54 protein-coding genes and 1 pseudogene (1 of these 55 only partly in view) are annotated in these 55905 nt (G+C 71.8%); 35 read left to right on the top strand and 20 right to left on the bottom strand.

All coding sequences use genetic code 11. The annotated features are described in order from the left end of the window. From AB0N14_RS22730 to AB0N14_RS22720, 3 genes are all read left to right on the top strand, one after another. Window positions 1-195: the 3' end of an SRPBCC family protein gene (locus AB0N14_RS22730; RefSeq protein WP_366027523.1), read on the top strand. It extends 249 nt beyond the left edge of the window; only the last 195 of its 444 coding nucleotides appear in the window; the start codon falls outside the window, past its left edge; the stop codon is at window positions 193-195. Window positions 196-548: 353 nt separating this feature from the next. Continuing rightward, window positions 549-2900, top strand: a complete 2352-nt coding sequence (locus tag AB0N14_RS22725; protein WP_366027543.1) for an MFS transporter — start codon at window positions 549-551, stop codon at window positions 2898-2900. Window positions 2901-3117: 217 nt separating this feature from the next. Then, window positions 3118-5568 (top strand): SpoIIE family protein phosphatase, encoded by a 2451-nt coding sequence (locus AB0N14_RS22720; RefSeq protein WP_366027522.1) that lies wholly within the window; start codon window positions 3118-3120, stop codon window positions 5566-5568. Between the two features lie 29 nt (window positions 5569-5597). Here the strand turns inward: AB0N14_RS22720 and AB0N14_RS22715 are convergent, their stop codons facing one another. Next, complete coding sequence (locus AB0N14_RS22715) at window positions 5598-6599, bottom strand: LacI family DNA-binding transcriptional regulator (RefSeq protein ID WP_366027521.1); 1002 nt, start codon at window positions 6597-6599, stop codon at window positions 5598-5600. Between the two features lie 110 nt (window positions 6600-6709). Here AB0N14_RS22715 and AB0N14_RS22710 point away from each other — a divergent pair, with 110 nt between their 5' ends. Further along, complete coding sequence (locus tag AB0N14_RS22710) at window positions 6710-7864, top strand: Gfo/Idh/MocA family oxidoreductase (RefSeq protein WP_366027520.1); 1155 nt, start codon at window positions 6710-6712, stop codon at window positions 7862-7864. 10 nt (window positions 7865-7874) lie between these two features. Here AB0N14_RS22710 and AB0N14_RS22705 read toward each other — a convergent pair whose 3' ends face one another. From AB0N14_RS22705 to iolC, 6 genes are all read right to left on the bottom strand, one after another. Continuing rightward, window positions 7875-8630, bottom strand: coding sequence for a GntR family transcriptional regulator (locus AB0N14_RS22705; RefSeq protein WP_366027519.1), 756 nt, complete (start codon window positions 8628-8630; stop codon window positions 7875-7877). A 124-nt stretch (window positions 8631-8754) separates the two neighbouring features. Further along, a complete protein-coding gene (locus tag AB0N14_RS22700; RefSeq protein ID WP_366027518.1) occupies window positions 8755-10248 on the bottom strand; it encodes a CoA-acylating methylmalonate-semialdehyde dehydrogenase in 1494 nt (497 codons plus the stop codon). A gap of 34 nt (window positions 10249-10282) precedes the next feature. Beyond that, window positions 10283-12157, bottom strand: coding sequence for a 3D-(3,5/4)-trihydroxycyclohexane-1,2-dione acylhydrolase (decyclizing) (gene iolD / locus AB0N14_RS22695; protein WP_366027517.1), 1875 nt, complete (start codon window positions 12155-12157; stop codon window positions 10283-10285). After that, a complete protein-coding gene (gene iolB, locus AB0N14_RS22690) occupies window positions 12157-13041 on the bottom strand; it encodes a 5-deoxy-glucuronate isomerase (protein ID WP_366027516.1) in 885 nt (294 codons plus the stop codon). The genes iolD and iolB overlap by 1 nt, the downstream gene beginning before the upstream one ends. Before the next feature lie 105 nt (window positions 13042-13146). Continuing rightward, window positions 13147-14025: a deoxyribose-phosphate aldolase gene (locus AB0N14_RS22685; protein ID WP_366027515.1), complete on the bottom strand. Its 879-nt coding sequence runs from the start codon at window positions 14023-14025 to the stop codon at window positions 13147-13149. A 61-nt stretch (window positions 14026-14086) separates the two neighbouring features. Further along, window positions 14087-15043 (bottom strand): 5-dehydro-2-deoxygluconokinase, encoded by a 957-nt coding sequence (iolC, locus tag AB0N14_RS22680; RefSeq protein ID WP_366027514.1) that lies wholly within the window; start codon window positions 15041-15043, stop codon window positions 14087-14089. Window positions 15044-15355: 312 nt separating this feature from the next. Here iolC and AB0N14_RS22675 point away from each other — a divergent pair, with 312 nt between their 5' ends. The 11 genes from AB0N14_RS22675 to AB0N14_RS22625 all read left to right on the top strand — a co-directional run bounded on the left by AB0N14_RS22675 (window position 15356) and on the right by AB0N14_RS22625 (window position 26397). Further along, window positions 15356-16378, top strand: a complete 1023-nt coding sequence (locus AB0N14_RS22675; protein ID WP_366027513.1) for a sugar ABC transporter substrate-binding protein — start codon at window positions 15356-15358, stop codon at window positions 16376-16378. 4 nt (window positions 16379-16382) lie between these two features. Continuing rightward, window positions 16383-17453 (top strand): ABC transporter permease, encoded by a 1071-nt coding sequence (locus tag AB0N14_RS22670; RefSeq protein WP_366027512.1) that lies wholly within the window; start codon window positions 16383-16385, stop codon window positions 17451-17453. Between the two features lie 6 nt (window positions 17454-17459). Next, the gene (locus tag AB0N14_RS22665; protein WP_366027511.1) at window positions 17460-18362 is read left to right on the top strand and encodes an ATP-binding cassette domain-containing protein; all 903 of its coding nucleotides are present in this window, start codon (window positions 17460-17462) and stop codon (window positions 18360-18362) included. Window position 18363: 1 nt separating this feature from the next. Further along, complete coding sequence (locus tag AB0N14_RS22660; RefSeq protein WP_366027510.1) at window positions 18364-19272, top strand: sugar phosphate isomerase/epimerase; 909 nt, start codon at window positions 18364-18366, stop codon at window positions 19270-19272. Between the two features lie 23 nt (window positions 19273-19295). Continuing rightward, the gene (locus AB0N14_RS22655; protein WP_366027509.1) at window positions 19296-20315 is read left to right on the top strand and encodes a Gfo/Idh/MocA family oxidoreductase; all 1020 of its coding nucleotides are present in this window, start codon (window positions 19296-19298) and stop codon (window positions 20313-20315) included. A gap of 154 nt (window positions 20316-20469) precedes the next feature. Beyond that, window positions 20470-21303: a M55 family metallopeptidase gene (locus AB0N14_RS22650; protein WP_366027508.1), complete on the top strand. Its 834-nt coding sequence runs from the start codon at window positions 20470-20472 to the stop codon at window positions 21301-21303. Next, on the top strand, window positions 21296-22600 hold the full coding sequence (locus AB0N14_RS22645; RefSeq protein ID WP_366027507.1) for a M20/M25/M40 family metallo-hydrolase: 1305 nt from the start codon (window positions 21296-21298) through the stop codon (window positions 22598-22600). The genes AB0N14_RS22650 and AB0N14_RS22645 overlap by 8 nt, the downstream gene beginning before the upstream one ends. Window positions 22601-22605: 5 nt before the next feature. Beyond that, a complete protein-coding gene (locus tag AB0N14_RS22640) occupies window positions 22606-24579 on the top strand; it encodes a prolyl oligopeptidase family serine peptidase (protein WP_366027506.1) in 1974 nt (657 codons plus the stop codon). Further along, window positions 24576-25499, top strand: a complete 924-nt coding sequence (locus tag AB0N14_RS22635; protein ID WP_366027505.1) for an LD-carboxypeptidase — start codon at window positions 24576-24578, stop codon at window positions 25497-25499. The genes AB0N14_RS22640 and AB0N14_RS22635 overlap by 4 nt, the downstream gene beginning before the upstream one ends. 76 nt (window positions 25500-25575) lie before the next feature. Beyond that, entirely contained in the window at window positions 25576-25827 is a 252-nt protein-coding gene (locus AB0N14_RS22630) for a LapA family protein (protein ID WP_366027504.1), read from the top strand. Window positions 25828-25851: 24 nt separating this feature from the next. After that, window positions 25852-26397, top strand: coding sequence for a GNAT family N-acetyltransferase (locus AB0N14_RS22625; protein WP_366027503.1), 546 nt, complete (start codon window positions 25852-25854; stop codon window positions 26395-26397). Between the two features lie 72 nt (window positions 26398-26469). Here the strand turns inward: AB0N14_RS22625 and AB0N14_RS22620 are convergent, their stop codons facing one another. Both AB0N14_RS22620 and AB0N14_RS22615 read right to left on the bottom strand, forming a co-directional pair. Continuing rightward, window positions 26470-28164, bottom strand: coding sequence for a hypothetical protein (locus AB0N14_RS22620; RefSeq protein ID WP_366027502.1), 1695 nt, complete (start codon window positions 28162-28164; stop codon window positions 26470-26472). Between the two features lie 122 nt (window positions 28165-28286). Further along, window positions 28287-28613 carry a VOC family protein gene (locus tag AB0N14_RS22615; RefSeq protein ID WP_366027542.1) on the bottom strand — a complete coding sequence of 109 codons (327 nt, stop codon included), beginning with the start codon at window positions 28611-28613 and terminating at the stop codon, window positions 28287-28289. 428 nt (window positions 28614-29041) lie between these two features. On the opposite strand from AB0N14_RS22615, the gene AB0N14_RS22610 reads away from it, so the two are divergent. Together AB0N14_RS22610 and AB0N14_RS22605 are read left to right on the top strand one after the other, a co-directional pair. Beyond that, entirely contained in the window at window positions 29042-29527 is a 486-nt protein-coding gene (locus tag AB0N14_RS22610; RefSeq protein WP_366027501.1) for a phage holin family protein, read from the top strand. Window positions 29528-29532: 5 nt separating this feature from the next. Then, window positions 29533-30570, top strand: coding sequence for an SDR family oxidoreductase (locus AB0N14_RS22605; RefSeq protein WP_366027500.1), 1038 nt, complete (start codon window positions 29533-29535; stop codon window positions 30568-30570). Window positions 30571-30670: 100 nt separating this feature from the next. Here AB0N14_RS22605 and AB0N14_RS22600 read toward each other — a convergent pair whose 3' ends face one another. After that, on the bottom strand, window positions 30671-31627 hold the full coding sequence (locus AB0N14_RS22600; protein WP_366027499.1) for an LLM class F420-dependent oxidoreductase: 957 nt from the start codon (window positions 31625-31627) through the stop codon (window positions 30671-30673). Between the two features lie 187 nt (window positions 31628-31814). Here AB0N14_RS22600 and AB0N14_RS22595 point away from each other — a divergent pair, with 187 nt between their 5' ends. From AB0N14_RS22595 to AB0N14_RS22535, 13 genes are all read left to right on the top strand, one after another. Beyond that, window positions 31815-33164, top strand: a complete 1350-nt coding sequence (locus AB0N14_RS22595) for an NAD(P)/FAD-dependent oxidoreductase (protein WP_366027498.1) — start codon at window positions 31815-31817, stop codon at window positions 33162-33164. Beyond that, entirely contained in the window at window positions 33161-35008 is a 1848-nt protein-coding gene (locus AB0N14_RS22590) for a transketolase (protein ID WP_366027497.1), read from the top strand. Before AB0N14_RS22595 ends, AB0N14_RS22590 begins: the two co-directional genes overlap by 4 nt. A gap of 14 nt (window positions 35009-35022) precedes the next feature. Continuing rightward, entirely contained in the window at window positions 35023-35943 is a 921-nt protein-coding gene (gene ligD / locus AB0N14_RS22585) for a non-homologous end-joining DNA ligase (protein WP_366027496.1), read from the top strand. 73 nt (window positions 35944-36016) lie between these two features. Further along, entirely contained in the window at window positions 36017-36352 is a 336-nt protein-coding gene (locus tag AB0N14_RS22580; protein ID WP_366027495.1) for a gas vesicle protein, read from the top strand. Between the two features lie 43 nt (window positions 36353-36395). After that, entirely contained in the window at window positions 36396-36818 is a 423-nt protein-coding gene (locus tag AB0N14_RS22575; protein ID WP_366027494.1) for a gas vesicle structural protein GvpA, read from the top strand. Next, window positions 36815-37585 (top strand): GvpL/GvpF family gas vesicle protein, encoded by a 771-nt coding sequence (locus AB0N14_RS22570; protein ID WP_366027493.1) that lies wholly within the window; start codon window positions 36815-36817, stop codon window positions 37583-37585. Before AB0N14_RS22575 ends, AB0N14_RS22570 begins: the two co-directional genes overlap by 4 nt. A 33-nt stretch (window positions 37586-37618) precedes the next feature. Next, window positions 37619-37876 (top strand): gas vesicle protein GvpG, encoded by a 258-nt coding sequence (locus AB0N14_RS22565; protein ID WP_366027492.1) that lies wholly within the window; start codon window positions 37619-37621, stop codon window positions 37874-37876. A 1-nt stretch (window position 37877) separates the two neighbouring features. Next, window positions 37878-38567, top strand: coding sequence for a DNA primase (locus AB0N14_RS22560; protein ID WP_366027491.1), 690 nt, complete (start codon window positions 37878-37880; stop codon window positions 38565-38567). Then, window positions 38564-39688: an SRPBCC family protein gene (locus AB0N14_RS22555; protein WP_366027490.1), complete on the top strand. Its 1125-nt coding sequence runs from the start codon at window positions 38564-38566 to the stop codon at window positions 39686-39688. The genes AB0N14_RS22560 and AB0N14_RS22555 overlap by 4 nt, the downstream gene beginning before the upstream one ends. Beyond that, a complete protein-coding gene (locus tag AB0N14_RS22550) occupies window positions 39685-40011 on the top strand; it encodes a gas vesicle protein (protein WP_366027489.1) in 327 nt (108 codons plus the stop codon). Before AB0N14_RS22555 ends, AB0N14_RS22550 begins: the two co-directional genes overlap by 4 nt. Continuing rightward, window positions 40008-40796, top strand: a complete 789-nt coding sequence (locus AB0N14_RS22545; RefSeq protein WP_366027488.1) for a GvpL/GvpF family gas vesicle protein — start codon at window positions 40008-40010, stop codon at window positions 40794-40796. Before AB0N14_RS22550 ends, AB0N14_RS22545 begins: the two co-directional genes overlap by 4 nt. After that, window positions 40793-40987: a gas vesicle protein gene (locus AB0N14_RS22540; RefSeq protein WP_366027487.1), complete on the top strand. Its 195-nt coding sequence runs from the start codon at window positions 40793-40795 to the stop codon at window positions 40985-40987. The genes AB0N14_RS22545 and AB0N14_RS22540 overlap by 4 nt, the downstream gene beginning before the upstream one ends. A gap of 1 nt (window position 40988) precedes the next feature. Further along, entirely contained in the window at window positions 40989-41273 is a 285-nt protein-coding gene (locus tag AB0N14_RS22535) for a gas vesicle protein K (RefSeq protein WP_366027486.1), read from the top strand. A 57-nt stretch (window positions 41274-41330) separates the two neighbouring features. Here AB0N14_RS22535 and AB0N14_RS22530 read toward each other — a convergent pair whose 3' ends face one another. From AB0N14_RS22530 to AB0N14_RS22520, 3 genes are all read right to left on the bottom strand, one after another. Then, window positions 41331-41501, bottom strand: coding sequence for a hydrophobic protein (locus AB0N14_RS22530; protein WP_200417980.1), 171 nt, complete (start codon window positions 41499-41501; stop codon window positions 41331-41333). Between the two features lie 41 nt (window positions 41502-41542). Beyond that, the gene (locus tag AB0N14_RS22525; protein ID WP_366027485.1) at window positions 41543-42358 is read right to left on the bottom strand and encodes a class I SAM-dependent methyltransferase; all 816 of its coding nucleotides are present in this window, start codon (window positions 42356-42358) and stop codon (window positions 41543-41545) included. 193 nt (window positions 42359-42551) lie between these two features. Continuing rightward, the gene (locus AB0N14_RS22520) at window positions 42552-44072 is read right to left on the bottom strand and encodes a phosphatase PAP2 family protein (RefSeq protein WP_366027484.1); all 1521 of its coding nucleotides are present in this window, start codon (window positions 44070-44072) and stop codon (window positions 42552-42554) included. A 434-nt stretch (window positions 44073-44506) separates the two neighbouring features. Between AB0N14_RS22520 and AB0N14_RS22515 the strand changes: the two genes are divergently transcribed. Next, window positions 44507-46126 (top strand): ATP-binding cassette domain-containing protein, encoded by a 1620-nt coding sequence (locus tag AB0N14_RS22515; protein WP_366027483.1) that lies wholly within the window; start codon window positions 44507-44509, stop codon window positions 46124-46126. Window positions 46127-46166: 40 nt separating this feature from the next. Here the strand turns inward: AB0N14_RS22515 and AB0N14_RS22510 are convergent, their stop codons facing one another. Further along, a complete protein-coding gene (locus tag AB0N14_RS22510) occupies window positions 46167-47273 on the bottom strand; it encodes a Vms1/Ankzf1 family peptidyl-tRNA hydrolase (RefSeq protein WP_366027482.1) in 1107 nt (368 codons plus the stop codon). Here AB0N14_RS22510 and AB0N14_RS22505 point away from each other — a divergent pair. Then, a pseudogene (locus AB0N14_RS22505) lies at window positions 47253-47619 on the top strand (DUF6158 family protein). The gene AB0N14_RS22510 and the pseudogene AB0N14_RS22505 overlap by 21 nt on opposite strands. 199 nt (window positions 47620-47818) lie before the next feature. Here the strand turns inward: AB0N14_RS22505 and AB0N14_RS22500 are convergent. The 5 genes from AB0N14_RS22500 to AB0N14_RS22480 form a co-directional block, all read right to left on the bottom strand. Further along, on the bottom strand, window positions 47819-48358 hold the full coding sequence (locus tag AB0N14_RS22500) for a type 1 glutamine amidotransferase domain-containing protein (protein WP_366027481.1): 540 nt from the start codon (window positions 48356-48358) through the stop codon (window positions 47819-47821). Between the two features lie 5 nt (window positions 48359-48363). After that, a complete protein-coding gene (locus AB0N14_RS22495; protein WP_366027480.1) occupies window positions 48364-49059 on the bottom strand; it encodes a diguanylate cyclase in 696 nt (231 codons plus the stop codon). Then, window positions 49056-49496 carry a CBS domain-containing protein gene (locus tag AB0N14_RS22490; RefSeq protein ID WP_366027479.1) on the bottom strand — a complete coding sequence of 147 codons (441 nt, stop codon included), beginning with the start codon at window positions 49494-49496 and terminating at the stop codon, window positions 49056-49058. The genes AB0N14_RS22495 and AB0N14_RS22490 overlap by 4 nt, the downstream gene beginning before the upstream one ends. An 86-nt stretch (window positions 49497-49582) precedes the next feature. After that, on the bottom strand, window positions 49583-49975 hold the full coding sequence (locus tag AB0N14_RS22485) for a DUF2795 domain-containing protein (RefSeq protein ID WP_366027478.1): 393 nt from the start codon (window positions 49973-49975) through the stop codon (window positions 49583-49585). Window positions 49976-50089: 114 nt separating this feature from the next. Continuing rightward, window positions 50090-51889 (bottom strand): thiamine pyrophosphate-requiring protein, encoded by a 1800-nt coding sequence (locus AB0N14_RS22480; protein WP_366027477.1) that lies wholly within the window; start codon window positions 51887-51889, stop codon window positions 50090-50092. A gap of 512 nt (window positions 51890-52401) precedes the next feature. Between AB0N14_RS22480 and AB0N14_RS22475 the strand changes: the two genes are divergently transcribed. Then, on the top strand, window positions 52402-53196 hold the full coding sequence (locus AB0N14_RS22475; RefSeq protein ID WP_366027476.1) for an RNA polymerase sigma factor SigF: 795 nt from the start codon (window positions 52402-52404) through the stop codon (window positions 53194-53196). On the opposite strand, the gene AB0N14_RS22470 is transcribed toward AB0N14_RS22475, so the two are convergent. Next, window positions 53193-54305 (bottom strand): GAF domain-containing protein, encoded by a 1113-nt coding sequence (locus AB0N14_RS22470; RefSeq protein ID WP_366027475.1) that lies wholly within the window; start codon window positions 54303-54305, stop codon window positions 53193-53195. The two genes, AB0N14_RS22475 and AB0N14_RS22470, sit on opposite strands and share 4 nt — an antisense overlap. Before the next feature lie 130 nt (window positions 54306-54435). Between AB0N14_RS22470 and AB0N14_RS22465 the strand changes: the two genes are divergently transcribed. Together AB0N14_RS22465 and AB0N14_RS22460 are read left to right on the top strand one after the other, a co-directional pair. Further along, the gene (locus tag AB0N14_RS22465; RefSeq protein ID WP_366027474.1) at window positions 54436-55182 is read left to right on the top strand and encodes a GAF and ANTAR domain-containing protein; all 747 of its coding nucleotides are present in this window, start codon (window positions 54436-54438) and stop codon (window positions 55180-55182) included. A gap of 124 nt (window positions 55183-55306) precedes the next feature. Next, window positions 55307-55905 (top strand): hypothetical protein (locus AB0N14_RS22460; protein WP_366027473.1); only part of this gene is annotated, 599 nt, incomplete at its 3' end.

Below are 55905 nucleotides of genomic sequence, written 5' to 3'. Positions count from 1 at the left end.
GACCGCAACTCCTCCATGGTCACCACCTGGCGGGTCACCCCGGCCGGTGAGGGCAGGTCCCGGGTCGTCGTGACCACCACCTGGAAGGGCGCCGGCGGCATCGGCGGCTTCTTCGAGAAGACCTTCGCGCCCAAGGGCCTCGCCCGGATCTACGACGCGATCCTCGCGAAGCTCGCCGCCGACGTGGAGAAGTGACGGGGCGTACGGCGTCGGGCGCGAGCGGCGGGAGTCCGTTCGCGCCGCCATGACTCCCTGTGCGCTCCGGGGGGCTCGGGACCGGTGTCCCGCTCCCCGGAGCGCACGCCGTCAGCCGACGGGCTGATTCTCGCGCTCACCGTTTCGAGTGGTTTTCCGCGGGGCGCGGTGGTGCGCCGTAGCGCTCCGACCGGCGCATACCTTCCGCGGCCCGTCTCACGGGTGGCTCGTCGCGCTTGATCCCTGTTGTCGCGCAATGCGAGAAATGTGCGGCGCAGACGCGACGAGGGGAGCGGTACGTGGGCGGGACGACTGCGGTGGACGTGGACGACGAGCGGGCCGTGCTGTCCGTGATCCCGGACGCGCACCGGGAGCCGGCCGGCGTCGAGCCGCCCGAACCGCCCGTGGCGCTCGGCCCCCGCCGGATCCGGCTGGTGTTCGTCGGGCTCATGCTCGCGCTGCTGCTCGCCGCCCTCGACCAGATGATCGTGGCCACCGCGCTCCCCAAGGTCGTCGGCGAACTGCACGGCCTGGACCGGATGTCCTGGGCGATCACCGCCTACCTGCTGACCTCCACCGTCGGCCTGCCGGTCTACGGCAAGTGCGGTGACCTCTTCGGCCGCAAGGGCGTCTTCCAGTTCGCGATCGGCGTGTTCGTCGTCGGCTCCGCGCTCGCCGGCCGGGCGTCGACCATGGACCAGCTGATCGCCTTCCGCGCGATCCAGGGCATCGGCGCCGGCGGCCTCATGATCGGTGTGCAGGCGATCATCGCGGACATCGTCCCGCCGCGCGAACGCGGCCGCTACATGGGCATCATCGGCGCCGCCTTCGGTCTCGCCTCCGTCGCCGGGCCCCTGCTGGGCGGCTACTTCACCGACCACCTCTCCTGGCGCTGGTGCTTCTACGTCAACGTGCCCTTCGGCCTGGTCACCTTCGCCGTCGTCACGGCGGTGCTGAAACTGCCGAGGCCCGCAGTCAAGGCCCGGCTCGACGTGCTCGGCACCCTGCTGCTGGCCGCGACGTCGACCTGCCTGGTGCTGCTGACCAGTTGGGGCGGCACCGAGTACGCCTGGGACTCGCGGGTCATCCTGGGCCTCGGCGCGGGCGCCGCCCTCGGATGCGTCCTCTTCCTGGTGGTCGAGCGGTTCGCCGTCGAACCCCTCATCCCGCTGCGGCTGCTGAGGGACCCCGTCTTCAACGTCACCGCCCTCGTGGGTCTCGTCATCGGCGTCGCCCTGTTCGGCGCCGCCAGCTACCTGCCCACCTTCCTGCAGATGGTCGACGGGGCGAGCGCCACCGAGTCCGGGCTGCTGATGCTGCCGATGATGGCCGGAATCGTCGGCGCCTCGATCATCAGCGGACAGCTCATCAGCCGCACCGGCCGCTACAAGGCCTTCCCGCTCCTCGGCAGCGTCCTCGCCGCGATCGGCATGTGGCTGCTGTCCCGGCTCGACGTGGACACGCCCCGGCTGGAGTACAGCGTCTGGATGGCCGTCCTCGGCGCGGGTATCGGCTTGGTGATGCCGGTGCTGATCCTCGCCGTGCAGAACTCGGTCCGCCCGGCCGACCTCGGCACCGCGACCAGCGCCAACAACTACTTCCGGCAGATCGGCGGCAGCGTCGGCGCCGCCGTCTTCGGGACCCTGTTCGCCCACCGGCTCTCGGACGCCCTGCGCGAACGCCTCCCGGCGAGCGCGGGCGCCCGTCTGCCCGACCCCGAGTCCATCACGCCGCAACTCGTCCACGCACTGCCGCCGACGCTGCGGAACGCGTACATCGAGGCGTACGCCGAGGCCATGCCGCGGATCTTTCTCTACCTCGTCCCGGTGATCGTCCTCGGCCTGCTCATCGCCTTCTTCCTCAAGGAGAAACCACTGGTGTCCCACAACGCCCCAGCCGACTGCCCGCCCTCCGCCCAGGTCCCGCAGGCGCGCGCGCCGTACGCCGCCGGCGTGCCCGTCTGCGGCACGGTCCAGCACCCCGACGGCACCGTCGTCCCCCGCGCGGCGCTCACCCTCATCGACGTCGCGGGCGTGCAGATCGGGCGGGGCGCGAGCGGTGAGGACGGGCGGTACGCGCTGTCCACGCCCGGCTCCGGGTCCTACGTCCTCATCGCCGCGGCCGGCGGCCACCAGCCGCAGGCCGTCTCGGTGACCGTCGGGGAGCGCCCGGTCGAACTGGACGTCGTGCTCGGCGGCGCGGGACGGCTCGCGGGCAGCGTGGTCACGGCCGACGGCACCCCGGTGCGCGACGCCGCCGTCACGCTCACCAACGTGCACGGAGAGGTGGTCGCGACCACCCGCAGCGGGCGCGAGGGAAGCTACGTCATCACCGAGCTGGTGGCCGGTGAGTACACCCTCGCCGCCAGCGCCCCCGCTTTCCGCCCGGCCGCGCTCCCCGTCAGCGTGCAGGCCTCGCGCGAGACCCGGCAGGACGTCGAACTCGCGGGCGGCGCGGTGCTGCGGGGCACGGTCCGTGCGGGGGACGGACGGCCGGTCGAGGACGCGCGGGTGACGCTGCTGGACGCCGCGGGCAACGTCGTCGACACGCTGACCACCGGGGCCGACGGGACCTATCGATTCGTCGATCTGTCGTCAGGGGAGTACACGGTGATCGCGGCGGGGTACCCGCCGGTGGCCACGGTGTTGCAGGTCGCCGGGGGCGGCAGGACTGAGCGTGACTTGCAGCTGGGGCATGAGGACTGAGGGGGTGGGGGCTCAAGGTCTGTCGGCTGCGGGCTGTTCGTGGCTGGTCGCGCCCACACGGCGGAATCGCAGAATGTCACCGCCCCGCGCCCCTTCGGGGCGCGCCTCTGCGCCCCCATGGGACCAATTCGCGTAATGCTGCACATCCCAACCAGTCGGGGCCCTACCGTGTTGGTGGCTGCACAGATCTTGCAAGCGGGGAGAAAGGGCCTGGGCCATGGACCATGGCACCGAGACGGGCGCCTCGGCCAGGCACGGCGCGGCGGAGTACGCCGCGGCCGGCCGTATCCCGCTGGCCGTGGTCGTGGTGGACCGCGAGGGGCTGGTCTCGCACTGGAGCCGGGGTGCGCGAAGGTTGTTCGGCATCCCCAGGCAGGACGCGCTCGGCCGGCCCGCCGTCGATCTGCTGCCCGTCTCCGGCGCCCTGCCCGAAGGTGAGGACACCGGACCCTACGGGGCGTACGCGGCGTACGACGGACTCGGCCCCGGCCTGGAGTCCTCGCTCGACGGGCGGCTGTCGTACCCGGCCGCGGGGCGCGCCCGGCTCTCCGTGCCCGACACCGAGCGCGTGGACGTGCTGTGGTGGGCGTACCCTCTGGTGGGTCCGGGCCCGGAGCGGCTGCTGGTGCTGGCCGCAGACGCGGGCGCGCTGCATCACCAGGACGACGGCACGGCGGTCGAGCGCATCGCGCCCGGTTTCGCCCTGCACACCGACTTCCCCGGCGCGGAGGAACTCGCCCGCAGGCTGCCGGAGATCCTGCCCAGCATGAGCGTGGGCGAGAGCGCCCGCATCGTCTCGCAGGTCCTCGAACTGGGCTATCCGATCCTGGAGTTCAGCCAGAACGACCGGGTGCCCGTCACCCCCGACTGGGGCGTGCCCCGGCGCGCGGAGCGCAGGGCACGCCGGGAGCGGGCGGCGCGCGCCGTGGCAGCCGGGCAGCCGGTGCCGCAGGACGTTCAGGACGAGGGCGAGGACCTCGAGTACGCCGCGGTGCGCGAGCGGCTGGAGTTCCTCAACGAGGTCAGCGGCGAGATCGGCACCTCCCTCGACCTGGCGCAGACCATCGTCGAGGTCAGCAAGGCCGTGGTGCCCCGCTTCACGGACGTGGCCTGCACGTATCTGCGCGAACAGGTCGTCGCCGGCGAGGGGTTCCCCGACGGCGTGCCCGACACCACCACCATGTGGCACCGGGTCGCCCTCGAACACACCGACGAGCCGGGCCGCTGGGAAGACGTCGTGCCGGTCGGCGAGGCCATGCCGTTCCCGGCGGAGACGCCCTTCTTCCAGTGCATGACCACCGGGCAGCCCGTCGTCATCCCGCGCATCAGCGAGGAGATGGGGCACGCCATCGCCTCCCAGTTCGACAAGCGTGACATCCGGCCCCTCATCACCCACCGCTCCATGCTGATCGTGCCGCTGAAGGCGCGCCAGGTGGTCCTCGGGTTCATGGCGCTGATGCGCCATCCGGAGCGTCCCGAGTTCAACGACATGGACCGTGTCACGGGTGCCGAACTCGCCGCCCGCGCGGCCCTCGTGCTGGACAACGCGCGTATGTACACGTACCAGGAGAACGTCGCGGACACCCTCCAGGACAGCATGCTGCCGCACATCCCACCGCGCATGACGGGCTGCGACATCGCCACCCGCTACCTCCCGGGCACCCTGCTCGGACGCGTCGGCGGCGACTGGTTCGACTCCGTGAAACTGCCCGGCGCCCGCACCGCCCTCGTCGTCGGCGACGTCATGGGGCACGGACTCAACTCCGCAGCCATGATGGGCCAGTTGCGTACGGCCGTACAGACCATGGCCGCGCTCGACCTGCCGCCCGCCCAGCTGCTGCGCAATCTCGACGACCTCGCCCAGCGGCTCGGCGACACCTACCTCGCGACCTGCCTCTACGCCGTCTACGACCCGATCGCGAGCGAACTGCACCTCGCCAACGCCGGCCACATCCCACCGGTGATCGTCCGCGCGGAGGACGGGCGCAGTGAACTGCTCGACCTGCCCACGGGCGCGCCGATCGGCGTCGGCGGGGTGCCGTTCGAGTCGGTACGGGTGCCGGTGTCGCCCGGCGACCGGCTGGTGATGTGCACCGACGGACTGGTCGAGGTGCGCGGCGAGGACATCGGTGTCGGGCTCGCCACGCTGTGCGAGTCCGCCGCGCACCCGGCGGCCTCCATGGACGACGCCTGCGACACGATCATCCGCGCCCTCAACACGTGCGGCGGCCGCAAGGACGACGTGGCGCTGCTCATGGCCCGGCTGGCGGGCATCGAACCCGAGGACGTCGCCGTGTGGCGGTTCGCCCTGGACCCCGTCGAGGTGGGCCGGGCCCGCGCGGTGGTCCGTGAACAGCTCCACGACTGGGGGCTCGACACGCTCGCGTACAACGCCGAGTTGATGGTCAGCGAACTGGTCACCAACGCCGTACGGCACTCCCACAGCCGCCCGGTCGAACTGCGGCTCGTGCGCGGCGACACCCTGCTGTGCGAGGTGGACGACGACGACCACACCCTGCCCACGCTGCTCAGCGCGGGCCCCGGTGACGAGTCCGGCCGCGGCCTGCGCGTGGTGAGCACGCTGGCCCGCGAATGGGGGACCAGCCGGACGAGCGCCGGAAAGACCGTCTGGTTCGAACTGACGCTGCCGCGCGCTGCCCGACGCTGACCGGCCGCCGCGGTGCCGCAAGCCATGTGTCAGGCCGATGGCCCGCTCGTCGTCCCCCTCACCTTGAGCGCCGGTGTCGTCAGGACCAGTTCCTCCGGGCGGGCCGGGTCGGCGATGCGGTCCAGGAGGCGCGCGGCGGCGCGGCGGCCCACGTCGTGGCTGCCGTTGTCCACCGTGGTGAGCCACAGGTGCCGCAAGCGCGACAGGTAGGTGTTGTCGTAGCCGACGAGGGACAGGTCGCGCGGCACCCGCAGCCCCAGCTCCTCCGCCGCCGAGAGGGCGCCCACGCAGGCGATGTCGTTGAAGGCGAAGACGGCCGTGGGGCGTTGGCGGGCGCTGAGCAGGCGGATCGCGGCCCGGTGGCCGCCCTCCTCCGTCAGGTCGCCCTGTTCCACGATCGCCGAGTCCTCGAGGCCGTGCTCGCGCATCACGGTCTCGAAACTGCTCCGGCGCAGTGCGCCGACCACGCCCTGCCCGGCGATGTGGGCGATGCGACGGTGGCCGAGACCGATCAGGTGTTCGGTGGCGAGGCGGGCGCCCTGCTCGTCGTCGTTCGCGACGATGTCGACGGCGGGCAGTTCCGGCTCGCGGGCCCCGGCGACGACGGTGGGGATCCGGGCGGCGGCCCGGCGCAGGGCCTCGGAGGGCGGCAGGGTGCCGACCGCGATCAGCCCGTCGACCCGCAGGTCCGTGAAGGTGCGGGTCAGATCCTCGCCGAGGCGCCGGTTGAGGTGGCCGTCGGCCAGCAGCATGCGCAGACCGGCGTCGTGCAGCCGGGAGTTCAGGCCGTCGAGCAGCTCCACGAACCAGGGGTTGCGCATGTCGTTGAGCAGGACGCCGACCGTGCGGGTGCGGCGCTCGCTGAGGCTGCGTGCGGCGGCGTTGGGCCGGTACCCCAGCTCCTCGACGGCGGCCAGCACCGCCCGCCGCTTCTCCGGGCGCACCTGGTCGGAGCCGCGCAGCACCAGGGAGACCAGCGACTTCGACACTCCGGCCCGTTCGGCCACATCGCGGATCGTCGGCGGTCTCATGCGTGGACCGTTCCATACGGTTGACGCGCTTGTCAAAGGGATTGACAAGTGGGGGTATGCCCTTCAGTGTGGGCGGCGCATGTTCTGGAACGGTCCAAAGAGGGGCAGTCATGGTGAGTACGCTCGGCGTCGCCGTCGTGGGATTCGGCTGGATGGGGCGGGTGCACACCCAGGCCTACGTCCGCCTGCCGCACCACTTCCCGCAGCTGCCCCTGCGCCCCGAACTGGTCGCCGTCGCCGACGAAGTTCCAGGCCGGGCGGAGGAGGCCGCCGCTCAGTACGGCTTCGCCGCCGCGGTCCGGGACTGGCGTGAGATCGCCGCCGATCCACGGGTGCGGGCGGTGAGCATCGCCGCCCCGAACTTCCTGCACCGCGAGATCGGCGTCGCCATGGCCGAGGCGGGCAAACACATCTGGATCGAGAAGCCGGTCGGCCTGACCGCCGAGGACGCCCGCGCGGTCGCGGGCGCCGTCGCCAAGGCCGGGGTGCAGGGCACGGTCGGCTTCAACTACCGGGGTGCGCCCGCCGTCGCCACCGCCCGCGAACTGATCGCCTCCGGTGGGATCGGCACCGTCACCCACGTCCGCATCCGCCTCTTCAGCGACTACGCCGCCCACCCCGAGGGTGCCCTGACCTGGCGGTACGAGCGGGAGCGCGGCGGCAGCGGAGTCCTCGGCGACCTCGCCTCGCACGGTGTGGACCTGGCCCGCTTCCTGCTCGGCGAGATCGAGTCGCTGGCCGCCGACACCGCCGTCTTCATCCCGGAACGCGCCCGGCCCACCGGCGCCACCGCCGGCCACGCCCGAGCGGCCGGCGGCGAGCCGGGCCCCGTGGAGAACGAGGACTACGTCAACTGCCTGCTGCGCTTCGCCTCCGGCGCCCGCGGCGTCCTGGAGGCGAGCCGGGTCTCGGTCGGCGAACAGAACAACTACGGCTTCGAGGTCCACGGCACCAAGGGCGCCGTCTTCTGGGACTTCCGCCGCATGGGTGAGCTCGGCGTCAGCCGCGGTACGGCCTTCCAGGACCAACCCGTCAGCACCCTCTACGTCGGCCCCGGCCACGGCGAGTACGCCGCCTTCCAGCCCGGCTCGGCCAACAGCATGGGCTACGACGACCTCAAGGTCATCGAGGCGTACCACTTCCTGCGCTCCGTCGCGGAGGGCACCGCCCACGGCCCGACCCTCGAGGACGCCGTGCGCAGCGCCGCCGCCCTGGACGCCATGCGCCGCTCGGCCGAGCGGCGCACCTGGGTGGACCTGGCGTGAACCCGGCCGGTCAGGGCCGCACCAGCAGCTGGAAGTCGAAGGAGTAGCGCGAGGCGCGGTAGATGTGGGTGCCGTACTCGACGGCGCGGCCGGTGTCGTCGTACGCCGTGCGCTGCATGGTCAGCAGGGCCGCGCCCTCCGGCTCCCCCAGCCGCTCGGCCTCCTCTGCGGTGGCGCAGCGGGCGCCGACGGTCTGCCGGGCGCTGTGCAGGGTGATGCCGACGCCCCGCAGCATCCGGTACAGGCCCGTGGCCCGGAGCCGCTCGGTGTCGAGGTCCAGCAGGCCCGCCGGCACGTAGTTGGACAGGAACGCCATCGGCTCTCCGTGGGCGAGGCGCAGGCGCTCCAGGTGGTGCACCTCGCCGCCCTCGGCGATCCCCAGCGCGGCCGCGACCTCGGCGGACGCCCGCACCACCTCGTTGCGCAGCACCTGGGTCGCCGGCTTCTGTCCCGCGGACTCCAGGTCGTCGTAGAGACTGCTCAGCTCCAGGGGGCGCTTCACCTGGCTGTGCACCACCTGTGTGCCCACGCCCCGGCGGCGGACCAGCAGGCCCTTGTCGACCAGCGACTGGATGGCCTGGCGCACCGTGGGCCGGGACAGGCCGAGCCGCCCGGCGAGCTCGATCTCGTTGCCCAGCAGGCTGCCCGGGCCCAGCACGCCGTGCTCGATCGCCGCTTCCAGCTGTTGCGCCAGCTGGTAGTAGAGCGGGACCGGGCTGCTGCGGTCCAGGGCGAAGTCGAGGGCGCCGGGTGCGGAAGTGGTCACGGCGGGAGAATATGCCGCCGACTGGTTGACCGGAACACTTGCCATCATTTTGTCCTGACAATGAGGGAGAGCGCGGCCGGTGCGGGAGGCCACACGCCCGCTCCCGCACCGGCCGCCGCTCTCATCAGGAGTTGCTGGGGAACCCGAGGTTGATGCCGCCGTCGGCCGGGTCCGGCCAGCGCGTGGTGATCACCTTGCCCTGGGTGTAGAAGGCGACGCCGTCGTTGCCGTAGATGTGCAGGTCGCCGAAGAGCGAGTCCTTCCAGCCACCGAAGGAGTGGTAGCCGACGGGCACCGGGATCGGCACGTTGACGCCGACCATGCCCGCCTGCACCTCCAGCTGGAAGCGGCGGGCCGCCCCGCCGTCCCGGGTGAAGATCGCGGTGCCGTTGCCCCAGCGGGAGCTGTTGATCAGCTTGATCGCGTCGTCGTACGTCTCCGCGCGCACCACGCACAGGACGGGGCCGAAGATCTCGTCCTTGTACGCGTCAGCCGTCACCGGCACCTTGTCCAGCAGGGAGACACCGATGAAGAAGCCGTTCTCGTGGCCCTCCACGGAGTACCCGGTGCCGTCCACGACGACCTCCGCGCCCTGTTCCGCAGCGCTCGTCACGTACGACGCCACCTTGTCGCGGTGCTCGCGCGTGATCAGCGGTCCCATCTCCGAGGCCGGGTCGTCTCCGGGGCCGATGCGGAGGTTCTTCGCGCGCTCGGCGATCTTCGCCACCAGCTCGTCACCGGTGTCGCCCACCGCCACGACCACGGACACGGCCATGCAACGCTCGCCCGCCGAGCCGTACGCCGCGTTGATCGCCTGGTCGGCGGCGAAGTCCAGGTCCGCGTCCGGCAGGACCAGCATGTGGTTCTTGGCGCCGCCGAGGGCCTGCACGCGCTTGTCGTGCTCGACCGCCTTGAGCTGGATGTACTTGGCGATCGGGGTGGAACCGACGAACGAGACCGCGGCGACGTCCGGGTGCTCCAGAAGCCGGTCGACGGCCACCTTGTCGCCCTGGACGATGTTGAACACGCCGTCCGGCAGGCCCGCCTCCGCGAGCAGCTCGGCGAGGCGGAAGGAGGCCGACGGGTCCTTCTCGCTCGGCTTGAGCACGAAGGTGTTGCCGGTCGCGATGGCGATCGGGAACATCCACATCGGGACCATCGCCGGGAAGTTGAACGGTGTGATGCCGGCGACCACGCCGAGCGGCTGCCGGATCGAGGCGACGTCGACCCGGGTGGAGACCTGGGTGGACAGCTCGCCCTTCAGCTTCTCGGAGATGCCGCAGGCCAGCTCCACGATCTCCAGGCCGCGCGCGACCTCGCCGAGCGCGTCGGAGTGGACCTTGCCGTGCTCCGCGGTGATCAGCTCGGCGATCTCGTCGCGATGCGCGTCCAGCAGCTCGCGGAACTTGAAGAGGACCGCCGTGCGCTTGGCGAGCGAACTCCGTCCCCAGCTCTCGAACGCGGCCCTGGCGGTGGCGACCGCGGCGTCGACCTCGTCGACCGTGGCGAACGCGATCTGCTTCTCCTGGGCGCCGGTGGCCGGGTTGTAGACCGGGCCGAAGCGGCCCGAGGTGCCCTCGACGGGCTTGCCGCCGATCCAGTGGGTGATGGTCTTCATGGCGCGGTGTGGGACCTTTCGTTCAGCGGGGGAGTCAGAGGTGGCGTCGGCGGTCGGCGGCGTGCCGGTCGTAGCGCGCGCGGGCGGACACGGCGGCCTCGCGGGTGGCGACCTCGGCGACGGGCACGTCCCACCAGGCCTCGGCGGGCGGAGCGGTGGGCGTCGGATCGGTCTCGACGTACACGCAGGTCGGCCGGTCGGAGGCGCGCGCCGCGGCCAGCGCGTCGCGCAGTTCCCGTACGGTCTTGGCGCGCAGCACGTCCATGCCGAGGCTGGCGGCGTTGGCGGCCAGGTCCACCGGGAGCGGGGCCCCGGTGAAGGAGCCGTCGGCGGCCCGGTAGCGGTAGGCGGTGCCGAACCGCTCGCCGCCGGTCTCCTCCGACAGGCCGCCGATGGAGGCGTAGCCGTGGTTCTGGATCAGGACCAGGTTGACCGGCAGGCCCTCCTGGACCGCGGTCACGATCTCCGTCGGCATCATCAGGTAGGTGCCGTCGCCGACCAGCGACCACACCGGTGTACCGGGCGCGGCCTGCTGGACGCCGATGCCGGCCGGGATCTCGTAGCCCATGCAGGAATAGCCGTACTCCAGGTGGTACTGGCGCGGCGAGCGGGCCCGCCACAGCTTGTGCAGGTCGCCGGGGAGCGAGCCGGCCGCGTTGATCACCACGTCGTCGTCGCCCACGACCGCGTCCAGGGCACCGAGGACCTGGGTCTGGGTCGGCACGGAGTTCTCGTCGTCGGCGCGGTAGGCGGCCTCGACGACCTGCTCCCAGCGCTCCTTGCCCGCCCGGTACTCGGCCGCGTACGCCTCGCTCACCCGGTGGCCGGTCAGGCCCTCGGCGAGTGCGGAGAGGCCCGCCCGGGCGTCCGCGACCAGGGTGAGGGCCGAGAGCTTGTGGGCGTCGAAGGCCGTGATGTTGAGGTTCACGAACCGCACACCGGGGTTTTGGAACAGGGTGTTCGACGCGGTGGTGAAGTCGCTGTAGCGGGTGCCGACGCCGATGACCAGATCGGCGGTGCGGGCGATGTCGTCGCAGACAGCCGTGCCGGTGTGGCCGATCCCGCCCAGGTCGGCGGGGTGGTCGTGGCGCAGTGAGCCCTTGCCGGCCTGGGTGGAGGCCACCGGGATGCCGGTCGCGTCGACCAGCGCCTCGAGGGCTTCCTCGGCCTCGCTGTGGTGGACGCCGCCGCCCGCCACGATCAGCGGCCGCTCGGCTTCACGGATCGCGCGCACCGCCTCCGTCAGCTCCAACGGGTCGGGGGCCGGACGGCGTACGTGCCACACGCGCTCGGCGAAGAACTCCTCCGGCCAGTCGAAGCCTTCCGCCTGCACGTCCTGCGGCATGGCCAGGGTGACCGCGCCGGTCTCCGCCGGGTCGGCGAGGACGCGCATGGCGTTCAGCGCGGACGGGATCAGCATCTCCGGGCGGGTGATCCGGTCGAAGTAGCGGGAGACCGGGCGCAGCGTGTCGTTGACCGACACATCGGCCTCCACCGGGTGCTCCAACTGCTGGAGCAGCGGGTCGGCGGCGCGCGTGGCGAAGTAGTCACCGGGCAGCAGCAGCACCGGCAGGCGGTTGATCGTGGCCAGCGCGGCGCCGGTGACCAGGTTGGTGGCGCCCGGGCCGATGGAGGTGGTGACCGCCTGTGCGGAGAGCCGGCCCCGCTGGCGGGCGTAGCCGACGGCGGCGTGCACCATGGCCTGTTCGTTGCGGCCCTGGTGGAAGGGCATGGTGCCCTCGCCGGCCTCGAGCAGCGCCTGGCCGATGCCGGCGACGTTGCCGTGGCCGAAGATGCCCCAGGTGCCGGCGATCAGGCGGTGGCGTACGCCGTCGCGCTCGGTGTACTGCGCGGACAGGAACCGCACCAGCGCCTGGGCGACGGTCAGACGGCGGGTAGTGCTGCTCATCAGGGCTTCTCCGGTGCCGTGTAGAGGGGGAGACGGGAGTCGACCGGCTGGGCCGGCCAGGTGTCGCGGATCCACGCGTGGTGGGGGTGGTCGCAGATCAGCCAGGCTCGGTCGGGGTCGGGGCCCGCCATGACGTTGAGGTAGTACATGTCGTGGCCGGGCACGGCCATGGACGGTCCGTGCCAGCCGTCCGGGATGAGCACGACGTCACCGTCGCGCACCTCCGCCAGCACGTCCGTGCCGGTGCCGTGGCCGGAGGGGGAGACCCGCTGGTAGCCGAGTCCGGGGGTGCCCTCGTGGGCCGCGAACTCGAAGTAGTAGATCTCCTCCAGCTCCGACTCCTCGCCGGGCCGGTGCTCGTCGTGCTTGTGCGGCGGGAAGGACGACCAGTTGCCGCCCGGCGTGATCACCTCGACGGCGATGAGCTTGTCGCACTCGAACACGCCGGCGGCCCCGAAGTTGTTGACCTGGCGGGAGCAGTTGCCGGTGCCGCGCAGCTCGACCGGGACGGAGGAGGCGGGCGCGTAGCGGGCGGGCAGCCGGCGCTCGCAGCGGGCGCCGGTGAGCGCGAAGCGGCCGCCGTCGCGGGACGCGAGGGAGACCTGGGCGTCGCGCGGCACGTACGCGAAGTCGCTGACACCGCTGAACACGCTCTCGCGGCCGTTCAGGCGAAACGTGTCACCGCCGACGGCGACGGTGCAGGAGCCCGACAGCGGGAGCACGATCCACTCGCTGTCGCCGGTTTCGAAGGAGTGCCAGCCGCCGGACGGCAGTTCGAGCACCTTCAGGCTGGAGTAGCCCCAGCGGGCCGACTCGGGGGTGACGCCGACCGCGTAGGCGCCGGTTGCGGCCTTGCCCGCGGGGAGGTGGTGCGCGGTGGTCATGATGCCCTTCTTCAATGGCGTTCGGGACGTTCATGGCGTCGGGATGTTCATGGCATCGGGATGTTCATGGCGTCGTGGCGTTCGGGGCGGGGGCTCGGGGCGGAGTCACAGCAGGGAGACCGCGGTGTCCACCGCGGCCTCCACGCCGCCCTCCGCGGGGTACAGCAGGGACCGGCCGACGACCATCCCCTGCACGGTGGGCAGGCGCAGCGCCTTGCGCCACTTCTCGTAGGCGCCCTCCTGGTCCTTGCCGACCTCGCCGCCGAGAAGCACGGCGGGCAGCGTGGAGGCCTCCAGCGCCTCGGCCATGTCGTCGATGTCGTCGGTGACGGGCAGTTTCAGCCAGGTGTAGGCGGAGGTGCCGCCGAGACCGGAGGCGATGGCGATGGACCGGGTGACGGCCTGGCCGGTCAGGTCGTTGCGCACGCGGCCGTCGACACGGCGGGATATGAACGGTTCGATGAACAGCGGCAGCCGGCGCGCCGCCATGTCGTCCACGGCCCTTGCCGTGGACTCCAGGGTCTTCAGGGAGCCCGGGTCGTCGTAGTCGATGCGCAGCAGCAGCTTGCCCGCGTCGAAGCGGAGCCGTTCGATGTCTTCGGCGCGGTGTCCGGTGAAGCGGTCGTCCATCTCGAAGGACGCGCCCGCGAGACCGCCGCGGTTCATGGAGCCCATGACGACCTTGTCGTCGAGGACGCCGAGGAGCAGCAGGTCCTCGAGGATGTCCGCGGTGGCCAGCACGCCGTCCACGCCGGGCCGGGACAGCGCGATGCACAGGCGCTCCAGCAGGTCGGCGCGGTTGGCCATGGCCAGGTGGTGATCGCCGACGCCGAGGGCGCCACGGGCCGGGTGGTCGGCGGCCACGATCATGAGGCGGCCGCTGTCGCCGATCAGCGGGCGGCGGACACGGCGGGCGGCGGCCTCGGCGATGGCCTCCGGGTGCCGGGCGCGTACCGTGGCGAGGTCGGGGATGCTGATGCTCAAGACGGGCTCCGTTCAGGGGTGGCGGCCGTGGGGCCGCGTGCGAGAGGCCTCGAGGCGGCGGTCAGCCGCGGGCGACGAGGTCGGCGACCTCCGACTCGGTCGGCATCGCGGAGGAGCAGGCGAGGCGGGAGGCGACGAGCGCACCGGCCGCGTTGGCGTACCGCATGGTCTTCTCCAGCGGCCAGCCGGCGAGCAGTCCGTGGCACAGGGAGCCGCCGAAGGCGTCCCCGGCGCCGAGTCCGTTGACGACCTCCACCGGCACGGGAGGCACCTCTGCCGTCGTCCCGTCGCGGTGCACGGCGAGCACGCCCTTGGGGCCCTGCTTGACGACCGCGAGCTCCACACCGGCCTCCAGCAGCGCCTCGGCGCAGGCCCGCGGTTCGCGTACGCCGGTGGCGATCTCGCACTCGTCGAGGTTGCCGACGGCCACGGTGGCGTGGCGCAGCGCTTCGCGGTAGTACGGGCGTGCGGTGTCGGGGTCGTGCCAGAACATGGGGCGCCAGTCCAGGTCGAACACCGTGGTGCCCGCCTTGTCACGGGCCTTGAGGGCGGCGAGCGTGGCCGAGCGGCTGGGCTCCTCGCTCAGGCCGGTCCCGGTGATCCAGAAGATCCGGGCCGAGCGGATGGCGAAGAAGTCCAGCTCGTCGGTGTGGATCTCCAGGTCGGGGGCCTTGGGGCGGCGGTAGAAGTACAGGGGGAAGTCGTCCGGCGGGAAGATCTCGCAGAACGTGATCGGGGTCGGGTAGGCGTCCACCGGCGTGACGAACCGATCGTCGACGCCGAACTCCTTCAGCTGCTGGTGCAGATAGGTGCCGAAGGGGTCGTTCCCGGTCCGGGTGATCACCGCCGTGTCGCGGCCGAGACGCGCCGCGGCCACCGCGACGTTCGCCGCCGAGCCGCCGAGGAACTTTCCGAAGGTCTCGACCTGGGGGAGCGGCACACCGGTCTGCAGCGGGTAGAGATCGACCCCGATGCGGCCCATGGTGACGAGATCGAAATGTTCGGCGGGCTCAGGCATGTGCGACGCTCCTCATGCGGGGGATGCGGGCGACCGGGCGCCGGGAAGGCGGGCATCCGGCGCCGGATGCCTCACAGGTGTAGGCCGCACGAGGAGCCCCTGTCAAGGCTTTGTACTTACATTCGGACCTGCTTCTGAAATGATGTCTTAACAAAGTATTGACAGGTGGGTCCGGCAGGGGTTTGTATCCCGTGCCATCGAAACCGCCGGTTCACCGGCATACGACCCCGAACGTCCGTCCGGGCCCCGCGTGGGGTACCGTCCGGCGCCGTCCCTCTCCTTCCCCGGTCGCACAGTGAGGTGCAGGTAAAGATGGTCCGCACGTTTCACCCTCGCCGCTCCCGCAGAATCGCCCCAGTCGTCGCGCTGGCCGCCGCCTCCGCGCTGCTCCTCGCCGGCTGCTCCAGCAGCTCGGGCGGGAAGAAGGCGGAGGACGCGAGCTCCAACGTCTCCGCCGGCAAGGCCGGCACTCCCCGTATGACGGTAGCGCTGGTGACCCACCAGGCGCCGGGCGACACCTTCTGGGACATCGTCCGCAAGGGAGCCGAGGCGGCGGCGGCCAAGGACAACATCAAGCTCGTCTACTCCAGCGACCCCAACGCGGGCAACCAGGCCAACCTGGTGCAGAACGCCATCGACCAGAAGGTCGACGGCATCGCGGTCACCCTCGCCAAGCCGGACGCGATGAAGGACGTCATCAGCAAGGCCACCCAGGCGAAGATACCCGTGGTCGGTCTGAACTCGGGTCTGAGCGACTGGCAGAAGCTCGGCCTCATGGAGTTCTTCGGGCAGGACGAGACGGTGGCGGGTGAGGCGTTCGGCAAGAAGCTGAACGAGCTGGGCGCCAAGAACACCGTGTGCGTGATCCAGGAGCAGGGGAACGTCGGCCTCACCCAGCGCTGCGACGGACTGAAGAAGACGTTCACCGGCAAGACGCAGATCCTGTACGTCAACGGCACCGACATGCCGTCCGTGAAGTCGACGATCAGCGCGAAGCTCAAGCAGGACAGCTCCGTCGACTACGTGGCCACGCTGGGCGCGCCGTACGCACTGACCGCGGTGCAGTCGGTCTCCGACGCCGGCAGCAAGGCGAAGGTCGCCACGTTCGACCTGAACAAGGACCTGACCGACGCCATCAAGAAGGGCGACATCCAGTTCGCCGTCGACCAGCAGCCCTACCTGCAGGGCTACCTGGCGATCGACTCCCTGTGGCTCTACAAGAACAACGGCAACTACAGCGGCGGCGGTGAGCAGCCGGTGCTGACCGGCCCGGCCTTCGTCGACAAGTCCAACGTCGACACCGTCGCGACGTTCGCCGCCAACGGCACGAGGTGATCCCATGACTCAGCAGGCTGTGCCGGCGGTGACCTCACCGCCGGCCTCCGGCACCAAGGAACGCGACGGCCGGACCGTACAGCGCTCCCTCGTGGTGCGGCTGCTCGCCCGGCCGGAGGTCGGCGTCTTCCTCGGCGCCGTCGCCGTGTTCGTCTTCTTCTTCGCCATGGCCCCCACGTTCCGCTCGGGCAGCGCCATGGCCACCGTGCTCTACCAGTCGTCCACCATCGGGATCATGGCGCTGCCCGTGGCCCTGCTGATGATCGGCGGCGAGTTCGACCTCTCGGCCGGTGTCGCGGTGATCACGTCGGCGCTGACCGCGAGCATGGTCAGCTTCCAGCTGACGATGAACGTCTGGGTCGGCGTGCTCGTCGCCCTCGTGGTCTCGCTCGCGATCGGCGCCTTCAACGGCTGGATGATGGTGCGCACCGGACTGCCCAGCTTCCTGGTCACCCTCGGCACCTTCCTCGGCCTGCAGGGCATCAACCTCGCGGTCACCAAGCTGGTCACCGGCAACGTGGCGACCGACGACATCAGCGACATGGACGGCTTCGACCAGGCCAAGGCGGTCTTCTCGTCGAGCTTCACCGTCGGCGGCGTCCAGTTCAAGATCACCGTCCTGTGGTGGCTGTTCTTCGCGGCCCTGGCGACCTGGGTGCTGCTGCGCACCAAGTACGGCAACTGGATCTTCGCGGTCGGCGGCAACAAGGACAGCGCCCGGGCCGTCGGCGTGCCGGTGAAGTTCACCAAGATCTCGCTGTTCATGCTGGTCGGCTTCGGCGCCTGGTTCGTCGGCATGCACCAGCTGTTCGCCTTCAACACCGTGCAGTCCGGCGAGGGCGTCGGCCAGGAGCTGATCTACATCGCCGCGGCGGTCATCGGCGGCTGCCTGCTCACCGGCGGCTACGGTTCGGCGATCGGTCCCGTCTTCGGTGCCTTCATGTTCGGCATGGTCAGCCAGGGCATCGTCTACGCCGGCTGGAACCCCGACTGGTTCAAGGCCTTCCTCGGCGTGATGCTCCTCGGTGCCACGCTCATCAATCTGTGGGTCCAGAAGTCCGCGACCCGGAGGTGACCACCCATGACGACTGCTGACCTCGACCAGAACGACGGCACGGCCACCCCGGCGGACCAGGCCCCCGTCGTGGAACTGCGCGGCGCCGGCAAGGCGTACGGCAACATCCGGGCCCTGCACGGCGTCGACCTCGCCGTCCACCCCGGCAGGGTCACCTGCGTCCTCGGCGACAACGGTGCCGGCAAGTCCACCCTCATCAAGATCATCTCCGGGCTGCACCAGCACACCGAGGGCGAGTTCCTCGTCGACGGTGAGCCGGTGAGGTTCACCACCCCGCGTGACGCCCTCGACAAGGGCATCGCCACCGTCTACCAGGACCTCGCGACCGTGCCTCTGATGCCGGTGTGGCGCAACTTCTTCCTCGGCTCCGAGATGACCAAGGGCCCCTGGCCCTTCCGCCGCCTCGACATCGCCCGTATGAAGAAGACCGCGGACGAAGAGCTGCGGAACATGGGCATCGTCCTGGACGACCTCGAGCAGCCCATCGGCACCCTGTCCGGCGGCCAGCGCCAGTGCGTCGCCATCGCCCGCGCCGTCTACTTCGGAGCCCGCGTCCTCATCCTGGACGAGCCCACCGCCGCACTCGGCGTCAAGCAGTCCGGTGTGGTGCTGAAATACGTCGCCGCCGCCCGCGACCGCGGCCTCGGCGTCATCTTCATCACCCACAACCCGCACCACGCCTACATGGTCGGCGACCACTTCAGCGTGCTGCGCCTGGGCACCCTCGAACTCTCCGCCTCGCGCAGCGAGGTCAGCCTCGAGGAACTCACCAACCACATGGCCGGTGGCGCCGAACTGGCCGCGCTCAAGCACGAACTGGCACAGGTCAGCGGCGTCGACGTCCAGGAGCTCCCGGAAGTGAAGGACCTCCAGGCACCTGTGGCGGCATCACCCGAAGGGAACTCCTGACATGACCACTGTCCCCTCCCTGGACCGCATCCGGGTGGGCTCCGCCCCGGACTCCTGGGGCGTCTGGTTCCCCGACGACCCGCAGCAGGTGCCCTGGGAACGCTTCCTGGACGAGGTGGCCGAGGCCGGCTACTCCTGGATCGAGCTCGGCCCCTACGGCTACCTGCCCACCGACCCGGCGCGGCTCACCGACGAGGTGAACAAGCGGAACCTGAAGGTGTCGGCCGGCACGGTCTTCACCTCCCTGCACCGCGGACCGTCCGTATGGGAGTCCACCTGGGAGCACGTCAGCCAGGTCGCGGCCCTCACCCAGGCCATGGGCGCGAAGCACCTCGTGGTCATCCCCTCCTTCTGGCGGGACGACAAGACCGCCGAGATCCTCGAGCCCTCCGAACTCACCGCCGAACAGTGGGCGCACCTGACCAAGGGCATGGAGCGGCTCGGTCACGAGGTCAAGGAGACCTACGGCCTCGACATCGTCGTCCACCCGCACGCCGACACCCACATCGACACCGAGGACCACGTCGAGCGCTTCCTCGACTCCACCGACTCCGACCTCGTCAACCTCTGCCTGGACACCGGGCACTACGCCTACTGCGGCGGCGACAGCGTCAAGCTGATCGAGACCTACGGCGAGCGCATCGGCTATCTGCACCTCAAGCAGGTCGACCCGGAGATCCTCGCCGATGTCGTCGGCAACGGGGTGCCGTTCGGGCCCGCCGTGCAGCGCGGCGTGATGTGCGAGCCCCCGGCCGGCGTGCCGCCGCTGGAGCCGGTCCTGGCGGCAGCGCAGGGCCTGGGCGTCGACCTGTTCGCCATCGTCGAGCAGGACATGTACCCCTGCGAGCCGGACAAGCCGCTGCCCATCGCCGTCCGCACCCGCAAGTTCCTCCGCTCCTGCGGCGCCTGACCCCCGAAGGGACCAGCAAGACCATGACTCAGCGTGGAACGCTCGGAGTCGCCGTCATCGGGACGGGCAGGATGGGCGCCGACCATGTGCGCCGCATCAACGAGGTGATCAGCGGGGCGCGGGTGGCCGCCGTCGTGGACGTCGACGGGGAGCGGGCCAAGTCCGTCGCCGCAGGCGTCGAGGGCTGCACCGCCTACACCGAACCGGCCGCCGCGATGGCCGCCGCCGACGTCGACACCGTACTGATCGCCTCACCCGGCCCCGCCCACGAGGCCGCACTGCTCACCGCCTTCGAGCACGACCTGCCGGTGCTGTGCGAGAAGCCCCTCACCCCGGACGCGGCCTCCGCGCTGCGCATCCTTCAGGCCGAGCAGAAGCTGGGTCACCGGCGCGTCCAGGTCGGCTTCATGCGGCGCTACGACGCCGAGTACATCAAGCTCAAGGCGCTGCTGGACAGCGGCCAGCTGGGCCGGCCGCTGATGCTGCACAACCGGCACCGCAACGCGGGCAGCCCGCCCGGCTTCACCGAGGCGATGCTCATCAACGACTCCGTCGTGCACGAGATGGACGTCACCCGCTGGCTGCTCGGCCAGGAGATCACGGCGGTGACGGTGCTGCGCCCGAGACCGTCGGGCAACGCGCCCGACGGGCTGTCCGACCCGCAGTTCGTCGTCTTCGAGACCGACGGCGGCGCGCTCGTCGACGTCGAGATCTTCGTCAACTGCGGCTTCGGCTACCAGGTGCAGGCCGAGGTGGTCTGCGAGTCGGGCACCGCCCGGATCGGCGACGGGCACGCCATGGTCACCAACATGGCGGGCCGCTGGGGCGGCACCATCGCCCCGGACTTCGTGGAGCGCTTCGCCGAGGCCTACGACCGCGAGGTGCAGGCCTGGGTCGACGCCACCCGGCGCGGCGAGGTCACCGGCCCGAGCGTCTGGGACGGCTACGCGGCGGCGGCGGTCTGCGAGGCGGGCGTGCGCGCGCAGGCGGAGGGACGGCGCGTCGAAGTCGAACTGATCGAGCGCCCGGCGCTGTACCGCTGAGCGGGCGGGGCACCCTGGCCCGTGATGTCGGCGCGTGGCCGGTCGAGGGACCGGTCAGGCGCCGACGTCTTTCACACCGAGGACCGGAAGCCCGGTGGGGGACACTCGTCCACAGGGCTGGTCACGCACAGTCACCGACGCGTACGGTTCTGGCATGAAGATCCTCATCAGCGCCGACATGGAGGGCGCCACCGGTGTGACCTGGCCGGCCGACGTGTTGCCCGGGACGCCGCAGTGGGAGCGGTGCCGGGCGATGTTCACCTCCGACGTGAACGCCGCCGTACTCGGCTTCCTCGACGGCGGTGCCGACGACGTGCTGATCAACGAGGCCCACTGGACCATGCGCAATCTGCTCCTCGAACAGTTGGATGAGAGGGCGCAGATGCTCACCGGACGGCACAAGTCGCTGTCCATGGTGGAGGGCGTGCAGTACGGCGACGTGGACGGTGTCGCGTTCGTCGGCTACCACGCGGGGGCGGGGATGGAGGGCGTGCTCGCCCACACCTATCTCGCCAACTCCATCACGGGGGTCTGGCTCAATGACGTGCGCGCCAGCGAGGGCCTGCTGAACGCGCACGTCGTCGCCGAGCACGGCGTGCCCGTCGTCCTCGTCACCGGCGACGACCTGGCCTGCGAGGACGCGCTCGGGTACGCGCCCGAGGCGCTCAAGGTGGCAGTCAAGGACCATGTGTCACGGTACGCGGCGGTGTGCCGCACCCCGGCCAGGACCGCCGCCGACATCCGCGCGGCGGCCAAGGACGCCGCCTCCCTGGCGGTGCGTCACGAGCCGGCGGCCAGAGGGCCCTTCACCGTCGCGTTGGAGTTCGACGCCGAGCATCTGGCGATGGCCGCCACTGTCGTACCGGGAGTGGACCGCATCGGCGAGCGGAAGGTGGCGTACACGAGCGCGACCATGTATGAGGGGATCCGGACGTTCAAGGCGATCACCACGATCGTCTCGGCCGCGGTGGAGGAACAGTATGGCTGACCGGCAGGCACTCGACGAGGTCGTGCGGTTCACGTCCGACCTGATCCGCATCGACACCACCAACCGCGGCGGAGGCGACTGCCGGGAGCGGCCCGCCGCCGAGTACGCGGCCGAGCGCCTGGCCGAGGCCGGCCTGGAGCCCGTGCTCCTGGAACGCGCCAAGGATCGGACGAACGTCGTCGCGCGCATCGAGGGCACCGACCCCTCCGCCGACGCCCTGCTCGTCCACGGCCATCTCGACGTGGTGCCCGCCGAGGCGGCGGACTGGAGCGTGCACCCGTTCTCCGGCGAGGTGCGCGACGGCGTCGTGTGGGGACGGGGCGCGGTCGACATGAAGAACATGGACGCGATGATCCTCGCCGTCGTACGGCACTGGGCGCGCTCGGGCACCAGGCCCCGGCGCGACGTCGTCATCGCCTTCACCGCCGACGAGGAGGCCAGCGCCGAGGACGGCTCGGGATTCCTCGCGGACCGGCACGCGGACCTCTTCGAGGGATGCACGGAAGGCGTCAGCGAGTCGGGGGCGTTCACCTTCCACGACGGCGACGGACGGCAGATCTACCCGATCGCGGCCGGTGAGCGCGGCACCGGATGGCTGAAGCTGACCGCGCGCGGCCGGGCGGGCCACGGCTCCAAGGTCAACCGCAGCAACGCGGTCACCGGACTCGCCGCCGCAGTGACCCGCATCGGCGCCCACGAATGGCCGCTCCGGCTCACCCCCACCGTGCGCGCCGCGCTCACCGAACTCGCCGCCCTGTACGGGCTCGAGGCCGACCTCGACGACGTGGACGGCCTGCTGAAGAAGCTCGGCTCGGCCGCCGCGCTCGTCGAGGCGACCGTCCGCAACAGCACCAACCCGACCATGCTGAGCGCCGGTTACAAGATCAACGTGATCCCGGGCGAGGCTGTCGCCTACGTCGACGGACGCTACCTGCCCGGCACCGAGGACGAGTTCCGTACGACGCTGGACGAACTCACCGGGCCTGACGTGGAATGGGAGTTCCACCACCGGGAGGTCGCCCTCCAGGCGCCCGTGGACTCGCCGACGTTCGCGCGGATGCGGGCCGCCGTCGAGGAGTTCGCGCCCGAGGGACACGTCGTGCCGTACTGCATGTCGGGCGGCACGGACGCCAAGCAGTTCTCCCGCCTCGGCATCACCGGCTACGGGTTCACGCCGCTGAAGCTCCCCGAGGGCTACGACTACCAGGCGATGTTCCACGGCGTCGACGAACGCGTGCCCGTAGAAGCGCTGCACTTCGGCGTCCGCGTCCTCGACCGCTTTCTGCGCACGGCCTAGGAGGGATGGGGGAGATGGTGCGGACCCTGCCGTACGGGGCATGGCCCTCGCCCGTCGACGCGGCGCTCGCCGCCGCGCACGGCGGGCAGCCGGAGGCGGTCGGCTTCGTGGGCGAGGAGGCGTGGTGGACCGAGCCCCGCCCCGCCGAGGGCGGCCGGCGCACCCTGGTCAGGCGCACGGCGGACGGCCGGGAGGTGTCGGTCCTGCCCCCGCCGTGGAACGTGCGCAGCCGGGTCATGGAGTACGGCGGCCGGCCCTGGGCCGGAGCGATGCGCCCCGAGGGGCCGCTGGTGGTGTTCGTGCACTTCGCGGACCAGCGGCTGTACGCCTACGAGCCCACGGCGCCGGGCAGCCGACCGCGCCCGCTCACCCCGCTGTCACCGGTGGGCGGCGGACTGCGCTGGGTCGACCCCCGGCTGCACCCGGAACGCGGTGAAGTGTGGTGTGTCCTGGAGGAGTTCACCGGCGACGGGCCCACGGACGTGCGGCGGGTGCCGGCCGCCGTACCGCTGGACGGCTCGGCGGCCGAGGACCGGGACGCCGTCCGCGAACTCACCGACGCGGGCCACCCGTTCGTCACCGGCCCCCGTCTCTCGCCGGACGGGCGCAGCGCGGCCTGGCTCGCCTGGGACCATCCGCGCATGCCCTGGGACGGCACCGAGCTGCTCGTCGCCGAGGTCACCGGCGAGGGGACGCTCCGGGAGCCGCGTACGGTCGCCGGCGGCCCCGAGGAGTCCATCGCCCAGGCCGAGTGGGCGCCCGACGGCTCCCTGCTGTACGTGAGCGACCGCACCGGCTGGTGGAACCTCTACCGGGACGGCACGCCCCTGTGCCTCCGCGAGGAGGAGTTCGGCGGGCCGCTGTGGAAGGTCGGACTGCAGTGGTTCGCTCCCCTGGACGACGGCACCATCGCCGTGGTGCACGGCAGGGGAGCGGGCCGGCTCGGGATCCTCGACCCGGTCGGCGGCGAGGTCGTCGATGTGGCCGGTCCCTGGACCGAGTTCGCCGCCACACTCGCCGTGCACGGCAGCCGCGTCGTCGCCGTCGGGGCCGGCCCGCGCACCGCGCCCGAGGTCGTCGAACTGGACTCCGCCACCGGCCACGCCCGCGTGATCGGTGCCGCGCACGAAGACCCCGTCGACCCCGCCTACTACCCCAAGCCGCAGGTCCGCACCTTCACCGGACCCGGCGGCCGCGAGATCCACGCGCACGTCTATCCGCCGCGCCACCCCGAGTGCGTCGCGCCCGACGGCGCACCGCCGCCGTACGTCGTCTGGGCGCACGGCGGCCCCACCGGCCGCGCCCCCCTCGTCCTCGATCTGGAGATCGCCTACTTCACCTCGCGCGGCATCGGCGTCGCCGAGGTGAACTACGGCGGGTCCACCGGCTACGGACGCGCGTACCGCGACCGGCTGCGCGGGCAGTGGGGCGTCGTCGACGTCGAGGACTGCGCGGCCGTCGCGCTCGCCCTCGCCGACGAGGGCACCGCCGACCGCAACCGGCTCGCCGTGCGCGGCGGCAGCGCCGGCGGCTGGACGGCGGCCGCGTCCCTGACGTCGACCGACGTGTACGCCTGCGGCACGATCGTCTATCCGGTCCTGGACCCGGCGAGCTGGGGCTCGGGGGAGACCCACGACTTCGAGTCGCGGTACCTGGAGACGCTGGTCGGACCGTATGCCGAGGTGCCCGGCCGGTACGCCGAGCGGTCGCCCGTGGAGCACGCAGACCGGATCACCGTCCCCTTCCTGCTGCTGCAGGGGCTCGATGACCCGATCTGCCCGCCCGCGCAGTGCGAGCGGTTCCTGGCCCGGCTCCAAGGGCGGCGCATTCCGCACGCCTACCTCGCCTTCGAGGGGGAGGGGCACGGCTTTCGGCGGGCTGAGACCATGGTGCGTGCCCTGGAGGCCGAGCTGTCCCTGTACGCGCAGGTCTTCGGGCTGAACCCGCCCGGCATCCCCACCCTGGAGCTCACCGAGTGACCCACCTGATCAGGCCGCCCAGACTCGCCCCCGGCGCCCGCGTGGCCGTCGTCGCGCCCAGCGGACCCGTCATCGAGGAGCGGCTCGCCGCCGGTCTCGACATCCTGCGCGGCTGGGACCTGGACCCGGTCGTGGCCCCGCACGTGCTCGACCGGCACCCCGAGTTCCCCTACCTCGCGGGCACGGACGCCGACCGGGCCGCCGACTTCCAGGCCGCCTGGTGCGACCCGGAGGTGTCCGCGGTGCTGTGCGCCCGCGGCGGGTACGGGGCGCAGCGCATGATGGATCTGCTCGACTGGGACGCGCTGCGCGCCGCCGGGCCCAAGGTGCTGGTCGGCTTCAGCGACATCACCGCGCTGCACGAGGCGTTCGCGGCCCGCCTCGGCCTGGTCACGCTGCACGGGCCGATGGTGGCGGCCGCCGACTTCCTCAAGAACACGCGGACGCAGGACCACCTGCGGGCCACCCTCTTCGAGCCGGAGTCCGTACGGACCATCACCTCCTCCGGCACCGCGCTCGTGCCCGGCCGCGCCCGGGGCGTCACCTCCGGCGGATGCCTCGCCCTGATCGCGGCCGAACGGGGCACGCCACACGCCCGCTCCGGCGAGACGGGCGGCCTGCTGCTGCTCGAGGACATCGGCGAGGAGGCCTACCGCGTCGACCGGCTCCTCACCCAGCTCCTGCGCTCGGGCCGGCTCGAGGGGGTCACCGGGATCGCGCTCGGCTCCTGGGAGGAGTGCGGCCCGTACGAGCTGTTGCGCGCCGTCTTCACCGACCGGCTCGGCGGGCTCGGGATACCGGTCGTGGAGCGGTTCGGGTTCGGCCACGGCGAGGGTGCCCTGACGATGCCGCTCGGCGTCGCCGCGGAACTGGACGCGGACACCGGGGCGCTCACGCTGGAGGTCCCGGCGCTGACATGACGGGGACTCAACGCTTCGGTCACCTGTCCGGTCCACCCGCCGGGCGGCGCCGCGCCGCGCCGTCCATCCTGGGCCCATGAACCCGAAGACCTCCCGCCAGGCCACGACGAGCGGCGGGACACGCCGGGGGCGGCAGGGCCTCACGCCGCGCAGGGTCGCCGTCCTGGTGCTGGCCGCGATCGTACTGGTCTTCGTCTTCGAGAACACCCAGCACACCCGGATCCGGCTGCTCGTGCTCCTGGTGACCATGCCGCTGTGGCTGGCGCTGCTCGGCACGGGGCTGATCGGGGCGCTGTGCGGGGCCCTTCTCGTCAGCCGACGCCAGTGACCACGGATCACGTACGGTGTCGCCGTGTCCGATACCCGTGAACACCTCGCCGAGGGCCCCCGCGTGGGCATACGCCCCTTCACCCACGACGACGCGGCCGAGTTCACCGCCCGGGCGCGGGAGAGCAGGGAACTGCACCACCCCTGGCTGTTCCCGCCGACCACGCCCGAGGAGTACGCCGCCTACGCGGGGCGGCTGATCGACGACCCGACGAGGGCGGGGTTCCTGGTGTGCGAGAGGGAGACCGGGGCGATCGCCGGGTACATCAACATCAACAACATCGTCCGGGGTGGCTTCCAGAGCGGGGCGCTCGGCTACGGGGCCTTCGCGCACGCGGCCGGGCGCGGGCTGATGACGGAGGCGCTGAACCTCGTGGTGCGGTACGCGTTCGGGCCGCTGGGGCTGCACCGGCTGGAGATCAACGCGCAGCCCAGTAACACCGGATCGATCGGCCTGGCCCGACGTTGTGGCTTCCGCCTGGAGGGCTTCTCACCCGACATGATCTTCGTCGACGGGGCCTGGCGGGACCACGAGCGCTGGGCCATCACCGCCGAGATGCTCCGCACCTGAGCGGTACCTGAGCGGTGATGGCCCCCGTGCGGCCCCGGTACGGCCGTCCTCGGCCCGCGCGCCGTGCCGCCGTCAGTCCGCCGACCGTACGGTGGGCGTCGCGAGGCTCACCGGCCCGCTGCGCCTGCCGCTCTTGCAGGCGTCGTGGCAGTCCTTCTCCAGGCTGCAGCACAGCGAGCAGACCGCGCCGGAGTGGAACGGGCAGCCCGCCATGTCGGGGCGCTCGAAGGTGTCCGCGCACACCGAGCAGGTCAGCGTCACCGCCGAGGGCAGCCCCCGCTCGTCGAGCAGCGGCTCGTCGAGGGCGTCGACGCGGGCGATGTAGTACCTGCCCTTGGTCGCCACCGCGAACAGCGGCGAGAGCACCATGGCCAGGAACAGGGCGATGAACGGCGAGTACGCCTTGCCGTAGGCGCCGAACGCCTCGAAGTACGCGGCGATGGACACTGCCGAGGCGATCAGCATCGAGCCGAAGCCGACCGGGTTGAAGTTGTACAGGTGCGCCCGCTTGAACTCGATGTACGACGGGCTGAGCCCCAGCGGCTTGTTGATCACCAGGTCGGCCACGACCGCGCCGATCCACGCGATGGCGACGTTCGAGTAGAAGCCCAGCACCGTGTTGAGGAACCCGAACACTCCGCCTTCCATCAGTGCGAGCGCGACACCGACGTTGAGGAAGATGTAGACGACGCGTCCGGGGTGACGGTGGGTCAGTCGGGAGAAGAAGTTCGACCAGGACAGCGAACCGGAGTAGGCGTTCGTCGAGTTGATCTTGATCTGGGAGAGGATCACGAAGAATGTCGCCAGCCCCAGGGCGACCGGCGCCGCGAACGTCCTGAACCCGTGCACGTACTGCTGGATGGGCTCGTTCGCCTTCGCGAGCCCCACGCTCCCGGCGATGTAGAAGGCCAGGAACGCCCCGCCGATCTGCTTCGCCGCGCCCAGCACCACCCAGCCCGGACCGGCGGACAGCACCGCGCCCCACCACTGCCTGGCGTTCTCGGGCGTCTTGTCCGGCATGAAGCGCAGATAGTCGACCTGTTCACCGATCTGCGCGATCAGCGACAGCGCCACGCCGGCGCCCGCGCCCACCCCCAGCATGCTGATGCTCGATCCGGTGGGAGAGTTGCCCGCGAAGTGGGTGAACTCCGAGAACTTCCCCGGCTCCTGGATCGCGATGGACACGAACGGCGCGACCATCAGCACCAGCCAGATCGGCTGGGTCCACACCTGCATCTTCGACAGCGCGGTCATGCCGTAGATCACCAGCGGCAGGATGATCAGGGAGCAGATGACGTAGCCGATCGCCAGCGGTATGTGCAGGCCGAGTTCCAGGGCCTGCGCCATGATCGAGCCCTCGAGGGCGAAGAAGATGAAGGTGAAGCTGGCGTAGATGACCGAGGTCAGCGTCGAGCCCAGATAGCCGAAACCGGCGCCCCGGGTCAGCAGGTCCATGTCGATGGAGTACTTCGCCGAGTAGTACGAGACCGGGATGCCGGTGAGGAAGATGACCACCGCCGCCGCCAGGATCGCCACCATGGCGCTGGAGAAGCCGTTGGAGATCGCGATCGACCCGCCGATGGCGAAGTCCGCGAGGTAGGCGATGCCGCCCAGGGCCGTGGTGGCCACCACGTACGGCGTCCAGCGGCGGAAGGACTTCGGCGCGTACCGCAGCGAGTAGTCCTCGAGCGTGTCGTTCCGCGTCCAGCCGTTGTACGTCCGGCTCGTGGTGTCCGGCGGCGTCTGCCTGTCGGCGATGTCCGTCATGAACCTTCCCTCTCCCGCGAGCTCGCGTCACCTCCCCGACGACCGGGGCAGTGCTGTTGCACGGAAGAGTCCCGCCGTGTTGTTTCCCGGCCGTTTCGATGCCTTTACGACGATGGAGTGCGTCATTCCGCCTGGCGGCGGTCCACGTACTCGTACACCGAACCGTCCGGATGCACGGCGATCAGGTTGCGGCCGACCGGGGTCGGCACCGGGCCGGCGACGATACGCGCGCCGAGATCGCTCAGCACCCGGTGGGCCTCCTCGACGTCCTTCACCGCGATCGTCGCCGCCACCTTGCGCAGGATCTCCAGCTCGGACTCGGGCCCGCTCATCAGCAGGAAGAAGCCGACCGCGGCCATCGAGACGCCGCCGCGTTCGAAGCGGAGCGCGCGGGCGCCCGTCAGTCTCTCGTAGAACGGGACCGAAGCCTCCAGGTCGTCGACGCAGATCCTCCCCCACTCTCAGCTTCGTTCGAGCGGGGGGACCCCCGCCGTGGCTCCCGGAATCTCCATGCGGAGGAGCCTAGTGCCGCGGCAGGCAACGTTTGCCCGTCAAGGAGCGGCGTCCGGTGCGTGCTCTGGGGGTACCCCCTGCTCGAAGAGCTTGGGGGAGTGCCGGCCGGAAGTCCTCGTACTGGATGTACTTGGGCTTTCGGCCGGTGCGGCGAGTGGGGGTCCCCCCCCGCTCGAAGAGATTGGGGGTGGGGGTCCCCCCTGCTCGAGCGAAGCCGAGAGCTTGGGGGAGTGCCGGGCGTCGCGACGGGGCGAACGTTGCCTGTTGCGGCACGAGTTGCGGCCGGCCGGGAGGGAGATCGTTTCGCACCGATCCGGGCGCCCACCTGCCGTTACGCGTGCCCGGGCACGGGTACCCGGCGGACATGAACCGCTTGGATCACCTGGAACATCTGGACAAGCATCTGGTCGACGAGCTGGCGCAGGTGGCCCGGGAGGCCGTGCGCGACGAGTTGCGCGAGCAGACCCGCAAGCAGCGCCGCACGGCCGCGCTCTACGCGGCCTCGGGCGCCACCGGCCTGTACGCCGGCGCCGGGGTGGCGCTCGCCCTCGGTCTGGCGCTGGCCCTGGTCCTGCCCGGCTGGGCCGCCGCGCTGATCACGGCGGCGGTGCTCGGCGTGGCCGCCTACCTGCTGCGGGGCGCCGCCCGCGCCGACGGGCACGGAACCGGCTCGCACCACGCTGCCCACGGCCTCCGCGGTACGCCGCCCGCCGCCCCGCAGAGCGGGCTCGGGACGCCGTACCCGCCGATGCCGCACACCCCGCCCACGCCGGGCGTGACCGATCCGGCCGCGCCGGGTACCGCGGGTCCGGGAACGGACCCCCAGGCGCCGCAGCACCGGGCCCGGTGAGCCGCATGGCCAGGGCATGGTCGGCAGCCCTGCCGAAGCACCGCCGGGCAGTCGTGGTGACCGGGGCCAGCGGCGGCGTGGGCCGAGCCACTGCCGTGGCCTTCGCCGCCCGGGGTGACCGGGTCGCTCTGCTCGCCCGCGGACGCGAGGGCCTCGCCGCGGCCGCGGACGAGGTGCGGCGCGCCGGGGGTGAGGCGCTCGTCGTCCCCGTCGACGTGTCGGACGCGCGGGCGGTCGAGGACGCGGCGGAGCAGGTCGTCGAGGAGTTCGGACGGATCGACGTCTGGGTCAACAACGCGTTCGCCGGTGTCTTCGCGCGGTTCACGGACATCGCTCCGGACGAGTTCCGCCGGGTCACCGAAGTGACGTACCTGGGATATGTGTTCGGCACCCGGGCCGCGCTGCGGCACATGCTGCCCGCGGACCACGGGACGATCGTCCAGGTCGGCTCCGCGCTGGCCTACCGGGGCATCCCGCTGCAGTCGGCGTACTGCGGGGCCAAACACGCGATCCAGGGCTTCAACGAGTCGCTGCGCTGCGAGCTGCTGCACGACGGCTCGAAGGTGCGCACGACGATGGTGCAGTTGCCGGCGCTCAACACCCCGCAGTTCGACTGGGTGCTCAGCCGGATGCCGGGGCGGGCGCGGCCGGTGGCGCCGGTCTACCAGCCGGAGGTCGCCGCGCGCGCGATCGTCCACGCGGCCGGGCACCCGCGGCGCCGGGAGTACTGGGTGGGAGGGTCCACGGCGGCCACGCTCATCGCCAACGCCGTGTTCCCGGGGCTGCTGGACCGCTACCTCGCCCGTACGGGGTTCGACTCGCAGCGCGACGAGGGGCAGCAGGGCACCGCGGGCAACCTGTGGTCGCCGGCGGACGGACCGCACGGCCACGACTACGGTGCCCACGGCCGCTTCGACGCGGAGTCCCGTCCGGACAGCGTGGAGGAGTGGCTGTCCCGCAACCGGACGCGCATCGGTGCGGGCATCCTGGCCGGGGGCCTGGGTGCCGCGGTGACAGCGGCCGGCCGGCGCCGCCGTGGCTGAAACCGCTGAAACCGAGGAAGAACGACGGAAGGCCGAAGACGGAAAGACGGTGGGCGGGCCGGGTCACTGACCCGGCCCGCCCACCGTCGTCTCCGGGGTTCTACCGCGGCAGCTGCGGCAGCACCTTCGTCCGGTAGAAGTCGAAGAAGCCGCGCTGGTCCGGGCCGATCTGGTTGACGTAGACCACGTCGAAGCCCGCGTCCACGAACGCGGTGAGGGCGGACACGTGTTCCTCCACATTGTCGCCGCACACCCTGTTCTCCCGCACCATGTCCTCCGAGACCAGCGGCATCAGCTGCTCGAAGTGCCTCGGCGTCGGCAGCACCTGCCCCATCTCGCCGGGCAGCAGCTCGTTGGACCACAGCTCGCGGACCGTCCGCACGCACTCCTCGCGGTCCGTGCCGTAGCAGACCTTCGCGCCCCCGCTCACCGGCTTGGTGCCGCCCCCGCCCTTGCGGAACTGCGTCACCATCGCCTCCTCGGGCATCATCGTGATGTAGCCGTCGCCGATGCGCGCCGCCAGCGCCGTCGCCTCGGGCCCGAAACCGGAGATGTCGATCGGGATCGGCTCGTCGGGGATCGTGTACAGGCGGGCGTTCTCCACCTTGTAGTGGGTGCCGTAGTGGGTCACCTGCTCGCCGGTGAACAGCCGGCGCATGATCTGGATCGCCTCTTCCAGCATCTCCAGGCGCACGGTCGTGGGCGGCCAGGGATCGCCGAGGATGTGCTCGTTCAGTGCCTCACCCGTGCCCACGCCGAGCCGGAACCGCCCGCCGGTCATCACCGCGCTGGTCGCGGCGGCCTGCGCCACCACCGCCGGGTGTATCCGCACGGTCGGGCAGGTCACCGCGGTCTCGATGGGCAGCGACACCGCCTCCGAGAGCGCACCGATCACCGACCACACGAACGGGCTCTGGCCCTGTGCGTCGTTCCACGGGTGGTAGTGGTCCGAGATCCACAGCCGCTGGAAACCGGCCTGCTCGGCCATCCTCGCCTGTTCGATCAGATCCGCGGGGCCGAACTCCTCGCACGAGAGGAAGTAGCCGTACTCGGTCATGGGTGAACCTCCGGGGAGGGGGTACCGCGTCGGTCCCCGGCCGGGTAACCGTGCGGCACACGGACGAAACGCCCGCCCGGCGGCGTTTGGGCGCCCTGACCCGGGGGACGCGGAAGGTCTCGCACGGGTGGCGCATCCGTGCGTCCGCCAGGCAGACGACGTACGCGCGAGAACGCCGGAGGCGAACGTGAGTCGACCCCGCATCCTGATCGTCGGTGCCGGATTCGCCGGGTACCGGACGGCCCGCACCCTGGCCCGGCTGACCCGGCACCGGGCCGACATCACTCTGCTCAACCCGACGGACTACTTTTTGTACCTGCCCCTGCTGCCACAGGTTGCCACCGGCATCCTGGAACCGCGACGGGTCGCCGTCTCGCTCTCCGGCACCCTGCGCAACGTCCGCCTGGTGCTCGGCGAGGCCGACGGCGTCGACCTCGACGCGCGCACCGTGCACTACACCGACCCGGAGGGCAACGGCGGCACCCTCGGCTACGACCGGCTCGTCCTCGCCGTCGGCAGCGTCAACAAGCTGCTGCCGATCCCCGGCGTCTCCGAGCACGCCCACGGCTTCAGGGGCATGCCCGAGGCGCTGTACCTGCGCGACCACGTGACCCGCCAGATCGAGCTGGCCGCCACGTCCGACGACCCCAAGACCTGCGCCGCGCGCTGCACCTTCGTGGTGGTCGGCGCCGGTTACACCGGAACCGAAGTCGCCGCCCAGGGCAAGCGGTACACCGACGCGCTCGTGCGCAAGCAGCCGCTGCGCCAGGGCATCAAGCCACGCTGGATGCTGCTGGACATCGCCCCGCGCGTGCTGCCGGAGATGGACGAGCGGCTCTCCCGCACCGCCGACCGAGTCCTCAGGCGGCGCGGCGTCGACGTGCGGATGGGAACCTCCGTGAAGGAGGCCACGCACGACGGAGTCCTGCTGACCGACGGGGAGTTCGTCGACACCCGCACCCTGGTGTGGTGCGTCGGCGTACGCCCCGACCCGTTCGTGCAGGGCCTCGGCAAGCCCCTCGAGCGCGGCCGGCTGCTCGTCGACCCCTACCTGCAGGTGCCGGGCCACCCCGAGGTGTTCGCCTGCGGCGACGCGGCCGCCGTGCCCGACCTGGAGAACCCCGGCCAGTACACGCCGATGACGGCGCAGCACGCCTGGCGGCACGGCAAGGTCTGCGCGCGCAACATCGCCGCCTCCCTCGGTATCGGCTCCCGCCGCGCCTACCGCCACCACGACCTGGGCTTCGTCGTGGACCTCGGTGGCCCGCAGGCCGCCGCAGCCCCGCTCGGCGTGCCGCTGTCGGGGCCGCTCGCCTCGGCCGTCACGCACGGCTACCACCTCGCCGCGATGCCCGGCAACCGCATCCGGGTCGCCGCCGACTGGCTGCTGGAAGCCCTCCTGCCGCGCCAGGCCGTCCAGCTGGGACTGGTGCGCTCCTGGTCGGTGCCGCTGGAGTCGTCGTCCCCCGAACTGGCTCGCGTACCGGGAGGCAAGGGCAACGGCAACGGCAACTCGGGCAAGGAGGAACAGACATGAACAGCCGTCAGCTCACCGAACTCGCCCAGCAGCTGCGCGTCGACAGCGTCCGCGCCTCCGCGGCGGCCGGCTCCGGGCACCCCACCTCCTCGATGTCCGCCGCGGACCTGATGGCCGTCCTGCTGGCCCACCACCTCCGCTACGACTTCGAACGGCCCGCCCACCCCGCCAACGACAGGTTCGTCCTCTCCAAGGGGCATGCCTCACCCCTCCTGTACGCCGCCTACAAGGCCGCGGGCGCGATCAACGAGACCGAGCTGCTCACCTTCCGCAAGCTGGGCAGCCGTCTGGAGGGGCACCCCACACCGCGCCGGCTGCCCTGGGTGGAGACGGCCACCGGCTCGCTCGGCCAAGGACTGCCCGTGGGTGTGGGCATCGCGCTCGCCGGGCAGCGACTCGACCGCACCGGCTACCGCGTGTGGGTGCTGTGCGGCGACAGCGAACTCGCCGAGGGCTCCGTGTGGGAGGCCGCCGAGCACGCCGGGTACGAGCACCTCGACAACCTGATCGCGATCGTCGACGTGAACCGGCTCGGCCAGCGCGGACCCACCCGCCACGGCCACGACCTGGACGCCTACGCGCGCCGCTTCAAGGCCTTCGACTGGCACACCGTCGAGGTCGACGGCCACGACGTCGAGGCGATCGACCGCGCCTTCGCCGAGGCGGAGTCCACCGCCGGACAGCCCACCGTCATTCTCGCCCGCACCCTCAAGGGCAAGGGCGTCACCGCCGTCCAGGACCGCGAGGGCCAGCACGGCAAGCCGCTGCCGGACGCCGACGAGGCGATCGCGGAACTCGGCGGCGTACGCGACCTCCACGTCGAGGTGCAGGCGCCGCCCGCCGCGCGCATGCTGCACGCCGTGCAGAGCGGCCACCTGGAGCTGCCGCGCTACGACATCGGCGACGAGGTCGCCACCCGCGACGCCTACGGCCAGGCGCTCGCCGCGCTCGGCAACGCGCGTGGCGACGTCGTCGCCCTCGACGGCGAGGTCGGAGACTCCACCCGGTCCGAGTACTTCGGCAAGGAGCACCCCGAGCGCTACTTCGAGTGCTACATCGCCGAACAGCTGATGGTCGCCGCCGCCGTCGGCATGGCCGCGCGCGGCTGGGTGCCGTACGCCTCCACCTTCGCCGCGTTCCTCACCCGCGCCCACGACTTCGTGCGCATGGCCTCGATCAGCGGCTCCGGCATCAACCTCGTCGGCTCGCACGCCGGTTGCGCCATCGGCCAGGACGGCCCCTCGCAGATGGGCCTCGAGGACCTCGCGATGTTCCGCTCGGTGTACGACTCGACCGTGCTGTACCCGTGCGACGCCAACCAGACCGCCCGGCTCGTCGCCTCGATGGCCGGCCGAGAGGGCATCCGCTACCTGCGCACCTCGCGCGGGAAGACACCGGTCATCTACGGGCCCACCGAGGACTTCCCGATCGGCGGCAGCAAGGTGCTGCGCGCCTCCCATGAGGACCGGCTCACCATCGTCGCCGCCGGGGTCACCGTCCACGAGGCGCTCAAGGCCGCCGACGCCCTCGCCGGACAGGGCATCCGCGTACGGGTCATCGACCTCTACTCGGTCAAGCCCGTCGACCGCGAGACCCTGCGCGAGGCCGCCGACCGCACCGGCTGCCTGCTCACCGTGGAGGACCACCGCGAGGAGGGCGGCCTCGGCGACGCGGTGCTCGACGCCTTCCTCGACGGGCGGCCCGTACCGCGTCTGGTGCGCCTCGCCGTCCGTACGATGCCGGGCTCGGCGACCCCCGAGGAGCAGCTGCACGCCGCCGGCATCGACGCCGAGTCGATCGCCGCCTCGGCCCGGCTGCTGGTGGAGCACGCCGTGGTGCCGTGAGCGAAGGGAGCGACATGAGCAGCACGCGGACCGTGCGGGCCGGCCGCCGCACGGTCGAGGTGCACCGGCCGGACAAGGTGCTCTTCCCCGGCGACGGGGACGGCAAGGAGTACACCAAGGCCGACCTGGTGGCGTACTACCGCTCCGTCGCTCCCTTCATGCTGCCGCACCTGCGCGGCCGGCCCCTGATGCTGGAGCGGCACCCGGACGGCGTGGACGGGCCCCGCTTCATGCAGAAGAACACCCCGGAGCACTACCCGGAGTGGATCCACCGCGTCGAACTCCCCAAGGAGGGCGGCACCGTCTGCCACACCGTGTGCGACGACACCGCCACCCTCCTCTACCTCGCCGACCAGGCCTGCCTCACCCTGCACCGCTGGCTCTCCCGCGCCGACCGGCTCCAGCGGCCCGACCGGATCGTCCTCGACCTCGACCCGGCGGACGGCGACTTCGGCCAGGTCCGCGCAGCCGCCCGGCTGGTGGGGGCGCTGCTCGACGAACTGCGGCTGCCGTCCGGCCTGATGACCACCGGCTCGCGGGGCCTGCACATCGTCGTCCCGATCAGCGGCGACCACGACTTCGACGAGGCACGTCGGTTCGCGAGGGACATCGCCGACGTCCTCGCCGCCGCCCACCCCGACCTGCTCACCACCGCCGCCCGCAAGAAGGACCGCGGCGACCGCCTCTACCTCGACGTGCAGCGCAACGCGTACGCGCAGACCGCGGTCGCCCCCTTCACCGTACGGGCGCTGCCGGGCGCACCGGTCGCCACGCCGCTGTCCTGGGGCCAGTTGGACGACCCGGATCTGAACGCCCGCCGCTGGACCGTCGCCGACGCGGTGGACCAGGCCCGCACCGACCCCTGGGCGGACGTGCCGCCCCGGGGGCGTTCCCTCGCACGTGCCCGGCGGCGGCTCGACGACCTGCGCGGTTGAAGCCCGGTCGAAGCCCTCGGACATTCGAAGGTTTGGCCAACGCCCTTGTGGCCACCCGGTGGTCGAGGTGGCCATGTCGAACACATCACGTACACATTCACGGAACTCTCCCGAGAACAGCGACCGGGCGGACGGCCGGCCGAGCCCCATGGAGGTGCTGCGCCATGCGCGCGCACAGTTCACGGAGCTCACCGGACTGGCCGCCGAATCCGTGTCGTCCTTCGAACCCACCGAGGACGGCTGGACTCTCGAGATCGAGGTCCTGGAACTCGCCCGGGTCCCCGACACCATGAGTCTGCTCGCGAGCTATTCGGTGGACGTGTCCGCCGACGGCGAGCTCACCGGATACCGGAAGGTTCGCCGCTACGAGCGCGGGAGGGCCGACACACGCAGGGGCGGCGGCAACTAGCCCGCCGCATGCACCGACACACAGACAAGGAGGGCCGGTCGGCATGACCGTTGTCCCGGCACAGCAAACTTCCGGAGGCGGCTCCAGCGGCCTGTACGACGTCCTGGAACTCGTCCTCGACCGAGGGCTCGTCATCGACGCGTTCGTCCGCGTCTCCCTCGTCGGCATCGAGATCCTGAAGATCGACGTACGGGTCGTCGTCGCCAGCGTCGACACCTATCTGCGCTTCGCCGAGGCGTGCAACCGGCTCGACCTGGAGGCCGGCCCGCGCAAGAACCCCGGACTGCCCGACCTGGTCGGGGAGATGACGGAGTCCGGCGCGCGCGGCAAGTCCAAGGGCGCGCTGTCCGGCGCGGCCGAGACCATATCCGACGCCTTCCGGCAGGCCCGCGAGGAGTCCCAGGCCGAACCGAGCCGGCGCAGCCGTAAGTCGACGGCCTCGCGCGAGAAGGGGGAACAGGAGTGAGCACGTACGTCTACGGCATCGCCGCGGCCGACCACCCCTCGCTCCCCGACGGCATGGGCGGGGTCGGCGACCCGGCCCGGACGGTGCGCATCCTGAAGCGGGGCGAACTGGCGGCGATCGTCAGCGACGCCCCCGAAGGGCTGCGCCCCAAGCGCCGTGACCTGCTCGCCCACCAGAACGTACTGAGCGAGGCGGCCGCGGGCGGGCCGATCCTGCCCATGCGGTTCGGCAGCCTCGCACCGGACGACGACGCTGCCACCGGCGTCCTCGAAGAGCGCGCGGACCACTACCGGGAGCGGCTCGGCACCCTGGACGGCAAGGTCGAGTACAACATCAAGGCCAGCCACGACGAGGAGGCCGTCCTGCACCGCGTGATGGCCGAGAACCCCGAGGTCCGGTCCCTCGCGGAAGCCAACCGCAAGGCGGGCGGCGGAAGTTACGAGGAGAAGCTGAAGCTCGGTGAGATGGTGGCGGCCGCAGTGCAGAGCTGCGAGGCCGAGGACGCCAGGGAGCTCCGGCGCACCCTGGAGTCCGCCGCCGAGGCCGTCAGCGTGGGCCCCGAGTCCACCGGCTGGCTCGCCAACGTGTCGTTCCTGGTGGCGCGTGACACGGCCGACACCTTCCTGGCCGCCGTCGAACAGCTCCGCAAGGCGCACCCGCACCTCGACGTGCGCGTCAACGGACCGCTGCCGCCGTACAGCTTCGTCGAGCCGGGGCCGTCCGAGCCCGCGGGGACCACCGCAGGCACCGACGCCGGCGCTCATTAGCGGGGCTTCCGGCCCGAGCGGAAGGAGGACACCGTGGGACTGATCGGTGAGGTGCTGATGCTGCCGTTCGCCCCCGTGCGCGGCAGCGCCTGGGCCATCAGGCAGGTGCTCCGTGAGGCGGAACGGATCTACTACGACCCCGCCACCGTGAGGGCCGAACTCGCCGGCCTCGAGGAGCGGCTGGGGGCGGGCGAGATCACTGAGGAGGAGTTCGACCGGCGCGAGGACGAACTGCTCGACCGGCTGGAGTTCGCGCTGCGCTCCGGCGACACCACAGGCAACGGGACGTGACATGAACCGAACCGGACTGGGCCTCGCCGTAGGGGCCGGATATTTTCTGGGACGCACCAAGAAGCTGAAATTGGCGCTCGCGGTCGGCTCGTTGGTGGCCGGCAAGAAGCTCGACCTCGGCCCGCGGATGCTCGCGAACGTGGTGAACCAGCAGCTCATGAACAATCCGCAGTTCAAGGAGATCGGCGCCCAGTTGCGCCAGGACCTGCGAGGCGTCGGCAAGGCCGCCACCGGGGCCATGGTCGAGCGGCGGATGAACGCACTCGCCGACCGGCTGCACGACCGTACTGCCCAGATGCGCGACGAGCTGCCCGAGGCCGGCTCCGGCGAGGGCCGGGACGAGGACGGCGACCGCGCCGAGCGGGAGGACGACGACCGCGCCGAGCGGGAGGACGACGACCGCGCCGAGCGGGAGGACGACGACCGCGCCGAGCGGGAGGACGACGACCGCGCCGAGCGGGAAGGAGGCGACCGCTTGCCGCGCGGCGACAGCGACCGCGAGAGCCGGCGGGAGAAGCCGTCCGGCAAGAAGGCGGCCAAGAAGGCCCCGGGGAAGAAGGCCGCGGCGAAGAGGACGGCCCCCGCGAAGAAGGCGGTGGGCGGCTCGGCCGGCGCGGCCCGCAGGACGGCCGCGAAGAAGACCGCCGGCGCCCGCGGCGCGGGCTCGTCGAAGGGCGGTGACGACCGATGACCGAGACCCTCGGATCGGCGACCTCTGCGGCCGGCAAGGCCACGGGCGCGACCACGGACAACCCCTTGACGCACCTCGCCCGCAGCGAGGCCGCCGACCGGCTGAAGGCCGAGGCCCAGGAGTATCTCGCCGCGCAGGCCACGAAGCTGCTCACCGGCCTCGGCCGCAAGCTCGGCGAGACCACTCTCAAGCTCAACGACATCGCCGAAGGCAACAGCCCCGACTTCGCCAAGCTGGCGCTCGACGGCGGCCGCAAGCTGGCCGAGGGCAAAGGGCCGCTGCGCTCCGCCCTCGAACTCGGCGCCGCCCGCGCGAAGGACAACGTGAAGGAAGCCGTCAGCAACCTGGGGGGCGGCAAGGGCAGGAAGAAGGGCGGGGGCGGAAAGAAGCCCACCGTCATCATGGAGTCCGTCGATGTCGGCGTGCCGCTGCGCACGGCCTACGACCAGTGGACGCAGTACCAGGACTTCTCCACCTTCGCCAAGGGTGTCAAGAGCGCGAACAGCGCCGACGACACCCACTCCGACTGGCAGGCGAAAATCTTCTGGTCCAACCGCAGCTGGAAGGCGCACACCACCGAGCAGCTCGCCGACCGGCGCATCCAGTGGACGTCAGAGGGCGCCAAGGGCACCGCGAAGGGTGTCGTGACCTTCCACCCCTTGGGCGAGAACCTCACCCGGGTCCTGCTGGTCATGGAGTACTACCCGAGCGGCCTGTTCGAGAAGACCGGCAATCTGTGGCGGGCGCAGGGCCGCCGGGTCAGGCTGGATCTGAAGAACTTCGCCCGGTTCATCACCTTGAAGGGTGAGGCGGAGGACGGCTGGCGCGGCGAGATCCGTGACGGCGAGGTGGTCCACAGCCACGAGGACGCGGTGGCGGATGAGGAGGCCGAGGAGGCCGAGGAACCCCGCGCCGAGGACGAGAGCGCCGAGGACGAGAGCGCCGAGGACGAGAGCGCCGAGACGGAGGACGGGGAGGACGAAGAGGGCGAGGAGCTCCACCCGGACGAGGAGGAGCCGGAGGAGTACGCGGACGAGGAAGAAGGACCCTACGCGGACGCGGAGGGCGACGAGTACGCGGATGAGGAGCCCGGGGACGCCGCGCGCGGGGGCCGTCGATGACGACGCCCGGCCGGTTTCCCGAGCCGTACGGCGCCGGCAGTGGAGCCAACCTCGCCGACATCCTCGAACGCGTCCTCGACAAGGGCGTGGTGATCGCCGGCGACATCAGGATCAACCTGCTCGACATCGAACTGCTCACCATCAAGCTCCGCCTCGTCGTCGCCTCCGTCGACCGGGCGAAGGAGATGGGCATCGACTGGTGGGAGACCGACCCGGCGCTCTCGTCCCGCGCCCGCAACAACGAACTGGCCCGCCAGAACGCCGAGCTGCGCGACCGACTGGCCGAACTGGAGGGCGTACGCGGCGAGAAGGAGGCACCGTGAACGGACTGCGGTACGTGTACGCCGTCTGCCGCCCCTTTCGCGCGGCGCTCGAGGACGGCCCGGCGGGCGTCGCGGGCGTGCCGCCCAGGCAGTTGGCGCACGACGGTCTGGTCGCCGTCGTCAGCACGGTCCCCGAGGCGGAGTTCGCCGAGGAGCCGCTCCGTGCCCGTCTGGAGGACTTGGACTGGCTGGCCGCCACGGCCCGCGCCCACCAGGGCGTCGTGGACGCGCTCACCGCCGTCACCACGCCCCTGCCGTTGCGGCTCGCCACGGTGTTCCGGGACGACGGCGGTGTACGCGCGATGCTCCAGGAGCGCGCGGACGACTTCCACCGCGCCCTCGACCGCCTCGACGGACGGGTCGAATGGGGCGTCAAGGTGTATGCACAGGCGGAACAGGCGCAAGTGGCGGAAGGGGCCGGCAAGGCTGCCGAGCCGCCGCGGAAACCGGTCTCCGGCCGGGACTACCTGCGGCAGCGTCGTGTGAGCCGACAGGCCCACGGGGAAATGCGGGAGAACACCGAACGGTTCGCGCGCCGGCTGCACGAGAATCTTTCCGGCTGCGCCGAGGATTTCCGTCTGCACGCCCCGCAGAATCCCGCGCTCTCCGGTTCTTCAGGTCGCAATGTGCTCAACGCGGCTTATCTGGTGCCGCGTTCGGAGTCCGAGGCGTTCGTGACAAAAGTCGACCAGGAGAAAAGCGGAATTACCGGGGTGCGGGTCGAACTCACCGGGCCCTGGGCGGCGTACTCGTTCAGTGGTGTCGAAGGGCGGGAGGGGGCGTGACCGCCGGCGGACTCCAGCACCGTCAGGTCGCCCTGGTGGACCTGCTCGACCGGCTGCTGGCCGGCGGCGTCGTCATCACCGGCGACCTCACCCTGCGCATCGCGGACGTCGACCTCGTCCGCATCGACCTCAACGCGCTGATCAGCTCGGTCGGCGACCAGGTGCCGGCCCCCTGGCCGGAGGAGCGGTGACATGAGCAACGGACGCAACCGACTCGACCTGGAACCCGACACCGTGGAGCGTGACCTGGTCAAGCTCGTGCTGACCGTCGTCGAGCTGCTGCGCCAGCTCATGGAGCGACAGGCGCTGCGCAGGTTCGACACCGGCGAACTCACCGAGGACCAGGAGGAGCGCATCGGGCTCACCCTGATGCTCCTCGAGGACCGTATGGCGGAGCTCCGGGAGCGCTACGGACTGCGGCCCGAGGACCTGAATCTGGACCTCGGGCCGCTTGGATCGTTGCTTCCGCGGGAGTGATCGCCGAAGGATCACGGGAATCAGGTGCCCGGGCGGATCACCGCCCGGGCACCTGATTCACCAGCGATACCATCGGCCCCGTCCGCCGGCCGCCGTAGTGCCGCGGGCCAGGAAGCCCACGAGCCAGACGACCAGCACCGCCAGGGCGATCCACCACAGTGCCTTCACGGCGAATCCGACGCCGAAGAGAATCACGGCCAGAAGAAGAACGAGCAGGATCGGAACCATAGTCACACCTCCTGCCGTTCATGTTTCCCGAACAGCGGGAATCAGGCCTCTTTTCGGCAGAGAATTTCTCCGTGCAGCACCGAGAACCATCCGTCCTCGTGCCGGCCCCATTCCCGCCAGGCCGCCGAAAGGGCCCTCAGGTCTTCCGTGGTCGCATGGCCACCACACGTCGCCCGGTCGGCGTATGCCGAGGCGAGCGTACGGTCCGCCCACAGCCCGCTCCACCAGGCCCGCTCCTCGGCGGTGGCGAAGGTCCAGGTGCCGGAGGTGGCGGTGACGTCCCTGATGCCCGCCCGCAGCGCCCAGGACTTCAGGCGCCGCCCCGCGTCGGGCTCGCCGCCGTTGGCGCGGGCGACCCGCTCGTACAGGTCCAGCCAGTCGTCCAGGCCCTGCGAGGCCGGGTACCAGGTCATGGCTCCGTAGTCGGCGTCGCGCGCGGCGATGAAACCACCCGGCCGGGTGACCCGGTGCATCTCGCGCAGCGCCTGCACCGGGTCACCCACGTGCTGGAGCACCTGGTGGGCGTGGACCACGCAGAACGTGTCGTCCGGGTAGTCCAGCGCGTGCACGTCCGCGACCGCGAAGTCCACGTTGGTGACCCCGCGGGCGTCGGCCGCCGCCCGGGCCTGGTCCAGGATCTCCGGGGCGCGGTCGACGCCGGTGACATGACCGTCGGGAACCAGGGCCGCCAGGTCCGCGGTGATGGTGCCCGGCCCGCAGCCGATGTCCAGGATCCTCATGTGCGGCTTCAGCGAGCCGAGGAGGTACGCCGCGGAGTTGGCGGCGGTCCGCCAGGTGTGCGAGCGCAGCACGGATTCGTGGTGGCCGTGCGTGTAGACGGCCGTCTCCTTCGGCATGACGATCCTCTTCCCCTCGTACGGACCCCGGGCGTCGCCGCGGGGCGGTACGCGTCACGGTAGGCGATCACGCCGAATAATGAGACTGTCATCTTGCTATGTGGACAGAGCAGACGGCTGGGCCGTACGGGCACGCGTGGTCCGAAGTCGACTGAAACCGACTGAGGTCGACTGGAGCCGGGTGGCACTGGGGTCAGTCGGCGGGAAGCGGCCGGTAGACGGTCAGCGCCTCGGGCAGGGCCTCGAGGGTCACCTCGCCCTGGACGGCGGTGACCTCTCCGTCGTAGGCGAGGAGGGTGCCGGGGGCGACCCCGTCCAGGTGCAGTCGCCGGACCCGTAGGGCAGCGTGGAACGGCGAGCGCGACAGTGGGCCCGCGAACGCGGCCGCCAGCAGACGGGCGGCGGGCCGGCGCCCGCCGTGCACGACCCGCACGTCGAGCAGCCCGTCGGCCAGGTCGTAGCGGCGGCCGGGCACCAGGCCCATGCGGTGGTAGGTGCCGTTGCCCGCGAACAGCAGCCACAGCGGGTGGGTGCGGTCGCCGACGCGTACGGCCAGGGGGTGGCGGTCGGCCCGCAGGACGCGCCAGGCGGCGAGCACACCGGCCGGCCAGCCGCCGATCCGTGGGGACCAGCGTTCCCGCTCGCGCACCAGCTCCGGGTACACGCCGAGGCTGCAGGTGTTGAGGAAGCAGCCCTCGGTCTCACCCGAGGTGAACCGGCCCACGTCGACCCGGACGGCGTCGCCTCGCGTAAGGGCGCCCACCAGGTCACGGGGGTCCTCCACGCCGAGGTCCAGCGCGAAGTGGTTGAGGGTGCCGCCGGGCAGCACGGCGAGCGGGAGGCCGTGGCGCAGGGCGACGCCGGCCGCCGTGTTCACCGTGCCGTCGCCGCCGCACACGCCCAGGACGCGGGCGCGGGCGGCCGCCTTCTCCAACTCGGTGCGCACCTCGGGCGGTTCGCACTCCACGGTCTCCGCGCCGGGGAGCGCGTCCGTGAGGGCCTGTACCCGGTCCCAGGTCGCCGCGCCCTTGTTCACGACGACCACGAGCCCCGTGCCGTCGCCGAGCGCGGGCGCGAGGGGTTCCGGCGAGGCGGCGGCCTCGAGGGAGCGCCGGCGGTCGGGCGGCGGCAGCAGATCGCGGGTCGGGACGAGGCCCCGTACGGCGTAGGCGGCGCCCACACCCAGGGCCGCGCCCGCGAGGACGTCGCTCGGGAAGTGGACGCCGGTGTAGACACGGGAGACGGCGACGGCGGTCGCGAGCGGCGCGACGGCGGCACCCCAGCCACGCGACTCCAGCGCGACACCGGTGGCGAAGGCGGCGGCCGAGGCGGAGTGGCCGGACGGGAAAGATGTCGTGATCGGCTGCCGCTTGAGCCGGCGCACGGCCGGGACCGGATCGAGGACGGGACGGGGGCGGCGGACCGAGCGCTTGCCGAGGGTGTTGATGGTGGCGGAGGCGAGCGCGAGGGAGGCGACACCGCGGGCGGCCGCGCGGCGGGCCCGGGGGCTGCGGGTGGCGGCGAGGGCGGCGGCGGTGGCGAACCACAGCACTCCGTGGTTGGCGGCCCGGCTAAGGCGGGGGAGCAGGGGGTCGGCGCCGGGCCAGTGGCGGGCGGCGACGGACTCGAACAGCCGGCAGTCGAGGCCGAGGAGGCGGTCGCGGAGGGGGTGCGGGCCGGGTGGCTGGGTGGTGAGGTCGACATCAGGGCTCATGGCCCTGCGGGTACCCCGACGAAGGCTTTTCGCCCCCGCCGCCCCTACCCGTCCCACCCCCAGGGGCTCCGCCCCTCCAACCCCGGCGGGGCTCCGTCCCTAACCCCGGACTGCGTCCTTAACCCCGGCGGGGACTGCGTCCTTAACCCCGGAGGGGACTGCGTCCTTAACCCCGGGGGGGGCTCCGCCCCTGCACCCCGCTGAGGCTCCGCCCCAGACCCCGTTCGGGGGCCGGCCCCCGGGCCCCCGCTCCTCAAACGCCGGAGGGGCGTCCGGGGGTCCCCCTGCTCCAAGAGCTTGGGGGAGTTCGAGGACGAGGCCGTTCAGGCCGAAGCGGGGGTCTGGGGGCGCAGCCCCCAGGGACGGGAAGGGTAGGGGCGGCGGGGGCGAAAACCCTTTGCTCGACTTCGGCGCGGCCGCTCACAATGCGCCCCATGGGACACCTTGAAGCCGCGCACCTCGAGTACCACCTCCCCGACGGGAGGACCCTGCTCGGCGACGTGTCCTTCCGCGTCGGTGACGGCACCGTCGTCGCACTCGTCGGCCCCAACGGCGCGGGCAAGACCACCCTGTTGCGCCTGCTCTCCGGCGAGCTGAAACCCCACTCCGGCACCGTCACCGTCACCGGCGGCCTCGGCGTCATGCGACAGTTCGTCGGATCCGTCCGCGACGACACGACCGTACGCGACCTCCTCGTCTCGGTCGCCCCGCCCCGCATCCGCGAAGCGGCCCGCACCGTCGACACCGCCGAGCACGCCATCATGACCGTCGACGACGAGGCCGCCCAGCTCCGCTACGCGCAGGCGCTCGCCGACTGGGGCGAGGCCGGCGGCTACGACGCCGAGACCCTGTGGGACATCTGCACCACCGCCGCACTCGGCGTCCCCTACGACAAGGCCCAGTGGCGCCAGGTCCGCACCCTCTCCGGCGGCGAGCAGAAACGGCTCGTCCTGGAGGCCCTGCTGCGCGGCGGCGACGAGGTCCTGCTCCTCGACGAGCCCGACAACTACCTCGACGTACCCGGAAAACGGTGGCTCGAGGAACGGCTGGCCGAGACCCGCAAGACGGTCCTGTTCGTCTCCCACGACCGCGAACTCCTCGCCCGCGCCGCCGAGAAGATCGTCACCGTGGAGCCCGGGCCGGCCGGCGCCGACGCCTGGGTGCACGGTGGCGGCTTCGCCACGTACCACGAGGCCCGCCGCGAGCGGTTCGCCCGTTTCGAGGAGCTGCGCCGCCGCTGGGACGAGAAGCACACCCAGCTGAAGAAGCTGGTGCTGAACCTCCGCCAGGCGGCCACCGTGAGCCACGAGCTGGCGTCCCGTTACCAAGCCGCCCAGACCCGGCTGAGGAAGTTCGAGGAGGCCGGCCCGCCACCGGAGCCGCCGCGCGAGCAGAACATCACCATGCGGCTCAAGGGGGGCCGTACCGGCGTACGGGCCGTGAACTGTCAGGGGCTCGAACTGACCGGGCTGATGAAACCGTTCGACCTCGAGGTCTTCTACGGCGAACGCGTCGCCGTCCTCGGCTCCAACGGCTCCGGCAAGTCGCACTTCCTGCGCCTCCTCGCCGGTGACGACGTCGCCCACACCGGGCAGTGGAAGCTCGGCGCACGGGTCGTACCGGGCCACTTCGCCCAGACCCACGCCCATCCGGAGCTCCAGGGCCGCACCCTCCTCGACATCCTCTGGAAGGAGCACGCCCAGGACCGCGGCGCCGCCATGTCCCGGCTGCGGCGCTACGAGCTGACGGGCCAGGCCGAGCAGCACTTCGACCGGCTCTCCGGCGGCCAGCAGGCCCGGTTCCAGATCCTGCTGCTGGAACTCGAGGGGGCGACCGCGCTGCTGCTCGACGAGCCGACCGACAACCTCGACCTGGAGTCCGCCGAGGCGCTCCAGGAGGGGCTCGACAGCTTCGAGGGCACGGTCCTCGCCGTCACCCACGACCGCTGGTTCGCCCGCTCCTTCGACCGCTATCTCGTCTTCGGCGCCGACGGTCGGGTACGGGAGACATCGGAGCCCGTGTGGGACGAACGCAGAGTGGAACGCGCACGCTAGGTGCACGCCCGGCGCATGCCGCGTGGGGTGGGCGCGCCGCCTACGCCCAGCGCAGCAGCGCGCCCACTCCGCCCACCGGGCCTTCCTGGCTCCTGGCGGCCGTCACCGAGACGGCCGCCGCGCCCGTCTCCACCGCGGAACGCAGCAGCGCGTCGTCCGCGCGGGCCGACCACGCGTGCCGCTCGCCCACCGCCTCGAGGTCCGTGCGGCGCACCGCTACCTGGTCCGGGTCCTCGCCGATCCAGACCTCACGGCGGGTGTCCGGGCCGTCCGGATCGATCAGGAGTTCGTCGATACGGTGTTCGCGTGCCGCCTCGATCACCGCCGGCACACCCTCGACCGCGCCCGCACGACCCTCCTCGTCCGGTGCCCGGGCGGCAAGGAAGCGCTCCAGCTCCTGTTCGGCGCGGCGCCGCACGTGCTCGGTGCGGATCCGCTCCACCTCCTCGTCCAGCAGTCGGCTCCCCGCACCGTGCGTCGTCTCGGCCACCTGGTCCTGGAGCCGGCGCGGCAGCCGCTCGTGCACCGAGCGCCGTTCGCGCTGCTCGCCGACCAGGACCACCAGGTCGGCGCCGGTCTCCTCCTGGCAGACGGCGAGCGCGTCCGCGATCTCCGCCGCGTTGTGCTCCCAGGTGTTCTCCACACGCAGCTGGAAATGGCGCACCGACCAGTCGGCGCTGCTCGTACGGTGCAGCGGGTGCTGCTTCCCGGTCACCGACCCGGCCTCCCGGCTGCCCAGGGCCCCTCGCAGCTCGAACTCGGCGCCCTTGCGGTCGATGTACGCCACCACGCACACCGGTTCCTCGTTCGCGAGCTCCAGCAGCGGCGCCGTGTGCGGCAGCGTGGCCCACAGCGCGGAGGAGCCCTGCGGCGGCGCGGCGAGCGGCGGATCGAGGGCCACCTCGCCCGCACGGGCGAACAGGGCCCTGCCGTGCGGCTCGGGGGAGTGGGCCAGGTCCTCGACCGCGGACTGCACGGCCCGGCACGTCGGCTCGTCCGCGCCCTGCTCGGCGAGCTCCCGGTACAGGGACTGAGCGGTCAGAGAGCGTTCGTGAGGCGTGGACTCCGTATGCCGGGAGGTGTCGACGTATACGGAGGCCCAGGGGCCGGGATGTTCGTACAGTGGATGGAGAAAAGCGAGATCCATGGCTCCCTCCCGGATGCCGCTCGGGGTATTGCTTTTCCGGGCGGGTACCCGGACCGCACCGACGAACACGACGAGCGGGGTACCACCAATGACCGGAGTCGACCCGGGCCGGCTGACCGACCAGCAGCTCATGAAGGAGCTGGAGACGATCCACCGCACGCGCCACGACACGCTGCTCTACGGCTCGAACGACGCGCTGCGCGCGCACAACGACCGGATGGCGCAACTGGAGGGCGAATACCTCCGCCGCCATCCGCGCCGCCCGACCGCGGCCGGCCGCACCCGTGACGGCGCCCGGGAGCGCGGCACCTGTGAAGAACCCCAGGAAGCCGAACCGACCCGCTGACCGCCTGCGAGAGGACCCGCCCCGCGGCCCCGATGGGGGGCCGCGGGGCGGGTCGTTTCCGCGTGTTCCGCCGGTTTGACGATGGTTACGGTTGTGCTTCCGACGATGCATGCCTTCGGTTCACACGTCTCGGTTTTCCATGTCTCGCTCAGACGTGCAGGCGATGCAGGCGATGCAGGCGATGCAGGCGTGCAAGTGTTCAAGCGTTCTGGCCGGTGAACTCCGTCAGGATCGCCTCGTCGAACGCCTTCAGATCGTCCGGCTTCCGGCTGGTGATCAGCACGTTGCCGTCGCGGTCGATGTGCACCTGCTGGTCGACCCAGGTGCCGCCCGCGTTGCGGATGTCCGTCTTCAGGCTCGGCCACGACGTCAGGGTGCGGCCCCGTACGACGTCGGCCTCGATCAGCGTCCAGGGGCCGTGGCAGATCGCGGCGACCGGCCGCCCCTGGTCGAAGAACGCGCGGACGAACCTCACCGCCTGCTCGTCCGTCCGCAGGAAGTCGGGGTTCGCCACCCCGCCCGGCAGCACCAGCCCGTCGAAGGACTCGGCCTGCACCTCACCGACCACCGCCTCCACCGGGAACGTGTCCGCCTTGTCCAGGTGGTTGAACGCCTGCACCTGTCCCGGCTTCGTCGACACCAGGACCGGCTGGTGGCCGGCGTCCTTCACCGCCTGCCAGGGCTCGGTGAGTTCCACCTGCTCCACGCCCTCGGGCGCGGTCAGGAACGCGATACGCATGATGTTCACAGTCCTTTCTCTGCCTGTGTGTGCCATATGGCTGCCTGCCACACGGCCTCGTCGCCCGCTTCCTCCTGCGCCTTCTCGTCGCGCGCGCGGCGCCGTGCGGCCCGGACACAGCGCAGCAACTCCTCGCCGTAGGGCAGGGCCACACACGCGCCGATCGCCGCCGCGATGCCCACGACATAGCCCCGTGGCAGCGGCCGGCGCCGCCGGACCAGCCGCCAGGCGCGCGGGTCGCCCCGGCCGCCGCGCAGCAGCGACCGCACCTGGTCGGCGTGCAGACACCCGAGCGCGGCGAGTGCCGCGAACGGCAGCGACTCCAGGAAGCTGTGAATGTGCTGCTCCACCGGCTTGACCTCACGGTCGCTGTCCTCGGCGGTGCGCACGTCCCACAGCGCGGTCGCCTCGTGCACCGCGGTCCCGGCCAACTGCGCGCACAGCAGCAGCGGGTTGACCTCGTAGCGCAGGGTGAGCGCGATGGGCATGCCCACCTCGGTCATCATCAGCGCGTGGATCAACGACTCCTTCGTGCCGGACGTGTCCTCGATCCCGGTGCGCCGGTGCATCAGCCAGTCGGCGAGGCCCGGCGCGAACCAGAACGGCAGCAGCCCGTACAGCAGGTAGCGGGTCGTCGCGTCGCCGACGTCCACGGTGGCGCCGTACGCACTGACCCGGCCGGCCCGGCCCCGGCGGCTCACGCGGGCACCCCGCCGCGCCCGCCTCCGGGCTCGGCCTGGCTGATGGCCGCGAGCGCCGACGTCGGGTCCTGCGCGACGGCCAGGTCGCCCAGGCTCACCATGCCCACCGGCCGGCCGTCCTCGACGACCGGCAGCCGGCGGACGGCGTGCCCTCGCATCAGGTCCACGGCCGTGGCCACGGGATCGTCGGGGCCGACCACCACCGGGTCGGGGGTGCACACCGCACGGGCGCTCACGGTCAGCGGGTCCGCGCCGTCCGCGACGGCCCGCAGCGCGATGTCACGGTCCGTGAGTACGCCGACGACGTGCCCGTCCTCGGCGACCAGGACGTCCCCGATGTCCTCGGCGCGCATCAGCTGCGCCGCCTCCACCAGTGAGGCGTCCGGGAGGACCGCCACGACGCCCGGCGTCATGACCTCCCTGACGAAATCAGCCATGGCCTGCTGTCCTTTCCTGCTTCCCCCGGCCGGCAGGGGGTGGTGTGTCGGCGGGACGACGCCCGCAGTACCCGCGTGTCGGACACCTATGCGCTCCGGCCCGTCCCTTCGCCGCCCACGATCGCCTCCGCGAGCTCCTGCGCGTTGGCGTAGCGCGACGAGCGCGGCAGCCGCTCCAGGGGGGCGACCAGCGCGTCCGGGGCGTGGTGGCGGCGCAGGGCGTCGATCAGCTCGGGCGGGCGGCCCGGGAACGCCGTACGCCCCAGGATCCGTGCCAGCTCGAAGCGCACATCGGCCACGGACCGCGCGCCGCCCGGAATCACCGGACCAGCCCACACCGCCGGGTCGTCGTCGGCGGTCGGCTCGGGGTCGTGCCACTCCTCGGTCCGCGTCGGGTGGCCCGAGCGCAGCAGCCCCTGGAGTTCGTGCTTCATCTCGTCGTCGCGGTGGACGTTCAGCCGGTCGCTGCCTCGCTGCATGAGTCCCTCCATATGTCGCGTGGCCCCCGCGTGTACCCGAGGGGCGGCGGTCGACACGGCCGTCCGGCAGGTGATGGTCCGCTTTCGGCCGTGTTCGGGTCCCGATACGGCCCCTCACGACTCCTTGTCGCCGCGTCCGGGCAGGAACTCCTGCATCTTCGCCTTGAACCCCTGGCGGATCATCCCGAGGCGGTCCGCGTCGCCCTTCAGGACCGAGGCCGCCGTGGCCTGCATCTGCTCCCAGCTGGCGTGCGGCGGGATCGGCGGCACCGCCGGGTCGGTCAGGAACTCGACGACCGCCGGGCCGTCCGCCTCCAGCCCCGCGCGCCAGCCCGCCTCCACGTCCTCGGGCTTCTCCACCCGGACGCCGGTCAGGCCCAGGGACCGGGCGAAGGCGGCGTACTGCACGTCGGGGATCTCCTGCGACGGCAGGAACGACGGGGCGCCCTCCATCGCGCGCATCTCCCACGTCACCTGGTTGAGGTCGTGGTTGTTCCACACGCCCACCACCAGCCGCGGGTCCTCCCAGCGGTCCCTGTACTTCGCCGCCGTGATCATCTCCGCGAGGCCGTTCATCTGCATCGCACCGTCACCGACCAGCGCGACCACCGGCCGGTCGGGGTGGGCGAACTTCGCGCCGATCGCATAGGGGACCCCGCTGCCCATCGTCGCCAGCGTCCCGGACAGCGACCCGCGCATACCGGGCCGCATCGTCAGGTGCCGTGCGTACCAGTTCGCCACCGAACCCGAGTCGGAGGTGACGATCGCGTTCTGCGGCAGCATCGGGTCCAGGGCGCGGGCCACGTACTCCGGGTTGATCGGGTCCGCGGACAGCTCCGCCCGCTTCTGCATGACCTCGTGCCAGCGGGCCACGTTCGCGCACACGGTCTCGAACCACTCGCGGCCGCGGTCCTTGTCCAGCAGCGGGATCAGGCGCTGCAGGGTCGCCCTGGCGTCGCCGACGAGGTTCACCTCGTACGGGTAGCGCATGCCGATCATGTGCGGGTCGATGTCGATCTGCACGGCCCGCGCCTTGCCGAACTCCGGCAGGAACTGCGTGTACGGGAACGACGAGCCGATGGTGAGCAGGGTGTCGCAGTCGCGCATCAGCTCGTACGACGGGCGGGTGCCCAGCAGACCGATCGAGCCGGTGACGTACGGCAGCTCGTCGCTGAGCACGTCCTTGCCGAGCAGTGCCTTCGCCACGCCCGCGCCCAGCAGCTCGGCGATCTGCTGCACCTCGGTCACCGCGCCGGCCGCGCCCTGGCCGATCAGGATGGCCACCTTGTCACCGGCGTTGAGGACCTCCGCGGCCCTCTCCAGGGACTCCTGCGCCGGGACCGCCGTCCAGGCGCCGCGGCCGAGGCTCGAGGGGACCATCTTGAACTCGTGCGTCGGCGGCGAGTAGTCCAGCTCCTGCACGTCACCGGGGATGATCAGGGCCGTGGGGGCGCGGCGCGCGTACGCGGTGCGGATCGCGCGGTCGAGGACGTTCGGCAGCTGCTCGGGGACCATCACGGTCTCCACGAAGTCCGAGGCCACGTCCTTGAAGAGGGTGTGCAGGTCGACTTCCTGCTGGTAGGAGCCGCCCATCGCCGTGCGGTGCGTCTGGCCGACCAGCGCGAGCACGGGCACGTGGTCGAGCTTGGCGTCGTACAGGCCGTTGAGCAGGTGGATCGCGCCGGGTCCCGAGGTGGCCGCGCACACACCGAGACGGCCGCTGAACTTGGCGTAGCCGACCGCCTCGAACGCGGCCATCTCCTCGTGTCGTGCCTGCAGGAACCGGGGCCGGTCCTCGGCGCGGCCCCAGGCGGCGAGCAGCCCGTTGATGCCGTCGCCGGGGTAGCCGAAGACTTGCTCCACGCCCCATTCGCGCAAGCGCGCGAGGACGTGGTCGGCGACCTTGGTGGCCATCGGGAACCTCCCGTGGGAAGAGGGGGCGTACGGATCGCACCTGTCGAGTCACCCGGCCGATGCCGGGAAAACCTGCCGCCGGGACGGGCGAGCCCGGGGCGCCGCCGCGAAGGCACCGCGAGGTGTCCGGGCGCGGAGGGGAGGCGGCACCCCTGCGAAGCCGTACGGGGCGGACGCCTTGCGGAGCCTTGCGGGGTGGCACGGCTGCGGAACCGTGCAGGGTGGACGCCCCGCGGAGCCGCCGAGGATGCCGGGCGGGACGGCTCTAGCGCGGTACCTCTCTCGCGGTGCCGACGCGGGGCCGTGATGCGGGGCCGTAAGAGTTTCGAAAGACCGGTGTTTGCGGCGAATGCGCCCGGGCAGGCGCGACTCAGTGCTTCGGACAGGAGGCACGTCCGTGGGAGCGGTGAATCACGCCACGGTGTGCCCTGTCGCACCCGCCCGCCCCCTCCCACGGTGACCGTCCACCCAAGGCACCCAGCAAGGCACCAGCAAGGGAGTTGCGACGCACCATGCAAAACCGAGCTAGCGTGAAGCACCACCCCCACGACGACGCCCCCGACACGACGGAGGCCTTCCGCACGCTCGCCTCGCTTCCCCAGGGCCCCGAGCGCGACGCGCTCCGCGACGAGATCGTCGAGGCATGGCTGCCCATGGCCGAACGGCTCGCGGGCCGCTTCCGCAGCCGCGGCGAGAGCTTCGAGGACCTGCGTCAGGTCGCGTGCCTCGGCCTGGTCAAGGCCGTGGACCGGTACGACCCGGAGCGCGGACACGCCTTCGAGAGCTATGCCGTCCCCACCGTCACCGGTGAGATCAAGCGGCACTTCCGCGACCACATGTGGACCCTGCACGTGCCGCGGCGCGTCCAGGACCTGCGCAACCGCGTCCGTTTCGCCGTCCAGGACCTGTCGCAGACCGTCTCGGGCCGCCGGCCCACCGTCGCCGAGATCGCCGAGCACGCCGACATGAGCGAGGAGGACGTCCTGGTAGGCCTCGAGGCCCTGGAGAGCTTCACGGCGCTCTCCCTGGACGCCGAACTGCCCGGCAGCGAGGACGGGTACTCGCTCGGCGACTCGCTCGGCTCGCCCGACCCGGCGCTCGACACCGTCGTGGACCGCGAGGCGGTCAAGCCCCGCCTCAAGGCCCTCCCGGAGCGTGAACGCGCCATCCTGTACATGCGTTTCTTCGACGACATGACCCAGAGCAGCATCGCGGAGCGCCTCGGAATCTCCCAGATGCACGTCTCCCGCCTGATCAGCCGCTGCTGCTCCCGGCTGCGCGAGCAGGTGATGCGTGACGCCGTCTAACCGACGGCCCGCAGGGCCAGCGCCATGTGACGGGACATCATGTCCATCGCCTGCGCCTCCGCCATCGAGAACGCCGGCCGGGCCCCGCTGCGGAACAGCGTGAGCACTCCCCGCACGGTGCCCCCGTCGGTGAGCGGCACGCACAGCAGGGATGTCACGTTCGCGCGGATGAGGACGGGGGCCCCCGAGGCGTCACGTCCGAAGGCCTCCGGGTCCTCCGGCCGCACCCGCAGGACCGTGGATCCGCCGCGCGCCGCCTCGACGACGAGGGGGCACCCGGCGGGGTCCTGCGCGACCAGCGCGTCCACGTCCTCACCGGGCGGCCCCAGTACCGCCGTACGGGTCAGGCGCCCGTCTCCCGCGTCCGCCACCACCCAGTCCGCGAACCGGCCGTGCAGCACCCGGGCCGCCCGCTCCAGGACGGCCCCGGCCGGCGCGGCGAGCAGCGCACTTGTCATCGCGTCCAGCAGGTCCATCAGCGCCGCGTGCCGAGTGGTCTCGGTCAGTTTCGGGATGCCGCCGGGCGGGGTGTGCTCGCCGGCCGGCACTGGGGTGTCCGCGGGCTGCAGCACCACCATGACCGCCGTGCGCGGCTCCCCGCTCGGCCGCACCGCGACCAGCGTCGCCCGTACCGGCACCGACGGATGCTGCGGCAGACGTACCGCCATGCTGCGGTCACCCTCGCCGCGCGCCACCGCGGCCGTCTGCGAACGGAACGCCGCCCGGTCGGCGTGGGCCAGAAGTCCGGTCAGCGGGCGGCCCGTCGCATAGCCCGCGCGGACCCCGGTGAAGGAGATGGCCGCGAAGTTCAGCCTCCGCACCACCGTCTCCCGGTCCACCAGCGCGACCGGCACCGGGAGCCGCTGGAAGAGGCTCTTGAGCAGCTGCTGCTCCTGGCGCTCACCGGAACCGGCCGGGGCGGCCCCCGCCCCCGTGGACAGCCGCTGGTACCACGGCCACAACTGACCCGCGACATGGTCGAGTTCGAAGATCGCCGCGTCGAGCACCGCCGGCAGGTCGTCCCTGGGTATGGCACGAGCCGCCTTGAGTTCCGCCACCCGGCGGACGAAATCCGCCAGCTCTTCACCGAATTCCTCCGTCTGCGCCATGCGACGAACCTAACCGGTGCCTAACCGGTACGGAGTGCTTCCGAGGACTCGCGCACGGAACCGGCCACGTCGTCACGGACGCCGTTTTCCAGCGGGGTGAGCGGGCAGCCGCCCGAAGAGGAGGTGAAGAATGCCGGAGACCGGACAACTCGGTTACCAACCGGAGGCTTACCACCTGACGGCCGAATCCCCCGAGTCCGCCCTCCCGGGGCGCCGGCTGTCGGAACTCGTCGAACAGGCCGCGCGGTGCGCCCCCGGCTGTTGCGGTGCCAGCACCACGGTCGCGGAAGGCGGTGTCGAGGGCGGCACGGACCGGCCCGCCGCCGTCACCCACCCCGATCTCGCCCCGCTCGTCACCGTCCAGCTCCGCAGCGGCGACGGGCCGATCCCGGCGGCCCTGGAGTCGGGTGAGCCCGTCGAGGCATTCGACCTGCTGCGCGAGGAGCGCTGGCCGGAGTACCGCGCCTTCGCCCTCGACGCCGGCATACGGTCCAGCGTCACGATTCCCTTCCGGCGGTCCGGGCTGGCCGTCACGCTCAGCCTCTACAGCTTCCGGCCCGGGACCCTGAAGGGCGCCCCGCACGGCCCCGCCCGGGTGCTCGGCGACCTCGCCGTGGGCTGCCTGGTGCGCGACCGCTCCTACCGTGCCGCCCTCACGGAACTCGACCAGCTCGGCGCCGCCCTGCGCTCACGGCCCGTCGTCGACCAGGCGTGCGGGATCGTGATGCACGTCCTCGGCTGTGACGCCGAGACGGCCTTCCAGGTGCTGCGCCGCATCTCCCAGGGCGCCAACCGCAAACTCGCCGACGTCGCCGCCGGCGTCGTGGACAAGCGGGGCCGCGGCCTGGAGCGGGAGCTGCTCTCGCTGGCCGGCTGACCCCTTGGTGCGCGGCCTGCCCGTCACCCGCACGGCGGTGCCGGTCGCGCGAATGGGGCACGGCCGCGCGCGAGCCCCGGCCGGGCGGGCTGTCATGGAGGAACCCGGCCGAAGGAGCCTGCCCATGTGCTGCACTGCCCGAGTCCTGTCCGTCGCCGCTCTGGCCGGTGCCGCTCTGGGCGCCGTCGCCCCGAACGCGTCCGCCGATTCGTCCGCCGACGTCACCCCGCGCTCCGTCGCGCCCGGCGACATGGTGACCGTCTCGGTGTCCTGCGACGCGGTCGGCGCCGGCCTGCCCGACGCCATCGAGGGCGCCTCCCAGGCCTTCGAGGGGGGCAGGATGCGGCTGCACCGGGTCGACCGCGACGACGACGATGACTGGACCGAACGCCGGCGCGGCGTCCGCTACCGCGGCACGGCCCGCGTCCCGGTCGGCGGGAGCGTACACGCCATCGCCGAACTGGCCGGCCGCGAGGCGTCGTGGGGCGTCGACGGACGGTGCCCGGGGGGCCCTGGGGGCCGTGAAAGGCCGTGGACCGTCTCGTTCACCGTGTACTGGGAGGGCCACGGCCACCACCACGACGGTGACGCCCCGCCGAGCGCAAGGCAGCAGGAGGAGGGGGAGACGCAGCAGTCGGGGAAGCAGCAGGGCGAGGGGCAGTCTCAGGGGTCTGGGAGGCAGCAGGGGGACGGTCAGGGCAAGCAGCAGGGGGACGGTCAGTC

The sequence above is a fragment of the Streptomyces sp. NPDC051104 genome (assembly GCF_040682835.1).
GTDB classification, from domain to species: domain Bacteria; phylum Actinomycetota; class Actinomycetes; order Streptomycetales; family Streptomycetaceae; genus Streptomyces; species Streptomyces cynarae.
Note: the sequence above shows the minus strand (reverse complement) of the source record. Positions and strands in the feature narration are given on the sequence as shown.

Excerpts from the sequence above, each read along its gene's own strand:
- AB0N14_RS22720 (WP_366027522.1), top strand. The coding sequence starts at position 3,118 with ATGGACCATGGCACCGAGACGGGCGCCTCGGCCAGGCACGGCGCGGCG.
- AB0N14_RS22715 (WP_366027521.1), bottom strand. The coding sequence starts at position 6,599 with ATGAGACCGCCGACGATCCGCGATGTGGCCGAACGGGCCGGAGTGTCG.
- AB0N14_RS22710 (WP_366027520.1), top strand. The coding sequence starts at position 6,710 with ATGGTGAGTACGCTCGGCGTCGCCGTCGTGGGATTCGGCTGGATGGGG.
- AB0N14_RS22700 (WP_366027518.1), bottom strand. The coding sequence starts at position 10,248 with ATGAAGACCATCACCCACTGGATCGGCGGCAAGCCCGTCGAGGGCACC.
- iolD (WP_366027517.1), bottom strand. The coding sequence starts at position 12,157 with ATGAGCAGCACTACCCGCCGTCTGACCGTCGCCCAGGCGCTGGTGCGG.
- iolB (WP_366027516.1), bottom strand. The coding sequence starts at position 13,041 with ATGACCACCGCGCACCACCTCCCCGCGGGCAAGGCCGCAACCGGCGCC.
- iolC (WP_366027514.1), bottom strand. The coding sequence starts at position 15,043 with ATGCCTGAGCCCGCCGAACATTTCGATCTCGTCACCATGGGCCGCATC.
- AB0N14_RS22675 (WP_366027513.1), top strand. The coding sequence starts at position 15,356 with ATGGTCCGCACGTTTCACCCTCGCCGCTCCCGCAGAATCGCCCCAGTC.
- AB0N14_RS22670 (WP_366027512.1), top strand. The coding sequence starts at position 16,383 with ATGACTCAGCAGGCTGTGCCGGCGGTGACCTCACCGCCGGCCTCCGGC.
- AB0N14_RS22665 (WP_366027511.1), top strand. The coding sequence starts at position 17,460 with ATGACGACTGCTGACCTCGACCAGAACGACGGCACGGCCACCCCGGCG.
- AB0N14_RS22660 (WP_366027510.1), top strand. The coding sequence starts at position 18,364 with ATGACCACTGTCCCCTCCCTGGACCGCATCCGGGTGGGCTCCGCCCCG.
- AB0N14_RS22655 (WP_366027509.1), top strand. The coding sequence starts at position 19,296 with ATGACTCAGCGTGGAACGCTCGGAGTCGCCGTCATCGGGACGGGCAGG.
- AB0N14_RS22650 (WP_366027508.1), top strand. The coding sequence starts at position 20,470 with ATGAAGATCCTCATCAGCGCCGACATGGAGGGCGCCACCGGTGTGACC.
- AB0N14_RS22645 (WP_366027507.1), top strand. The coding sequence starts at position 21,296 with ATGGCTGACCGGCAGGCACTCGACGAGGTCGTGCGGTTCACGTCCGAC.
- AB0N14_RS22640 (WP_366027506.1), top strand. The coding sequence starts at position 22,606 with ATGGGGGAGATGGTGCGGACCCTGCCGTACGGGGCATGGCCCTCGCCC.
- AB0N14_RS22630 (WP_366027504.1), top strand. The coding sequence starts at position 25,576 with ATGAACCCGAAGACCTCCCGCCAGGCCACGACGAGCGGCGGGACACGC.
- AB0N14_RS22620 (WP_366027502.1), bottom strand. The coding sequence starts at position 28,164 with ATGACGGACATCGCCGACAGGCAGACGCCGCCGGACACCACGAGCCGG.
- AB0N14_RS22610 (WP_366027501.1), top strand. The coding sequence starts at position 29,042 with ATGAACCGCTTGGATCACCTGGAACATCTGGACAAGCATCTGGTCGAC.
- AB0N14_RS22605 (WP_366027500.1), top strand. The coding sequence starts at position 29,533 with ATGGCCAGGGCATGGTCGGCAGCCCTGCCGAAGCACCGCCGGGCAGTC.
- AB0N14_RS22600 (WP_366027499.1), bottom strand. The coding sequence starts at position 31,627 with ATGACCGAGTACGGCTACTTCCTCTCGTGCGAGGAGTTCGGCCCCGCG.
- AB0N14_RS22590 (WP_366027497.1), top strand. The coding sequence starts at position 33,161 with ATGAACAGCCGTCAGCTCACCGAACTCGCCCAGCAGCTGCGCGTCGAC.
- ligD (WP_366027496.1), top strand. The coding sequence starts at position 35,023 with ATGAGCAGCACGCGGACCGTGCGGGCCGGCCGCCGCACGGTCGAGGTG.
- AB0N14_RS22580 (WP_366027495.1), top strand. The coding sequence starts at position 36,017 with ATGTCGAACACATCACGTACACATTCACGGAACTCTCCCGAGAACAGC.
- AB0N14_RS22575 (WP_366027494.1), top strand. The coding sequence starts at position 36,396 with ATGACCGTTGTCCCGGCACAGCAAACTTCCGGAGGCGGCTCCAGCGGC.
- AB0N14_RS22560 (WP_366027491.1), top strand. The coding sequence starts at position 37,878 with ATGAACCGAACCGGACTGGGCCTCGCCGTAGGGGCCGGATATTTTCTG.
- AB0N14_RS22555 (WP_366027490.1), top strand. The coding sequence starts at position 38,564 with ATGACCGAGACCCTCGGATCGGCGACCTCTGCGGCCGGCAAGGCCACG.
- AB0N14_RS22550 (WP_366027489.1), top strand. The coding sequence starts at position 39,685 with ATGACGACGCCCGGCCGGTTTCCCGAGCCGTACGGCGCCGGCAGTGGA.
- AB0N14_RS22535 (WP_366027486.1), top strand. The coding sequence starts at position 40,989 with ATGAGCAACGGACGCAACCGACTCGACCTGGAACCCGACACCGTGGAG.
- AB0N14_RS22530 (WP_200417980.1), bottom strand. The coding sequence starts at position 41,501 with ATGGTTCCGATCCTGCTCGTTCTTCTTCTGGCCGTGATTCTCTTCGGC.
- AB0N14_RS22525 (WP_366027485.1), bottom strand. The coding sequence starts at position 42,358 with ATGCCGAAGGAGACGGCCGTCTACACGCACGGCCACCACGAATCCGTG.
- AB0N14_RS22520 (WP_366027484.1), bottom strand. The coding sequence starts at position 44,072 with ATGAGCCCTGATGTCGACCTCACCACCCAGCCACCCGGCCCGCACCCC.
- AB0N14_RS22515 (WP_366027483.1), top strand. The coding sequence starts at position 44,507 with ATGGGACACCTTGAAGCCGCGCACCTCGAGTACCACCTCCCCGACGGG.
- AB0N14_RS22510 (WP_366027482.1), bottom strand. The coding sequence starts at position 47,273 with ATGGATCTCGCTTTTCTCCATCCACTGTACGAACATCCCGGCCCCTGG.
- AB0N14_RS22500 (WP_366027481.1), bottom strand. The coding sequence starts at position 48,358 with ATGCGTATCGCGTTCCTGACCGCGCCCGAGGGCGTGGAGCAGGTGGAA.
- AB0N14_RS22490 (WP_366027479.1), bottom strand. The coding sequence starts at position 49,496 with ATGGCTGATTTCGTCAGGGAGGTCATGACGCCGGGCGTCGTGGCGGTC.
- AB0N14_RS22485 (WP_366027478.1), bottom strand. The coding sequence starts at position 49,975 with ATGCAGCGAGGCAGCGACCGGCTGAACGTCCACCGCGACGACGAGATG.
- AB0N14_RS22480 (WP_366027477.1), bottom strand. The coding sequence starts at position 51,889 with ATGGCCACCAAGGTCGCCGACCACGTCCTCGCGCGCTTGCGCGAATGG.
- AB0N14_RS22475 (WP_366027476.1), top strand. The coding sequence starts at position 52,402 with ATGCAAAACCGAGCTAGCGTGAAGCACCACCCCCACGACGACGCCCCC.
- AB0N14_RS22470 (WP_366027475.1), bottom strand. The coding sequence starts at position 54,305 with ATGGCGCAGACGGAGGAATTCGGTGAAGAGCTGGCGGATTTCGTCCGC.
- AB0N14_RS22465 (WP_366027474.1), top strand. The coding sequence starts at position 54,436 with ATGCCGGAGACCGGACAACTCGGTTACCAACCGGAGGCTTACCACCTG.